Source organism: Psychrobacter sp. ASPA161_9 (assembly GCF_051970275.1).
Taxonomy (GTDB): domain Bacteria; phylum Pseudomonadota; class Gammaproteobacteria; order Pseudomonadales; family Moraxellaceae; genus Psychrobacter.
Genome location: NZ_JBEFNI010000001.1, coordinates 1 through 57671, shown reverse-complemented (window position 1 = coordinate 57671; position 57671 = coordinate 1). Strand labels below are relative to the sequence as shown.

The 57671-nt window shown below is 41.2% G+C and carries 51 protein-coding genes (1 of these 51 running past the window's edge); 26 read left to right on the top strand and 25 right to left on the bottom strand.

Features of this window, described 5'->3' with window-relative positions; genetic code table 11:
- Positions 1 to 682, top strand: the 3' portion of a protein-coding gene (locus tag ACTQ9S_RS00255) for a glucose 1-dehydrogenase (protein WP_350656303.1). 53 nt of this gene lie to the left of the window's left edge; 682 of the gene's 735 nt are visible here — the last part of the coding sequence; its start codon lies off the left edge, out of view; it ends in the stop codon at positions 680 to 682.
- A 129-nt stretch (positions 683 to 811) separates the two neighbouring features.
- On the opposite strand, the gene ACTQ9S_RS00250 is transcribed toward ACTQ9S_RS00255, so the two are convergent.
- From ACTQ9S_RS00250 to pheA, 6 genes are all read right to left on the bottom strand, one after another.
- Positions 812 to 1363, bottom strand: coding sequence for a 2-amino-4-hydroxy-6-hydroxymethyldihydropteridine diphosphokinase (locus tag ACTQ9S_RS00250; protein WP_350656302.1), 552 nt, complete (start codon positions 1361 to 1363; stop codon positions 812 to 814).
- Complete coding sequence (folB, locus tag ACTQ9S_RS00245) at positions 1353 to 1763, bottom strand: dihydroneopterin aldolase (protein WP_440453169.1); 411 nt, start codon at positions 1761 to 1763, stop codon at positions 1353 to 1355. The genes ACTQ9S_RS00250 and folB overlap by 11 nt, the downstream gene beginning before the upstream one ends.
- A 64-nt stretch (positions 1764 to 1827) precedes the next feature.
- Positions 1828 to 2790, bottom strand: coding sequence for an EamA family transporter RarD (rarD, locus tag ACTQ9S_RS00240; RefSeq protein WP_440453167.1), 963 nt, complete (start codon positions 2788 to 2790; stop codon positions 1828 to 1830).
- Between the two features lie 308 nt (positions 2791 to 3098).
- A complete protein-coding gene (locus ACTQ9S_RS00235) occupies positions 3099 to 5441 on the bottom strand; it encodes a bifunctional prephenate dehydrogenase/3-phosphoshikimate 1-carboxyvinyltransferase (RefSeq protein ID WP_068035661.1) in 2343 nt (780 codons plus the stop codon).
- A 190-nt stretch (positions 5442 to 5631) separates the two neighbouring features.
- Positions 5632 to 6756, bottom strand: coding sequence for a histidinol-phosphate transaminase (gene hisC, locus ACTQ9S_RS00230; protein WP_068035659.1), 1125 nt, complete (start codon positions 6754 to 6756; stop codon positions 5632 to 5634).
- Positions 6757 to 6947: 191 nt separating this feature from the next.
- Positions 6948 to 8129, bottom strand: a complete 1182-nt coding sequence (pheA, locus tag ACTQ9S_RS00225; protein WP_350656298.1) for a prephenate dehydratase — start codon at positions 8127 to 8129, stop codon at positions 6948 to 6950.
- A 492-nt stretch (positions 8130 to 8621) separates the two neighbouring features.
- Here pheA and ACTQ9S_RS00220 point away from each other — a divergent pair, with 492 nt between their 5' ends.
- Positions 8622 to 9560 carry a transaldolase gene (locus ACTQ9S_RS00220; protein ID WP_350656297.1) on the top strand — a complete coding sequence of 313 codons (939 nt, stop codon included), beginning with the start codon at positions 8622 to 8624 and terminating at the stop codon, positions 9558 to 9560.
- Between the two features lie 133 nt (positions 9561 to 9693).
- Here the strand turns inward: ACTQ9S_RS00220 and ACTQ9S_RS00215 are convergent, their stop codons facing one another.
- Entirely contained in the window at positions 9694 to 10263 is a 570-nt protein-coding gene (locus ACTQ9S_RS00215; RefSeq protein WP_440453166.1) for an adenine phosphoribosyltransferase, read from the bottom strand.
- Positions 10264 to 10547: 284 nt separating this feature from the next.
- On the opposite strand from ACTQ9S_RS00215, the gene ACTQ9S_RS00210 reads away from it, so the two are divergent.
- Entirely contained in the window at positions 10548 to 10712 is a 165-nt protein-coding gene (locus ACTQ9S_RS00210) for a rubredoxin (protein WP_058368698.1), read from the top strand.
- A gap of 28 nt (positions 10713 to 10740) precedes the next feature.
- Positions 10741 to 11880 (top strand): alpha/beta fold hydrolase, encoded by a 1140-nt coding sequence (locus ACTQ9S_RS00205; RefSeq protein WP_440453164.1) that lies wholly within the window; start codon positions 10741 to 10743, stop codon positions 11878 to 11880.
- Between the two features lie 155 nt (positions 11881 to 12035).
- On the opposite strand, the gene ACTQ9S_RS00200 is transcribed toward ACTQ9S_RS00205, so the two are convergent.
- A complete protein-coding gene (locus tag ACTQ9S_RS00200) occupies positions 12036 to 13226 on the bottom strand; it encodes a WG repeat-containing protein (RefSeq protein ID WP_440453163.1) in 1191 nt (396 codons plus the stop codon).
- Positions 13227 to 13732: 506 nt separating this feature from the next.
- Between ACTQ9S_RS00200 and ACTQ9S_RS00195 the strand changes: the two genes are divergently transcribed.
- Positions 13733 to 14665 carry a DMT family transporter gene (locus tag ACTQ9S_RS00195; protein ID WP_068035649.1) on the top strand — a complete coding sequence of 311 codons (933 nt, stop codon included), beginning with the start codon at positions 13733 to 13735 and terminating at the stop codon, positions 14663 to 14665.
- Between the two features lie 63 nt (positions 14666 to 14728).
- Here ACTQ9S_RS00195 and ACTQ9S_RS00190 read toward each other — a convergent pair whose 3' ends face one another.
- A complete protein-coding gene (locus ACTQ9S_RS00190; RefSeq protein ID WP_203226530.1) occupies positions 14729 to 16048 on the bottom strand; it encodes a solute carrier family 23 protein in 1320 nt (439 codons plus the stop codon).
- Between the two features lie 704 nt (positions 16049 to 16752).
- Between ACTQ9S_RS00190 and ACTQ9S_RS00185 the strand changes: the two genes are divergently transcribed.
- Positions 16753 to 18189: an L-serine ammonia-lyase gene (locus ACTQ9S_RS00185; RefSeq protein WP_275477976.1), complete on the top strand. Its 1437-nt coding sequence runs from the start codon at positions 16753 to 16755 to the stop codon at positions 18187 to 18189.
- A 125-nt stretch (positions 18190 to 18314) separates the two neighbouring features.
- On the opposite strand, the gene ACTQ9S_RS00180 is transcribed toward ACTQ9S_RS00185, so the two are convergent.
- The 3 genes from ACTQ9S_RS00180 to xthA all read right to left on the bottom strand — a co-directional run bounded on the left by ACTQ9S_RS00180 (position 18315) and on the right by xthA (position 21189).
- Positions 18315 to 18713 carry a DUF4377 domain-containing protein gene (locus ACTQ9S_RS00180; protein WP_068035642.1) on the bottom strand — a complete coding sequence of 133 codons (399 nt, stop codon included), beginning with the start codon at positions 18711 to 18713 and terminating at the stop codon, positions 18315 to 18317.
- 352 nt (positions 18714 to 19065) lie between these two features.
- Complete coding sequence (gene argJ / locus ACTQ9S_RS00175) at positions 19066 to 20289, bottom strand: bifunctional glutamate N-acetyltransferase/amino-acid acetyltransferase ArgJ (RefSeq protein WP_068035640.1); 1224 nt, start codon at positions 20287 to 20289, stop codon at positions 19066 to 19068.
- Between the two features lie 75 nt (positions 20290 to 20364).
- Positions 20365 to 21189, bottom strand: a complete 825-nt coding sequence (xthA, locus tag ACTQ9S_RS00170; RefSeq protein ID WP_068035638.1) for an exodeoxyribonuclease III — start codon at positions 21187 to 21189, stop codon at positions 20365 to 20367.
- Between the two features lie 272 nt (positions 21190 to 21461).
- Between xthA and ACTQ9S_RS00165 the strand changes: the two genes are divergently transcribed.
- The 3 genes from ACTQ9S_RS00165 (at position 21462) to ACTQ9S_RS00155 (ending at position 23774) form a co-directional block, all read left to right on the top strand.
- Positions 21462 to 22019, top strand: coding sequence for a thioesterase family protein (locus ACTQ9S_RS00165; protein ID WP_228138927.1), 558 nt, complete (start codon positions 21462 to 21464; stop codon positions 22017 to 22019).
- Between the two features lie 9 nt (positions 22020 to 22028).
- Complete coding sequence (locus ACTQ9S_RS00160; RefSeq protein WP_440453161.1) at positions 22029 to 22886, top strand: ABC transporter ATP-binding protein; 858 nt, start codon at positions 22029 to 22031, stop codon at positions 22884 to 22886.
- A 93-nt stretch (positions 22887 to 22979) separates the two neighbouring features.
- Positions 22980 to 23774: an ABC transporter permease gene (locus ACTQ9S_RS00155; RefSeq protein WP_350656288.1), complete on the top strand. Its 795-nt coding sequence runs from the start codon at positions 22980 to 22982 to the stop codon at positions 23772 to 23774.
- A 300-nt stretch (positions 23775 to 24074) separates the two neighbouring features.
- Here the strand turns inward: ACTQ9S_RS00155 and ACTQ9S_RS00150 are convergent, their stop codons facing one another.
- The 5 genes from ACTQ9S_RS00150 to sohB form a co-directional block, all read right to left on the bottom strand.
- Positions 24075 to 24944 (bottom strand): SDR family oxidoreductase, encoded by an 870-nt coding sequence (locus ACTQ9S_RS00150; protein WP_350656285.1) that lies wholly within the window; start codon positions 24942 to 24944, stop codon positions 24075 to 24077.
- A gap of 219 nt (positions 24945 to 25163) precedes the next feature.
- Complete coding sequence (locus tag ACTQ9S_RS00145) at positions 25164 to 25916, bottom strand: histidine phosphatase family protein (RefSeq protein WP_440453159.1); 753 nt, start codon at positions 25914 to 25916, stop codon at positions 25164 to 25166.
- 32 nt (positions 25917 to 25948) lie between these two features.
- Positions 25949 to 27211 carry a phosphotransferase family protein gene (locus ACTQ9S_RS00140; protein WP_440453157.1) on the bottom strand — a complete coding sequence of 421 codons (1263 nt, stop codon included), beginning with the start codon at positions 27209 to 27211 and terminating at the stop codon, positions 25949 to 25951.
- Positions 27212 to 27398: 187 nt separating this feature from the next.
- The gene (locus tag ACTQ9S_RS00135; protein ID WP_440453661.1) at positions 27399 to 28634 is read right to left on the bottom strand and encodes an acyl-CoA dehydrogenase family protein; all 1236 of its coding nucleotides are present in this window, start codon (positions 28632 to 28634) and stop codon (positions 27399 to 27401) included.
- A gap of 261 nt (positions 28635 to 28895) precedes the next feature.
- Complete coding sequence (gene sohB, locus ACTQ9S_RS00130) at positions 28896 to 29864, bottom strand: protease SohB (protein WP_440453156.1); 969 nt, start codon at positions 29862 to 29864, stop codon at positions 28896 to 28898.
- 508 nt (positions 29865 to 30372) lie between these two features.
- On the opposite strand from sohB, the gene aspS reads away from it, so the two are divergent.
- From aspS to ACTQ9S_RS00110, 4 genes are all read left to right on the top strand, one after another.
- Positions 30373 to 32232 (top strand): aspartate--tRNA ligase, encoded by a 1860-nt coding sequence (gene aspS, locus ACTQ9S_RS00125; protein ID WP_440453154.1) that lies wholly within the window; start codon positions 30373 to 30375, stop codon positions 32230 to 32232.
- Between the two features lie 67 nt (positions 32233 to 32299).
- Positions 32300 to 33238 carry a lysophospholipid acyltransferase family protein gene (locus ACTQ9S_RS00120; protein WP_440453153.1) on the top strand — a complete coding sequence of 313 codons (939 nt, stop codon included), beginning with the start codon at positions 32300 to 32302 and terminating at the stop codon, positions 33236 to 33238.
- Positions 33239 to 33333: 95 nt separating this feature from the next.
- The gene (locus ACTQ9S_RS00115) at positions 33334 to 34137 is read left to right on the top strand and encodes a glycosyltransferase (protein ID WP_440453151.1); all 804 of its coding nucleotides are present in this window, start codon (positions 33334 to 33336) and stop codon (positions 34135 to 34137) included.
- Positions 34138 to 34251: 114 nt separating this feature from the next.
- Entirely contained in the window at positions 34252 to 35124 is an 873-nt protein-coding gene (locus ACTQ9S_RS00110; protein ID WP_440453149.1) for a hypothetical protein, read from the top strand.
- Between the two features lie 2 nt (positions 35125 to 35126).
- Here ACTQ9S_RS00110 and ACTQ9S_RS00105 read toward each other — a convergent pair whose 3' ends face one another.
- A complete protein-coding gene (locus tag ACTQ9S_RS00105; RefSeq protein WP_440453147.1) occupies positions 35127 to 36224 on the bottom strand; it encodes a glycosyltransferase in 1098 nt (365 codons plus the stop codon).
- A gap of 285 nt (positions 36225 to 36509) precedes the next feature.
- Between ACTQ9S_RS00105 and ACTQ9S_RS00100 the strand changes: the two genes are divergently transcribed.
- Genes ACTQ9S_RS00100 through ACTQ9S_RS00090 form a run of 3 tightly spaced genes read left to right on the top strand, consistent with a single transcriptional unit; the run spans position 36510 to position 39717 of the window.
- Positions 36510 to 37508 carry a Stealth CR1 domain-containing protein gene (locus tag ACTQ9S_RS00100; RefSeq protein WP_440453146.1) on the top strand — a complete coding sequence of 333 codons (999 nt, stop codon included), beginning with the start codon at positions 36510 to 36512 and terminating at the stop codon, positions 37506 to 37508.
- A 44-nt stretch (positions 37509 to 37552) separates the two neighbouring features.
- Positions 37553 to 38719, top strand: coding sequence for a nucleotide sugar dehydrogenase (locus ACTQ9S_RS00095; protein ID WP_068035614.1), 1167 nt, complete (start codon positions 37553 to 37555; stop codon positions 38717 to 38719).
- The gene (locus ACTQ9S_RS00090) at positions 38719 to 39717 is read left to right on the top strand and encodes an NAD-dependent epimerase (RefSeq protein ID WP_350656276.1); all 999 of its coding nucleotides are present in this window, start codon (positions 38719 to 38721) and stop codon (positions 39715 to 39717) included. Before ACTQ9S_RS00095 ends, ACTQ9S_RS00090 begins: the two co-directional genes overlap by 1 nt.
- Before the next feature lie 81 nt (positions 39718 to 39798).
- Here the strand turns inward: ACTQ9S_RS00090 and ACTQ9S_RS00085 are convergent, their stop codons facing one another.
- The 5 genes from ACTQ9S_RS00085 to glnE all read right to left on the bottom strand — a co-directional run bounded on the left by ACTQ9S_RS00085 (position 39799) and on the right by glnE (position 47154).
- Positions 39799 to 40926, bottom strand: a complete 1128-nt coding sequence (locus ACTQ9S_RS00085; protein WP_440453144.1) for a glycosyltransferase — start codon at positions 40924 to 40926, stop codon at positions 39799 to 39801.
- A gap of 131 nt (positions 40927 to 41057) precedes the next feature.
- Complete coding sequence (locus ACTQ9S_RS00080) at positions 41058 to 42155, bottom strand: glycosyltransferase (RefSeq protein ID WP_350656274.1); 1098 nt, start codon at positions 42153 to 42155, stop codon at positions 41058 to 41060.
- Positions 42156 to 42214: 59 nt separating this feature from the next.
- Positions 42215 to 43051 (bottom strand): glycosyl transferase, encoded by an 837-nt coding sequence (locus ACTQ9S_RS00075; RefSeq protein WP_440453142.1) that lies wholly within the window; start codon positions 43049 to 43051, stop codon positions 42215 to 42217.
- A 112-nt stretch (positions 43052 to 43163) separates the two neighbouring features.
- Positions 43164 to 44093: a branched-chain amino acid transaminase gene (locus tag ACTQ9S_RS00070; RefSeq protein ID WP_440453141.1), complete on the bottom strand. Its 930-nt coding sequence runs from the start codon at positions 44091 to 44093 to the stop codon at positions 43164 to 43166.
- Positions 44094 to 44286: 193 nt separating this feature from the next.
- The gene (gene glnE / locus ACTQ9S_RS00065) at positions 44287 to 47154 is read right to left on the bottom strand and encodes a bifunctional [glutamate--ammonia ligase]-adenylyl-L-tyrosine phosphorylase/[glutamate--ammonia-ligase] adenylyltransferase (protein ID WP_068327451.1); all 2868 of its coding nucleotides are present in this window, start codon (positions 47152 to 47154) and stop codon (positions 44287 to 44289) included.
- Positions 47155 to 47525: 371 nt separating this feature from the next.
- Between glnE and tusD the strand changes: the two genes are divergently transcribed.
- Genes tusD through ACTQ9S_RS00045 form a run of 4 tightly spaced genes read left to right on the top strand, consistent with a single transcriptional unit; the run spans position 47526 to position 49068 of the window.
- A complete protein-coding gene (gene tusD, locus ACTQ9S_RS00060) occupies positions 47526 to 47978 on the top strand; it encodes a sulfurtransferase complex subunit TusD (RefSeq protein ID WP_440453659.1) in 453 nt (150 codons plus the stop codon).
- 47 nt (positions 47979 to 48025) lie between these two features.
- Positions 48026 to 48349, top strand: a complete 324-nt coding sequence (locus ACTQ9S_RS00055; RefSeq protein WP_350656270.1) for a hypothetical protein — start codon at positions 48026 to 48028, stop codon at positions 48347 to 48349.
- 54 nt (positions 48350 to 48403) lie between these two features.
- The gene (locus tag ACTQ9S_RS00050) at positions 48404 to 48733 is read left to right on the top strand and encodes a hypothetical protein (RefSeq protein WP_350656268.1); all 330 of its coding nucleotides are present in this window, start codon (positions 48404 to 48406) and stop codon (positions 48731 to 48733) included.
- Entirely contained in the window at positions 48730 to 49068 is a 339-nt protein-coding gene (locus ACTQ9S_RS00045) for a TusE/DsrC/DsvC family sulfur relay protein (protein ID WP_068035591.1), read from the top strand. Before ACTQ9S_RS00050 ends, ACTQ9S_RS00045 begins: the two co-directional genes overlap by 4 nt.
- 21 nt (positions 49069 to 49089) lie before the next feature.
- Here ACTQ9S_RS00045 and ACTQ9S_RS00040 read toward each other — a convergent pair whose 3' ends face one another.
- Positions 49090 to 49653, bottom strand: coding sequence for a tRNA (cytidine(34)-2'-O)-methyltransferase (locus ACTQ9S_RS00040; RefSeq protein ID WP_440453139.1), 564 nt, complete (start codon positions 49651 to 49653; stop codon positions 49090 to 49092).
- Positions 49654 to 50027: 374 nt separating this feature from the next.
- Between ACTQ9S_RS00040 and ACTQ9S_RS00035 the strand changes: the two genes are divergently transcribed.
- Positions 50028 to 50168, top strand: a complete 141-nt coding sequence (locus ACTQ9S_RS00035) for an entericidin A/B family lipoprotein (RefSeq protein WP_068035587.1) — start codon at positions 50028 to 50030, stop codon at positions 50166 to 50168.
- A gap of 128 nt (positions 50169 to 50296) precedes the next feature.
- Here ACTQ9S_RS00035 and hemW read toward each other — a convergent pair whose 3' ends face one another.
- A complete protein-coding gene (gene hemW, locus ACTQ9S_RS00030; protein ID WP_440453137.1) occupies positions 50297 to 51568 on the bottom strand; it encodes a radical SAM family heme chaperone HemW in 1272 nt (423 codons plus the stop codon).
- 309 nt (positions 51569 to 51877) lie between these two features.
- Here hemW and ACTQ9S_RS00025 point away from each other — a divergent pair, with 309 nt between their 5' ends.
- The 5 genes from ACTQ9S_RS00025 to accC all read left to right on the top strand — a co-directional run bounded on the left by ACTQ9S_RS00025 (position 51878) and on the right by accC (position 57617).
- On the top strand, positions 51878 to 52372 hold the full coding sequence (locus ACTQ9S_RS00025; protein WP_068327428.1) for an EVE domain-containing protein: 495 nt from the start codon (positions 51878 to 51880) through the stop codon (positions 52370 to 52372).
- A 188-nt stretch (positions 52373 to 52560) separates the two neighbouring features.
- Positions 52561 to 53589: a hypothetical protein gene (locus ACTQ9S_RS00020; protein WP_440453135.1), complete on the top strand. Its 1029-nt coding sequence runs from the start codon at positions 52561 to 52563 to the stop codon at positions 53587 to 53589.
- 324 nt (positions 53590 to 53913) lie between these two features.
- Complete coding sequence (locus ACTQ9S_RS00015; RefSeq protein ID WP_068035579.1) at positions 53914 to 55281, top strand: MATE family efflux transporter; 1368 nt, start codon at positions 53914 to 53916, stop codon at positions 55279 to 55281.
- Positions 55282 to 55715: 434 nt separating this feature from the next.
- Complete coding sequence (gene accB, locus ACTQ9S_RS00010) at positions 55716 to 56144, top strand: acetyl-CoA carboxylase biotin carboxyl carrier protein (protein WP_068035577.1); 429 nt, start codon at positions 55716 to 55718, stop codon at positions 56142 to 56144.
- A 111-nt stretch (positions 56145 to 56255) separates the two neighbouring features.
- Positions 56256 to 57617, top strand: a complete 1362-nt coding sequence (gene accC, locus ACTQ9S_RS00005) for an acetyl-CoA carboxylase biotin carboxylase subunit (RefSeq protein WP_068035575.1) — start codon at positions 56256 to 56258, stop codon at positions 57615 to 57617.
- Positions 57618 to 57671: the final 54 nt, after the last annotated feature.

Here is a 57671-nt window from a genome sequence, read left to right as displayed (position 1 = left end):
GGGCGAGACTCATGCGCGTTTGTGTATGGAAGAAGGTGCTAAGGTTGTATTAACGGACATTAATGTCGAAAAAGGTGAAGCATTGGAAAAAGAGCTTGGGGATAATGCGCTATTCATCAAACATGATGTCACTAATGAAGAGGATTGGGCACAGGTCGTTAATGCGACTCAAGATAAGTTCGGCAAGATTGATGTCTTAGTAAATAATGCGGGTATCACCACTCACAAATCTATCTTGGATACTTCTTTAGACGACTATCGTAAGATTCTAGAAATCAACCAAGTATCGGTCTTTTTAGGCATGAAAGCAGTCATTCCAACGATGAAAGATGCCAAGCAAGGCTCTATTATTAATATCTCATCGATTAACGGTTTGGTTGGTGGCGCTATTGGTTATACTGATTCTAAATTTGCGGTACGTGGTATGACCAAAGCGGCAGCATTAGAGTGCGCACCTCACGGCATTCGCGTTAACTCCATTCACCCAGGCGTTATTGCCACACCGATGATTATGCAAGGCGATACCAAAGACGCCGTAGACGCTTTTGCCAAAACCATTCCGATGAGACGTGTTGCTCAGCCAGAAGAAGTCAGCGGCATGGTACTGTTCTTAGCGTCTGACGACTCTAGTTATTCAACCGGCTCAGAATTTATCGTTGATGGTGGTTTGACGGCGCAGTAGGTTTTGAGAGCTAAACCACTTTAATTTTGTAGGCTGGGCATTTTGCCCAGCTTTTATTTTGAGATGTTTTAAGAAAAACGTCATCCTTCGATAAATCCTTCCTTGCTTTAAACAGCATCTCAGCAGCTTTCAACCTTTTAAAAATCCATTCAAAATCAACTCTTCAACCCCTGCTCTTTCATGTGCCTTAAATGGATATCGATCTGCCATTACTATCCATTGCTCTGGCCATTCAGATGTTATTTTATTGCTTAGGCTATTTTCATTAAGAACCGTTTTTATCAACAGAATATCGATATCCATGCTGACTTGTTTTATCTGATTGGGTGCTGTTGGCTCAGTCAAACGCTGTCTATTACAGTCACATTCAAACTGCTTAAAAACCTGCTGCAGCTGTTGTAAAGTCATTTCAGATTTGAGCGCAAGATAAACACATTGATTGGTATAGTCGGGTTTGGGTTGCTCTTTGGTCGATGTAAAGTCAGGGTTTTGAAACGCAGTAGACAACTGTATGTCGCCTAGCACCGCTAGACTTTGCCGTACATGCGGTAGATAGTACTCAGCTTGATAATTACTACCCAAAGCTAATAGCACCGCCGTCACAGACTGTGCTTGCAACTGTTCAGGCGGGCGCTTTTTTAGTGTTTCAAGATTCAAACCAGTGAGTGCTTTATGCATCATTAGCCTTTTCTTTAATCGGCTGGTCTTCAATGGTTTTTGCATAACGAGTAATTTGCACCCCAACCGCATCAGCCTGCTTAATAGCAGTTGGCTTAGCAATACTTAACGTTATTTTATGACAGTTGTATTTTGCCAGTAGCTTATCAGCAATTTGCCCAGCAAGATGCTCAAGCAACTGCGCCTTAATAGCTTGACACCATTCGCTAACGTCATCGCAGACCGCTTTGTAATTCAGCGCATCATTGACATCGTCTGAAGCAGCAGCACTACTGATATCGGTCTCAAGCGCTATATCAATTAGTAGCGGTTGCGTAATAGCGCGCTCCCACGCGTAGACACCGATTACTGCTTCTACTTTTAAACCCTTTACGAATACCACATCAGATACGGTATGAAACATGCTCTCATCCTTGCTTGCTAGTTTTTTAGTTCAGATTTCTAATTCTAATTTTGCACTCAAGTTTTTATTTAACTTGCTGCAAAGCCTCTTCACGCAAACGTGCTGCTTTTAGCGCTTTACTAGGGCGATAGCGCCATAAGTCAATGCTGAATAATAACAGACCCAGCCAAATCAAGCCAAATACTGCTAAACGCTGTAAATCAAAGGGCTCTTTATAATAGAACACAGCTAGGAGGAAAATAAAAGTTGGCGTTAAATAAGTCATAAAACTTAAAATACTATAAGCAACTAGCTTAGTTGATCTATTAAATAGCAATAGCGGTATCAAAGTAATTGGACCTGCGATCATGAGCAACCAAATACTTGGGGTAAACCAAAAACTCAGCTGGCTACTGACCACATCAGATTGCCAAAACCACCAAACAAAGATGGGTACGAGCATCGTGGTCTCAACGAACATTGCATCAACAGGAGTTAGCGGTGTTTGGCGCTGAATAGTGCCATAAGTACTGAAACTAAATGCAAGAATGAGTGATAGCCATGGCAAGTTACCGAGCATGACCACTTGAATAACCACAGACAACAGAGCAAAACCAATTGCTACCCATTGTAAAGTACGCAGGCGCTCTTTGAACAGAATCATCGACAACGCAACGCCAACTAGCGGGCCAATAAAATACCCTAAACTTGCCTCAAGTATCTGGTCATGATTGACCGCCCATACGTAAGTGAGCCAGTTGGTCGCAATAATAATACCTGACAAAAAGGTTAATGCTATCCACTTTGGGTTTTGCTTTAAGATACCTATCCACTGCCAGCGCTTGGTCACGACCACGACGATTAACAAACAAGCAAACGTCCAAACAATGCGGTGACCGATAATTTCTGTCGCATCATAAGCCACTAATTGTTTGAAATATAAAGGAAATGCACCCCATATACAAAAAGCGATCAGCGCAGTAACGATACCACTTCTCGTAGTTTTAATAGGGACTACTGGTTTTTTGACTTCATTTTGGGTAGTCATAAGGCAAGACAACTTATTAGAGCAAAGCGCGACCTCACCTAGCTTTTATAGACAATAAAAACTTATTGGTAAGAACGCAGGGTTACTACATATAGGATAGAAAGTAAAAAGCAATGCGTTAATACCCATCTAGGTATCAACACATTGCTAACGACAACAGCATTATTAAAATAACTTACAAGGGTTAAAAATATCTTAAATTAACCCTCATTTAGGTTTGTTCTTAGTAGGTTTAATATTTTGCTACATCTAATTAATGTCTAAGTACTTTTGATAATAGCAAAATAAAACCTTAACTTTGGATATGGTTACGCATCGCCGTGATCGACTTGAATAGACATACCAATTTGATTGGCAAGTTCTGCAAATCCTGGGAAACTGGTATTGACCGTCTCGACCCCTTCGATGGTAATTTGCTGAGATGCACGTAGACTAGCAACGGCAAAGCTCATCGCAATACGATGATCATGATGCGAGGTGATATGCCCGCCACCAAATACAGGTTGGTTGTTATTCACTTCACCATTTTGACTTTGAATACCTTGCCCTTCGATGATTAGCCCATCCTCAGTGACAGTACAATCAACACCAAGGGTTTGTAGCCCTTCTGCCATTACTGCAATACGATCAGACTCTTTAACGCGTAATTCTTTCGCACCAGTTAACACCGTACGACCTTGCGCACAGCTGGCAGCAATAAACAATACTGGGAATTCGTCAATCGCTAGTGGCACGAGATACTCTGGAATTTCAATACCCACTAGGTTTGAACTACGAATAGTGATATCGGCCACCGGTTCGCCACCAACGTGAGTTTCATTACTCAAGCTAATATCAGCTTTCATAAGCTTTAAGATATCGATAATACCCGTACGCGTAGGATTAATACCAACTTGCGTTAAGGTCAATTCGCTATCTTGACTGATAGCAGCGGCTACCATAAAGAAGGCCGCAGATGAGATGTCAGCAGGGACAGCGATATCACCGCCTGTAAGCGTGCCACCGCCTTCAACGCTAATGCGATTGCCATCGACGGTCACAGGATAACCAAAGGCTGACAGCATACGCTCGGTATGGTCGCGGCTAACTTCAGGTTGAGTGACGGTCGTTGTACCCTCGCTCCACAATCCTGCTAATAATAAGCAAGACTTTACCTGTGCAGACGCGACTGGCATATCATATTCAATACCTTGAAGCGGCTTACCGACATTATCACGCCCAGTGATACTTAACGGCGCTGTGCCACTATGGCCGGTACTTTGAATAACTGCACCCATCTCTCTAAGTGGTGCTGCGACACGCTCCATTGGGCGCTTATTTAAACTAGTATCGCCGATTAACACACTATCAAACGCTTGCGCGGCTAAAATACCAGACAACAGGCGCATACTGGTGCCTGAGTTGCCCATATAGAGTGGGGTCTTGCTTGGTTTCAAGCCATTCATACCAACGCCATGAATAGTCAATTTACCTTTATCAGGTCCTTCAATGCTTACGCCCATATCACGGAATGCCTGCAAGGTCGCGAGCGCATCTTCCCCTTCCAAGAACCCAGTAACGTTGGTCACCCCTGTTGCAAGGCTACCAAGCATAATACTGCGATGGGAGATAGACTTGTCACCAGGAATAGCAATAGTGCCTGTGACGGTGTTACTAGGAGAGATAAGGTAAGAAGCTGACATAGCAGAGGTATCCGTATAAGGGGTGCTGGCTAACATATGGCCAAAATGTCGCCGTGCGGCTTGCGCGCGGCCCAAAAGTCCCATCAGGGCGGTTGAATCTTTATCAATGATAAGTTGGCGTATGTCCTGTAGATAGACGCTGTACTCATCAAGGGCGCTAACAATCGCGCTTTGATTGGCAAAAAATATATCGTGCCACATTTTAGGATCGCTGGCGGCAATACGGGTAAAGTCGCGAAAGCCACCTGCTGCATAGCGAAACATATCTAAATTATCATCATGACTTGCCAACTGCTCAACAAGGTTAAACGCTAGCAAATGCGGCAAATGACTGGTATGAGCCAATATCGCATCATGATGGTCAGCTGCCATTGCCATGACCGTGGCGCCTACTGCTTCCCATAACTGACGTAGTTTAATAACTGCGACAGGACTCGTCGTTGGTAGCTCGCAAATAATGACGCTATGGTTAATGAATAGTGTGGCGCGGCGAGCATGATACCCTGAATTTTCGGCACCAGCAATCGGATGCGCAGGCACAAGACCTGTAGGCAGTATTGTAAATACAGTTTTAGCCGCCTCAATGATATTGACTTTGGTACTGCAAACATCGGTGATGATGCAATCTGTGGCGAGCTGACCCCTATCCATTGCGTTTTTAATATCAACAAATACCGCTTGTACCGCCTGTACCGGTACGGCAATGACTATCAAATCACTGCCTGACACCACTTCACTTAATACAGTGCCACCCGCATCTAACAAACCATGCTGAATGGCTTCGTCAATACTTGGCAAGTGCCTATCGACAGCAACCAAGCGCTCACTTAAATGATTGTCTTTTATAGCTTGAGCAAGGCTGGCACCGATTAGCCCTAGACCAATCACGCAAACTTGTTTAAATAAGGGCGACTGAGCATTTAAATGCTGTTGTTTGTTATTATTCTGATTATTTTTCTGGCTACTCACGGCTTTTCTCGTTGAACAAACCAATCCATGCACCTACGCAAGTTTAATCATAGGCTTAGATTAGCGTTATAAAAATTGAATGACAGAAATAATATTTTTAATTAATAATTAGAGTGAATTGAACATTTAATTATGAAACTATAAAGACTATTTATTAAATTTCAAAACGCACTACGTAAACTGTATTTACCTAGTCATTGGTTAAGATGGAGCGTAAAGTATCAATGAGGCGTAGATTGTCTTCTGCGATGCCTACAGTAATACGTAACCAGTCATTGAGACCATAACCAGCAAGTGGGCGTACGATGACACCTTGTTCAAGTAATGCTTGATAGATATCAGCGGCATCCTCAATCTCAATCATAATAAAGTTGGCATGCGATTTAATAAATGCCAGTCCCAACGCGTCAAATTGCTTTTCTAACCAAAGCATTTGCTCTTGATTGGTTTTAATCGTCTCTTCAATAAAACCTTGATCGCAAAGAGCCGTTACAGCAGCCGCTAAGCCAACGCGGCTGACATTAAACGGTTGACGGATACGATTGAGCAAATTAGCCACGGCGGCTGAGCTGAGTGCGTAACCAACGCGCAAACCTGCTAACCCATAAGCTTTAGAAAAAGTACGCACAATAACCACATTGTCAAACTCATCTAACAGCGCACGGTTATTGCTTTCAGGGCTATATTCGATATAGGCCTCATCCAATACTACCAACACCGAACTTGGGACGCTTGCAACAAACTTATGCAGTTCTCTATGCTGAAGCAGAGTGCCTGTTGGGTTATTGGGATTGGCGATAAAAACCATCTTGGTATTAGGATTATCTTCTACTGCTTGACGCATGGCATCCAAATCATGGCCAAAGCGATGCGCAGGTACTTCTATACCTGTCGCCCCTTGCATTTTTGTCACCATCGGATAGATGATAAATCCATACTGACTATACACTACCGCATCATCAGCACTGACAAAGCTGCGTGCCAAAATATCAAGCAAGTCATTAGAGCCGTTGCCTAAAGTAATACACTCTATATTTACATCAGTGAAGTCAGAAAGCGCTTGCTTTAAATAATGACCATTTCCGTCTGGATAACGTGCCAGCTTTCCTAGCTGTTCGGTAATAGCTAGCGTAACTTGTGGCGAGCATCCTATTGGGTTTTCATTGCTCGCCAGCTTTACCACATCAGAAACGCCATATTCGCGAGTCAACTCTTCAACTGGCTTACCAGTTTGATACGGTGCCAGCTCTAAGATACTGTCATAGGCCGGAGTCAAGGGTGATAATTCTAACACTGTCGATTTAGTAGACTGCATGATCTGTCCTTAGATGTTGTGACCCATCTATTACGTATTAATACCAATGATGAACTAATAACAAAAAGTGGTTTACCTAACCTAGCTTATATAGTTTCTTCAATTTAAAAGAGTTACAAGGCGACCAATTGCAAATGTACATGTAATATTTCAAGCGAGTTTAACGCTGTAACTCTTTTATAGTGGATAAACTATAGCACTGCTTTCGGATATGAGCCTAGTACACGCACATCCTTCACCAACGGACGGATATCAGCAATAGCAGCGCTAACATTTGGATCTTGGATATGACCATCCATATCAATAAAGAAGACATAGGCCCATTTGTTAGGACGTTCAGGGCGGGTCTCGATACTGGTCATTGATACACCATGATAAGACAACGGCTTAAGTATTTCGATCAATGCACCAGCTTTATCATAAGCTGAGACCACAATAGAGGTTTTATCTTGTCCTGATGGGGCAATTGCCTCATGACCAATAATTAAGAAGCGTGTGGTATTGCTAGGGTTGTCTTCAATATTTGAGTAAAGCTTATGTAAATCATACTCGGCAGCGGCCACATCACCCGCGATGGCAGCTGAATGCCATTCGTTTTTGAGACGACGAGCAGCTTCGCCATTGCTCGATACTGCAACGCGTTCAACATTAGGGAAATTTACATCGAGCCAATGTCGGCATTGCGCTAGCGACTGCTGATGCGAGTAAATACGACTTAGGCTCTCAACTTTGGTGTGTTCAGCCACTAAGAAGTTTTGATGAATGGGTAGCTCAACTTCACCAATTATCTTTAACGTTGAAGACAAAAAACCATCTAAGGTATGGTTGACCACACCTTCTGAGGAGTTTTCAACGGGTACCACGCCATACATAGCGGTACCCGCTTCGACTTCACGGAACACATCAGTAATAGTCGTCATCGGCACCGTATCAGCAGCTTTACCAAAATGCTTTAAGGCAGCAGCGTGAGTAAAAGTACCGACAGGACCTAAAAAAGCAATACGCTGCGGCGCTTCTAAATCTAAGCAAACTGACATAATCTCGCGGAACAAACGTGCCATCTTTTCGTCAGCGATTGGGCCAGTATTACGCTCCATGACGGCTTTTAATACTTGTGCTTCACGTTCAGGACGATAAAAGATAGGGTTGCGATCAGCGGCAACACCACTCTTTGCCACATGCTCCTTTTTAACGGTTGCCACTTGCTGAGCCAGCTTGGCACGATCGTTAATCAGTGTATGAATTTCAGAGTCTACTGCGTCGATACTTTGGCGCAGATGGTTTAAAAACTCTTGGTCGGTCGAGGTATCGCTGACGCCTGCGGCAGTTGGGTTTAGATTGTCCATATTTTGATCTGATGACTGCTCACTCATTACCGCCCATCCTTTTTATAACTGTTATGTATCACTAAGATCTTAAATGCTAACGAATTTAGCATTTCACTAATATATTTGAGGTATCTCTTCCCTATCTTTTTCTCTACCTTTTATCTAACCTTGTCGCTATATATGATTAACGATAATTTATTTACAGCTCAGTTTTTATAATTCGGTTTGTATAATTTAGCTTTTATAGCTTACCTTTTACAAGTTAACTATGGGTAAATTTGATAGGTAATCAGACGACCGCCTCTACTATAGCAAAAACCATGCAAAGTGCCCATGCGTAAATGAGCTAAATGGCGCAAAATTCTTATAATGAGCAACCCCGTCTGTAGTTTTCGAGCACATCTGTTCAATACAATAGTCTAAAACTTACTAACAGGCGAAATTACGCAGCAAACTATGCTACAGTTTCATACTAGATATTGGCCGTATCGCTATTATGAGAATAGCCACCGTTAACCGTTTCCATAAGGATGTATGATGAGCGCATTAAAACAACTTAGTACCATGACCACTATTGTCGCAGATACAGGCGACCTTACCGCCATTGCGCGACTAAAACCGATTGATGCGACCACCAATCCAAGCCTCATAACTAAAGCACTTATTAATCCTGACAACCAAGCGATGCTCTCAGAGACAATGAGTCGGCATAATGATAACGTAGATGCAGTCATTGACGCACTTACCATTAAAATTGGTTGTGATATTTTAGAATTGATTGAAGGTCGCGTATCTACAGAAGTCGATGCGCGTTTATCTTATGACACGCAAGCGACCATTGATAAAGCGTTAGAGTTTATAGAAGCTTACCAAAAAGCAGGCGTCGATTCTGAGCGTGTATTGATTAAAATGGCTGCCACATGGCAAGGGATTGAGGCGGCGCGTTATCTTGAAACACAAGGTATTCATTGCAACTTGACTTTGTTATTTGGGCAACACCAAGCCGTCGCTTGTGCTGATGCAGGCGTGACGCTAATTTCACCGTTTGTTGGGCGCATTTTAGATTGGCAAAAACGCCAGCAAAGTCGCCAAAATGTACCTGTCTCTGATGATATGGGCGTACAGTCAGTGAAGCTCATTTATCAATATTTTAAACAGCACGGCTATGATACTCAAGTTATGGGTGCAAGCTTTCGCTCGGTTGAGCAGATAATCGCGCTAGCAGGTTGTGATTTATTAACTATTGCACCAAACCTTATTGATGAGCTCGCCGCAATGGACGTCACTGTTACTCGCCAGCTATCGCCTAGCATGTCAATGGATTTGGATGCGATGAAAAAGGTAAGCCTAACCCATGAAGAGTTTAGTAATGCTTATCAACAAGATAAAGTCACACAGAACTTACTGCCAAAAGGCATTGATGGTTTTATCGGTGCACGTGATGAGTTAGCTCAAACCCTAACGGCAATGCGCTAAAGTTAGTTATTAAGTAAAAAATAGCACCATAATTTAATACTGTTTGAATTAAAAATCTAGCTTGTTGTATCATTTAAAAAAAGCGCCCTGACAATTAAGTTGGAGCGCTTTTTGCGTATTTTAAGAGCTATATTTAAGCCCTTAAAACTGTATAAACAGGCACTGGAAACTCGCCATGCAAATTAACTAAATCGAGTAATACTAAAGCCCCTACTACCGTATGCTCAGCTGACTTACACAATTCATAAGCGGTCGTTAACGTACCACCAGTTGCCAAGATATCATCAACTAATAGTACGCGCTCAGGTGGCAAGTTATTTTGCATCTCTAGGGTATCTTTACCATACTCTAGCGCATATGCTTTATTTGCAACTGGTGGTGGTAGTTTACCTGGCTTGCGTAGCAATATCATGCCTTTACCCAAGCGACCAGCAAGCAAGCTTGCAAATACAAAACCGCGTGCCTCGACAGCACCTAAACAATCCACCTCGTCCATCAGTCCTTCAGGCAACGCTGCTAGCAACGCATCAATGACCTCATTGATATGACTGCGCAGTAACGGTGTAATATCATAAAAATCAATGCCAACTTTTGGGAAGTCAGGTACAGTACGTATAATTTGCCAAAATGGATGGTCAGTATTAAGCACATTAAACTGCTCAGATTGGATGTTAGCTGGTGTAGTGGCGGCGATAGCGCTCATAATAACCCTTCATTTAAAATGATATAACGGCAATAAATAATGCGTGAAATTCAGCAGTTAGCGGCGGCTATAATAGCATAGTCAGGCTTATTCTGACGGTTAAACTCGATAGAGGACAGTCAATTAAATGCAATAAAAAACAATCTATAACTTGATAAATGCTTACTTATCTCAATATACAAGTGTAAACTTAACTACGTAAAGTGTCGTTATATGATAGACTACGTGCGTTTTTGCGGGCTGCTAACAAGCTATAAAATTAGTAACAATTGATAGGATTATGTATGAAACGTTATGAATGTATTGTGTGTGGCTGGATCTATGATGAGGAGCTTGGCTGCCCTGAAGAAGGTATTGCGCCTGGTACCAAATGGGACGATATTCCTGATGACTGGACATGCCCTGAATGCGGCGTTGGTAAGTTGGATTTTGAGATGATGGAAGTCTAGGTTCACGGAACTCTAACTAGGATATCTCATGACGAATTCAAATTACTCTAATGACCCAAAACATCCCAGCCAGCATGAGCCTACAGGCACACAAGCTATAGGCGAATCTGAGGTGACAGGTTTGCCCGAGATTTCTGGCAACCTTTTAGCACCTGTTGATATAGCATCTAGTAACGTAACTAGTAATGCAACATCTAGCTATCCTACACCTGTTTGGGAAAAACTTGGCAAGCATAATTGGCGAGTATCAGATCTAAGTGATCATCTTTATCAAGCAATGCTAGATATCGGTGATGGCATCAACCTATGCGTCGAAGCTGGCGGTAATCCTGAGAATCCGCCGCTACTTATGATTATGGGCCTTGGCTCACAGATGGTGTTTTGGCCGGACGATTTTATTAAACGTCTGATCGATGCTGGGTTTTTTGTGATTCGTTTTGATAATCGCGATATTGGTCTGTCTTCTAAAGTTCAGATTGAAGGTCTACCGCGTGTTAGCCAACTTAAAATGATGCTGCGTCTGCAAACTGGCCTGTCCAATAAGAGCCAACAGGTTGCCTATAATTTGACCGATATGGCCGAGGATACCGCACGTCTGATTAAAGCCTTGAATCTCGGTAGCACGCATTTACTTGGCGCCTCAATGGGTGGCATGATTGCACAGATTGTTGCAGCGCGTTATCCAAGTTTGGTGCAGGGTTTGGCACTGATGTTTACGACAACCAACCGCGCCTTCTTAAAACCTCCTAAGCCTAAGCAGTTATATACCTTGATCAATCGTCCTGAGAGTCACTCAGAACGTGATATCGTGCGTCATAGCGTTTGGTTTATGAAGACGGTAGGAACGCCAGGACATGTTAATGTGCGCACGGTACGTGAAATTGCCAAGATTCGCTATCAGCGTAATTTCCATCCGTTGGGCACTGTGCAACAACTGAATGCTATCTTGGCATCAGGCTCTATTAGCCGCTTTAGTAAGCAAGTTAAAGCTCCGACTATTGTTATTCATGGTAGCGCCGATGGCTTACTGCCCGCTTCGCAAGGTCGCGTAGTGGCCAAGACTATTCCAAATGCTAAGTTTCATTTAATCGAAGGCATGGCACATGATATTCCAGCGTACTATCAACCCTATCTCGTTGATTTGATTCGTAACCATTTACTAGGATAAACAGCCTTCATAGGCCTGTTTTTAGCAGAACAGATAAATAAAAAAAGAGGTTAAGATGCATAAACTAATTATGCATCTTAACCTCTTTCTTGCTTTGTAAGATTAGAGAGTATTAAATACTCTCTAACATCAGCTAATATTTGATTGATACAGATTTATCCACAGCTAACGTTAGTGCCTTCTTTATCAATACAAATCTTACTGCCATCTTTAAGATTACCTACCCAAGCTTTATTGTCTTCAAATATAAATGCAGACTCGATTTCAATATTACTTGTACCTTTAACATTACTTTCGCTTTCACTAAGATTTAGATTTTCATTATTAGTTTCGGTCTTAATACTACTTTCATTTTTATTACTATCAACGCTATCCGTAATTAAACCATCATTATCAAATCTAAATGGGATAACCAACTCACCGCCTAAATTCACAAAGCCCCATTTATTATTTACACGCACGCCAGCTAAACCTTCAGAAAACGGGCGTACTTCGTCAAATGAATAAGTAATCATAGTGACATTCTTATCATCAACAAACCCCCAGCGTCCATCTTGCTGATCCGGTTGCAAGGTTGTAAAAGGCGTAGATCTTGGTGACTTTATTTGAGCAGCAGACATTGGATCATTATTCGACGCTGCATTATTTGGTGATGCGTTATTTGAAGCAGACATAGCCTCATTATTTTCATTTTTCGCATTAGGGTCACTAGTAGTTTTGCCGTTTTTGTCCAGCCAGCTCGTTGACTGGTTTCTACGTATGCGTGCTACCCCGCCTCGATAATCATCAATGTCAGTGATCGTAGATGTAAATGGTACAATCGTCTGATTGCCTGTACCGATCACGCCATAGTCGCCATTCCTTTTTACAACGATACGTCCTTCAGATACTGGACGCGCCCAGCCGCCATTACCCTTGAACATATCATAAATAGTAGGAATGACCTCACGACCTTGCATATTAATGTAACCGACACGGCCGTGGCGTAGTACAGGCAATAGACCGCTTGACAACTTATCAGCATCAACCTTTTGATAGCGTGATAGATCAACGACCCTTTTGCCTTTATTATCGATTAATGCAACCGGTGCTCCAAAATCTGTTACCGCCAAGAAATAACCACTAGCAGCTGTACAAGCAACGTTTTTATAGTAGCTTTTGGGTGTTTTACAACTGGCTGCTTCGGCTGTCGGCATAACAAATATCGTACTTAACAATACACCAGCCATCAAGTATAGTCGTGGCGCTTGTAATAGTGATAAAGTAGATACTAATAGCGGCAGAGACTGGCGTTTTGATAATATTTGCCCTGCTATTGGCCATTTCTGTATAGATCTTTGAGACATATTCAAACCTAAGCTGAAAGTATTAATGCCGATGACAATTAATATCAAAGGCGAGTAATGACAATAAAACGTGCAAAAAATAGAAGTGCGAAAGACAATAGGATAATAAGCGATTAATAGTTGTGATTACAAGCTATTACATTAGCAAATGGGACAGTTTTAACCAACACTAGTCCTGTAAGGATGTAACTGCGATATAGATACACTGTCAAAATTCTGTCATGTATTAAGGCGTGCTGAACATTCACAGCTAAGCATTGTCGTTATTTTTAATCAGTGCTTATGGTATTTATCTCACTGCCTAAACCGTTTACAATTGTACATCCTAAAACCGCTTTTTAGTCCGCTGTTAAATATATACCTAGTTCATAACACCACTATAAGCTCAATGTTTTAATCTTGTTCTTTTAATCTGTAAATTTAGAATTCTTCGCTACAGTCACGATAGCCTGAGCGTTACTTTTATTTGCCTATCTGAACCCATAATCGCGGTATAAGGACAACTTATGGCTGTTGCCTCTTCACGTTCTGCATCCATCGGCTTAACGATTGGTTGTATTATTTTTGGCTTAGGAAGCCTAATCGTAGCCCATGTCGATATTGGCGGTTGGGCAATGGCGTTTTGGCGTCTTGCTATTTCAGGTGTCATATTTGCGGTATTGGCTAAATTGACTGGTCAGCGGATGCCACGTTCAAGGCGTGCAATCTTTTACGGCTTATTATCGGGAGTATTTTTAGGATTAGACTTAGCGCTTTGGCATGAGAGTATTTATGCTGTTGGCCCCGGTATTTCAACCTTACTTAATAGTTTGCAGATTTTCTTTTTAGCTGCAATTGGTTTTTTATACTTTAGCGAGCGCCAGTCAATCTTGCAATTGCTGAGTCTGTGCCTAGCGATGCTGGGAGTGGCAATGATTGGTAGCCCTGAGTTTGCCCACAATAGTGACGCTACTTGGGGCTTTATTGCTGGGATTGTATCAGGTGCCATGCTAGCGGCGTCCATGACCTTTATTCGTAAGACTCACGACACAGAACCAACGCCCATATTTGTATTAATGCAATTGATTAGCATTGGTGGAGTGTTCGCTATGATAGTGCCAATGTTTGTTTTTGATATGGGCAATATAATGCCTAACACGTGGTCAGAGCTTGGTTGGGTGTTGGTCTACGGCGCGGTGATGCAATGCGTGGCATGGGGACTGATTGCCTACTCTATTCCTAAACTGTCATTAGCACTGACCGGGTTGCTGCTATTAACTGAACCGGTTGCCGCTTTGATTATTGATTATAGCTGGCTGGACAAACCTATTAACACTTTACAATGGAGCGGCGCGCTACTGACTATGTTCGCCATTTACTTAGGTTCAGTCAAACCTAAGCCACGCGCGCTGCGTCGTTATCGTTTTTTCTCAAGATTTTATAAACGTAAATATAAGTAAAGGCTGCTAGGTAATCTAAAGACACCTAAGTGTAAGAATAGCTAAGTAATAATGAGCTACGTCTTAATCTTTTTGGCTGTTAAACAATGCATTAAGCACGATAGCCGTCAAAGTTGCCGTACCAATACCACCCAAATCAAAACCACCTAGGTGCAGGCTAAAGTTACCTGTACCCATAATCACAGTGACCGCAGCAATAATTAGATTGCTGTTTTTGCTAAAATCAATATGACTGTCTATCCAAATTTTCACGCCAGCAATAGCAATCAAGCCAAACACTACGATAGAAGCGCCGCCCAATAATGCTGGAGGAATAGTCTGAATAATAGCGCCAAACTTTGGTGATAGTCCTAGTAAAATAGCGACTAGACCCGCTATGACAAAAATAGTCGTACTATAAACCTTGGTTACTGCCATTACGCCGATGTTTTCAGCATAAGTCGTTACACCAGTACCGCCAAAGCCTGCTGAGAATGTCGTTGCCACGCCATCAGCAAAAAACGCGCGACCCATATAAGGAGTAACGCGTGATTTGGTCATTCCCTCTACTGCTTTAAAGTGTCCAAGGTTTTCAGCGACAAGAATAAATGCTACAGGTGCAATCAAGATAATAGCGCTCATCTCAAAGCGCGGTGCATGAATACTTGGCAAACCAAACCATGAAGCAGCAGCCACACTAGTAAAATCAATCGCCGTGCCAAAACCTAGCACGTTCGTCATCACAAAATAGGCGATATACGATAATACCAAACCAACCAATAATAACAAACGTCTCAGCATCCCGCGTGTGAATACTGCCACGCTACTGATTAGTAGCACAGTCAGTGCCGCCATCCATGCATCGAACTGATTAGCCGATACGCCTTGGATAGTAACTGGTGCTAGATTAAGACCGATAATCATTACAATCGCGCCAGTGACGATAGGTGGCATCAGGCGCTCAATCCAGCCCGTACCAGTCTTCATCACCAATAAACCTATTAGCGCATAGATAATACCACAGGCCATAATGCCGCCCAAAGCGACATCTAAATTGCTATTGAAGCCTACGCCTGCATAAGCAGTGACAGCAATTACTGGACCAATAAAAGCAAAGCTTGAGCCTAGGTAACTAGGCATGCGCCCACCGGTAATCATAAAGAACATCACCGTACAGATACCTGACATCAAAATAGCTAGGTTGGGATCAAAACCCATTAATAGCGGCGCAAGGACGGTCGCGCCAAACATAGCAAAGGTATGTTGAATACCAAGCAAGATACTCTTAGAAGGTGGTAGATACTCGTTAATACCGACAGGATTGTGGTCAAGATCGCCACGGTAAGGTTGCCATGTAGGGAACCAACGCCCATTATCAAAGTCTGGATTATCTGTTAGTTTCATAGTAGGGGGAGTTATACCAGCTGCTTCTAGCGCCGTTAAAGGATTCTGTTCTTGAGAGCTACGGTCTGTTTCAGAATGCTTTGATTGAGAGGAGTGCTTTGATTTAGAGGGGTCTTCTGAGGGGGTTGCCATGCGCGCGTGTCCTATGTGGCCGAGAATAATAGCTAAAAAGGATGAATAAAGAATTAATGACGCAAGCACCATCCTATCCAGTATATCGCACCATACTACCCAATTCATCTAGCGATAATTATTCAGCTCAACTCTCATCATCAAAATAATTGATAAAGGGAATTTGTTTATACAAATTTGTCATATTTTGCTAGATGTCTGAGTCCAGATATGTTCTACTAAATCTACCGCATCGGTTGCTCGCCTCTTGATATTTATGATAGCTGCAACCATTTACAGGATGTTACATAAGCGTCGATGCCGAGCATCATAACGGAATTTAATAATAAACAAAAGCTATTATTCTCCCGTCATCCGTACTACTGCGTTTAAAAATTTTCATAGACGATGCTCCAAACTTATTAAGCAGTACCCTACATCTATTGTTGCCTGTCATATCTATTATGCTAGCACTATGAATTAGGCTGCAAATGCGTTTATGTTATAAAGCTGTTTAGAATGCAATGTTTTTAAAAGGTTAGGTTTTTAAAATGAAAAACCATGCTCACTCACTTTTACTGTTTTGGTAACTTATTATGATTAGTGTATTTGATTTATTTAAAATTGGTATTGGCCCTTCAAGCTCACATACCGTAGGTCCTATGATAGCAGCTAACTTGTTTTTGGCTTCTTTGAGTAAGCAATCTGAGTTGACTGATATCAAGAGATTAGAGATTGAACTATATGGTTCACTCGCTGCGACAGGTAAAGGTCATGCTACCGATACAGCTATTCTCTTAGGCTTACTTGGACACACCCCAAGTACTATTGATACGCGATTGACCAGCCAATATCTTACGCCGATTTTTTCAGATAAAGAGCTGAATGTTGCAGGTTCGCACGTCATTGCCTTTGACACAGAGCGTGATATCTACTGGTACGATGATACTGTCCTACCCTACCATCCTAATGCGCTAACAATTCGTGCCATATTGGCAGACGATACTCATTACCAGCAAACTTATTACTCAGTCGGCGGTGGCTTCGTTATTAATGACGATGATGCTCATAATCCAGATGAGGATCATGGTACACCAACGATTGATATAGTCCCTTACCCTTTTAATACGGCAGCAGAGCTTCTTGAGCAATGTCGTCAACATGACTTAAGTGTTAGTGAGCTAGTATTAGCAAACGAATGCCATTATCGTGATAAAGAAGAAATTTTTGCCTATCTAGATTCTATCTGGGAAGTGATGCAAGAATGCGTTAAGCAAGGTTGTCAAAACAGCGGTATATTACCAGGCGGCTTAGATGTTAAACGCCGTGCTCAAGCGCTGCACTTACAGCTGTGTGCAGAAAAAGATCAGCCGAGTACAAAAAACGATAAGCTTGCAGCAATGGATTGGGTTGATTTATATGCCCTAGCAGTTAATGAAGAAAACGCCAATGGCGGTAATGTCGTAACGGCTCCAACCAACGGCGCTGCTGGCATCATTCCTGCCGTCATGTGCTATTATCGCGACTTTTTGGCGAGCTACAGTCAAGAAGGTGCTCGCAAATTTCTATTAAACTCTACCGCAATTGGTAGTTTAATCAAACAAAACGCTTCAATATCTGGTGCTGAAGTTGGCTGTCAAGGCGAAGTTGGCTCTGCTTGTGCAATGGCCGCTTCTGCATTGGCAGAGATTATGGGCGGTGACCCTGCCAAATGTCTTAATGCCGCTGAGATTGGGATTGAGCATAATTTAGGTCTTACTTGCGACCCTGTCGGCGGTCTAGTGCAAGTACCTTGTATCGAGCGCAATGCGATGGGCGCAGTAAAAGCTATTAATGCTGCTCGTCTTGCCTGCCGTGGTAACGGTCAGCACTTTGTCTCACTAGATAAAGCTATCGAAACGATGAAACAAACTGGTGCTGATATGTCGGATAAATACAAAGAAACAGCGCGTGGCGGTCTAGCTGTTTATGCCGACAATCGTATACCTACTGCGACTCACGGCGTCAGTGTTAACTATAGCCAGTGTTAAAATAAAATTTTAGCATCGAAGCTTATAATCGAAGCTCGATAAACGCCAAAAAAAAAGCCTCTAACGAATTAGAGGCTTTTTCTATGAAATCTTACTAATCATTCAATAACTGCAATCAGAAATGATTATTCAGCAGTTTTTGAAATTACTTCATTCAAGATCCAAACAGGCTTAACCACACCAGACGCGGTATCAGCAAGCGCTTCTTGACGTACGTCTAGCATATAACGATAGTTTGGCTCATACGTAAAACCTTGGATGTTACCGTTTAACGTGTTGTAGTTCTTCTGATAGCTCTGACGATATTGTAGGCACTGAGTTTCGACTGTATTACCAGTAGTATCCATACGCTCACAAAGCGCTTTACGTGGTGCGATTTCTACTTTGAAGCTTGGAATATTAACTACTTTGACATTTACCGCTTGGCCTTCCACAACCATGGTACGCTCGTCGTCTAAACCCATCGTAGAACAACCTGCCAATGCAAAAGTGGCTGCAAATGCTGCAATTGCTAACTTTTTCATTCTTATACCCTCAATTAATTATAGTTAAATCGTTACTATCTTATCAATTCAATATCATCCTCTTATTTGTTATTAATATAAATAAGGAGGTACGATATATCATCTTCAGATAAATGCGTCAATAATGAGTACTGCTAAGTAAAAGCTAAATTAAATAGCCAAACATAGGCAGTACTGCTTATTGTTGTACTGCAATTAGTATAGGTCGTGAGTAAGCTCTGCCTCTATAACTGCTTTGTAACGTAACGTCAGTATTTGCAACTGATGTTAACTAATCGTACTAACTGCTGATTGTGGTATTTTCTTATGACTGGTATTTGATAACGAAACATACTTTAGTGAAAGACTCAAACTAGCTACGATAGTCAGCATTAATTTTGACGTAATCGTAGGATAAATCACAAGTATAGACAGTATCGCTAGCATCGCCACGTGCTAAGTCAATATGAATGGTAATTTCAGGGCGACTCATGACTGTCTTGCCCGCTTCTTCCGTATAGCTAGGCGCTACACCACCGTTTTGACAAATCATAACTTCATCTAGATATACATCGACTTGCTCTGTATCTAAATCCTCAATACCTGCATAACCAACTGCCGCTAAGATACGCCCCCAGTTAGCGTCGCTCGCAAAGAATGCTGTTTTTACCAATGGTGAATGCGCGACTGCATAAGCCACATCGCAGCATTCCTGAGTCGTTTTTCCACCAGTAACTTTTACAGTCATAAATTTCGTTGCACCCTCACCATCACGCACAATTAATTGTGCCAAACGTACAAACACTTCAGTTAGAGCGCTAAATAAAGACTGATAATGTGGATGTTCAGGGCTGTCGATTACCTGTGAGCTGGCAGCGCCTGTTGCTATCAATACGCAGCAATCATTGGTTGAGGTGTCACCATCGACGGTAATGCGGTTAAAAGACTGCTCATTAATAGCAATCAACATCTCTTGCAATAGATCAGCAGCGATATTAGCATCCGTTGCGACATAACCTAGCATCGTCGCCATATTAGGGCGAATCATGCCTGAGCCCTTTGAGATACCAGTAATATGATAGCTAGTACCTGCAATATCTACCTTTTGGCTCGCCAGCTTGGGGATAGTATCAGTCGTCCGAATTCCGTTAGCTGCTGCCAACCAGTTATCAGCACCTAAATTGGCTAGAGCCTTATCTAGCCCTGCTATGACTGCTTCACTATTTAACGGCTCGCCTATCACGCCAGTAGAAAACGGCAATACCGTATTGGTATCTACGCCAGCTTTACTAGCTAAGGCAGCACAAATCTCTTCTGCGCGACGTTTGCCATCAGCACCTGTACCCGCATTAGCATTACCTGTATTGGTCACTAAATAGCGCGGACTGGTCTTGGCAAAGTGCTCGCGCAATACACGTACGGGTGCAGCGCAAAATGTGTTTTTAGTAGTCACAACTGCGCTGGTTGCAGTCTCAATAATTTCGATTACCACTAAATCATCGCGATCTTTATAACGCACGCCCGCTGCGGTAGCACTTAATTTGATACCGTCAATGGGATAAATAGTATTGGGTACTGCAACGTTTCCGACAGCCATAGCTCAATCCTTATTAGTTAATTTTTAGAGTTATTTATTAGAGATGCATTTATCAATATTACTTTTGCGCACGCACTAGTCTTGACCTAAATCAAACGCTGACCAGATGGGTGCATGGTCTGAAGGTTTTTCCATTGCACGTAACTCATAGCTGATACCTGCATCGACACACTGGCTAGTTAAGTCAGGGGTACATAGAATATGATCAATACGTAAGCCACGCTTTGGGTCATCGTTGAAGCCGCGACTGCGATAGTCAAACCAGCTATATAACTCAGTGCTTTCTGGATAGTGCAGACGATAGGTATCGATTAAGTCGCGTGACATTAAGTCCGCATACCACTCGCGCTCTTCTGGCAAAAACGAAGTTTTTCTATTTTTGAGCCAGCGTTTAGCATTAGCCTCACCGATGCCAATGTCTATATCTTCTGGCGCAATGTTCATATCGCCCATGATAATAAGCGAGCGCCCTTCTGCCTTTAGCGTATCAATATAAGCTATCAAATCAGCATAGTAGGCGCGCTTCATTGGAAATTTAGTCGGATGATCTTGGCTCTCACCTTGCGGAAAATAACCATTAAGCACATCAATCTCGCGTCCTTGCAATTCGTAGCGTGCGTGGATAAAGCGTTTTTGCGCTTCCTCATCTTCTCCAGGAAAACCTTTTTGTACAAATATAGGCGCAACCTTGGATAATAGTGCCACCCCGTAATGTCCTTTTTGCCCAAAATACTCAATGTGATAACCAAGGCTCTCTACATTTTCAAGGGGAAACTGGTCATCATGAACCTTAGTTTCTTGCAACCCCATCACATCAGGGTCGATTACTTCTCGCACCGCCTCAAGCTGATGTTGACGGGCGCGAATACCATTGATATTAAAACTAACAAAACGGGTCATGCGATATCCTATATTGATTCGAGTTTAATTACTTTTGATAAATTTCTGCATATAATGCGGTAATAAATAGCTATGATAACAGACCTAAGCTGTCTCATCTGTTGCGTGATCTCAAATCTTAGGCTACAGTGGAAAATCTTACTTTATTGGTCGTTATGACATAAACACCAATTTAATACTTTGATCCTAATAATTTTTATATTGTATGCATTAGTAAGTATTGAAGCACTTTTATTGAACAATTCTATCAGCCAAACTATATGAGCCAAATTATGACTACAGAAACATCAAATTCTACAGCTACACCGCTATTTTCTACTGATTACCATGTATATATCAACCATACTGACGCTGGCGGTATAGTCTATCATGCCAATCACTTAGTATTTTTTGAAAACTGCCGCCGCGACTGGTTCAGCAAGCTTGGATTAAATGGCTATTTTATGCATTCTGATGATGGCCAAATTCAGCATTTTGTAGTGAGTCAGGCACAATTACAGTATAAAAAAGCTATATTCTTAGATGAAATCATTGATGTACGCATTGATAAAGTTGAGCTAAAACCTGCCAGTATTGTATTCTATCAAAGTATTCATCGTCGTGTGGCAGAGGAGGCGGATCAAAAAAACCGTACCTCTGCAGAAACTCTATTAAGCAGCGCTAAAATCGTCATTGCTTGCGTGCAAAATCAGACAAAACCAGAACCAACAGATCCAACTACTAACTCTACTACCCCAGCTAGTGCTGCGCCCATACGGCCAATAAGAGTACCAAAGAATCTTCAAAATAGTATTCAGCAAGCTATTACCCACCACGCTAATGAGCAATGATATCTACCTATGACTGTCAATAAGAAGCCTTTGCTCACTTTCGAAAATATCTGGGTATATAGCAAGCGTTCTACAATGGTAAGTCCGAGCGGTGAAGAAAGTGCTGCTCTAGCTAGTGAGCCTGCAACGCCTAAAAAATGGCTGACGACGATAAAAAGCAAACTTAAATCAGCCTCGGATAACTCTCTATCTACTCATAAACGGGCGTTGATAACTGGCGTTAGTGGCACCTTACAAGAAGGACAAGTGACAGTATTGACCGGTCATTCTGGCAGTGGTAAATCTGTATTACTAAGAGCTCTAGCTGGACTGTCACCCATCACCACAGGCGATGTTTGGCTACGTCAAGACGGTAGCAGATATAAAGATGGTAGCGGACAAAATAGCAATGACTATCTTAGTATTCATGACACCTCACCTACACAGTGGCGCGCGCAAGTTGCTTTACTTGCCCAGCATCCACAGCTGCTAGAAGGTAGCGTCCTTGAAAACATGCAAATGCCTTACCGGCTACAAGCGCATCAGCATAGGCAGTTTGATATCGACTGGCATATAGAGCAGCTTGCGTATCTAAAGCGTACAGCAGACTTTTTACAGCAAGAGGCCAGTCACTTATCAGGCGGTGAGCGACAATTGGTTAATACCCTGCGCTTATTACAGTTAAATCCACAAGTACTGCTATTAGATGAGCCTACGGCGGCTTTAGATGCTGATACGTCAGCGAAGCTTGTACACTTACTAATCAGCTGGTTACAATCAAAACCTCAACGCACTCTATTATGGATAACTCATGATACGCAAGATATTATGCCATTAGCAGATAAGCATTGGCATATGCAAGCAGGCGTGTTAACTGAGATATTTTAATAGCATAACTAACTTACTCTCTATAAGCCTGACTGCTCCAACCTTTATTCGCTCTCTCCTGTTCACCATTAATTGATTTTATGACGAGCACATATGATTCGTACAGATGATATCCAAATCTTACTGACTTACGGTGACATTGCACTTGCCAGCAGCTTGATTGTCATTGTGCTAATCGTGTCATGGCGACTACGCCTAAAACTGACTAAAACACTTTTAATCGCGGCTATTCGTACAGTAGTCCAGCTCAGCTTTATTGGACTGATACTCGCTTGGATTTTTGCGCGTGAACAATGGTATGAAGTATTATTAATTTTAACCATTATGACTCTCATTGCAGGAGTAGCTGCCAAAAATCGAGTCAAACGCATTTATAAAGGTTTGTTTACTGACACTCTTATTGCAGTCGGCACATCAGCTGTACTGGTTACCATTATCGCCATTGGCCTTATTTTGAGGGTAGAGCCATGGTATACACCGCAATTTGTTATTCCAATATTGGGTCTGATACTAGGTAATTCTCTGACTGCTATCTCCTTGACCAGCAATCAACTTGTCGAATCGTTTCACGAGCAGCAGGGACGTATTGAGATGATGTTGAGCTTATCTGCCTATCCGTTTGAAGCTGTGCACGAGCAGATACGTGCTGCAATCGTCAATGGTATGACTCCCACTCTTAATTCTATGCTAGTCGTCGGTATCGTCAGTCTACCAGGTATGATGACTGGTCAGATACTCGCTGGCGCAGATCCTACCCAGGCCGTACGCTATCAGATAGTAACCATGTTTTTAATCTGTGTAAGCAGTACACTTGGCTGTACGATAAGCGCACTTCTCATTTATAGACGTTTCTTTAACCGCAGAAAGCAATTTATCCTACCCCAGTGACCATTGGTCTTCTTTGTTTTGCATCATATATAAATATAATTGTCTACTTTTTTTATATACTGTTTAGTATTCCTACCGCAATATAAACATCAATTACAGCTATGTTAGTCTACTGTTAAATTATACAACTAAATTATTTCAATACTAATTTTAGTAATAGTGATGAATCTCGGTTAGGTTTTTGCTCAGAGACCAAGTTTATTCTAGATTTACAGATACAAAGAACAACGTCCACAAAAAAGCCCTCTACATTATCGTGTAGAGGGTTATTTGTTATCTAAATAAGTGTCAATTAACCGACTAGCTTATTTTATTGACTACATTAAGTGGCAAATGCTTCATCGCCTGTCCTACGATTGACCATGGTAGGCTTGGTACACATGCTTCTGCAACACCTGATTCAATGGCAGCTACGATAGATTTAGTACCGGTATCAGCATCAACTTCAAACGGTAGTGGCTTGGCGTTGGTATTAATTTCAGTACGGATATAACCTGGATAAATAGTAGAGACTTTAATCGGTAATTTAGTCAGCAACATATCAGCACGAATACCTTCTGCTAAATATGCCAAACCTGCTTTACTCGCCCCATAAGTAGTCATATGCTTAGGTAAACCGCGCATCGCCGACATACTAGATATCACTACTAGGTGACCATTATTCTGCGCGCGAAAGATTTTCATCGCAGCTTCACACTGTGCCAATGCAGAGACAAAGTTGATCTCAGCGGTACGGCGATTGGTCTCAAAACGACCTTTACCAATACGGCGACTCTCACCTACTCCAGCATTGACCACTACCCGATCTATGTGACCAAAATCTTCAGCGAAAGCATCAAACACTTTAAATATTGCGTCATAGTCAGTGACGTCTAGGACACGATAAGCCACTCTTATCTCAGGATACAGCTCTGTCAACTCAGCTCTAAGTTGATCCAAACGATCGGTACGACGAGCACAAATAGCTAAATTGTAGCCCAGCTTTGCAAATAACCGTGCCATCCCTTCGCCAAGACCTGAACTGGCACCTGTAATCAAAACAGTTTTACCTTTTCCAACTTGAGATGTGGTCAAACCTTTTAAATAGCGTGCCGGTTGAATGGCACTTAATGCCTGATCCTTGCCTTGCTTAGCCGTCTGCGTTACTAGGCTTATTAATTTATTTTGCATAAGCAGTCCCTTATCTATCAGTGCATTAATATAAATATAAAAGAGTGTTTCTAAAAAATACCTATTATAGTAGATATGTTTGAGCAGATGGGTGCCGGTTGTGTATCAAAACAAGTAATAACGCGTTTATAGCTCAACTGGCTCAACTATTCAGTTATTTATATCTTTATTATACTTACCGTAGTAACTAGAGTCCTCAAAACCAATTATAAAACGCGATTAGCGCCAAGTAACATAGCGCTTACCATCAGCAAATAAATGACTATATTCATTTAAAGATAGTAAACGCGGGGCTTGCTCTTTTAAGGTAATAGAGGTAACGCCTGTATTGACAAGACTTCTATTCAATTGATAGGCCGTCTGACTGCCTTGCTGCAATAAATGAGCAGTAATAGCAGCGATTACTCCACCTGAAGTAAAGACTAGTATAGTGCTATCACGCTCTAAATGGCTCAGTTGCGTAGCTTGCGTGCGTACATGCTCAAGTGCTTGTTGTGCACGTACGTTAAACTGCGGCCAACTTTCCAGATAGTCTGAATCATTATCGCCAGCATGCCAGCGCTGCATTGCAAGATTAAACAATTCAGCTAAACGAGCCTTTGGTGTATCAGACTTAGCAAGCTCTTGGGCAACAGCCTCTTGAGTAGTAAAAGCCGGGTCAGACTTGATAAAGACATCTTTATGGTTAAACTCATTAAATGCATCGATGACATAGCTATCAGGAGCCGACAGATCCAATGCAGGTTTAGCATCGCTAGTAGTTACAGAAGGTTGATAGGTCTCCCAAAAATAGCGTGCAGAATCCTGTTGCCGTGATAGGCTGCCTGTAAATATCGCATCGATACGGCGCTGTGTGGTCGCATAATGCTGACCAAGCAAGCGCGCCTGCGTACTACCCAACTCTGAGAGCTGATCGTAGTTTTCTTGTCCGAACGATGCCTGACCATGGCGTGCCAACAGAATAGTTGTCATAGCACTATTACCTTTTATTATATTCTAAAGTTTTATTTTTCAGATGAGTTAGCTTTTTGATCAAAATAGCCTTTTGGCAATATACCTTTAATAACGTTTCGTACAGGGCTTGGTAACTGCTCGATGGTAGCAGCATCCATGCCCATATCTTGCAAATGTGGCTGTACATGAGTCATAAATAGCGCATCGCCTTCATGCTTTGCAATCAGCTTCAGACACTTAGCATGCAGGACATGGACGATAATCCAGAAGTTTTTAAAAGCAGGATTTTGCGTCTGCTTATGATAATAGCGATAATAGATTTGCTGCACGATACCCGCTAAGCGAAATAACCCAAATACCTCATAAAACGTCCAGTTTTCTATCTGTAGACCAGTACGCTCAAGATAATATTCAACCACTTCATCACGTGTCATCATGCCTTCTAAATGCGTCGGCTGACGGCGTGACTGTTGCATAATGATATTATCATCTTCTTCAATCCAATAAGCCAATGCGCTACCCAAGTCCATCAATGGATCGCCTAAAGTAGCCATCTCCCAATCTAATACCCCAATAACTTTGGTAGGATCAGCGGCATCTAAGATAACATTGTCAAAACGCCAATCATTATGAATGACACAAGTAGTGCTGTCGGCAGGCGTATGTTTTCCAAGCCATTGTCGCACTAGCGCAAAACTTGGCACGTTAAGGGTTTTGGCTTTCACATAACGCTTATCCCAGCCACTGACTTGCCGCTCGCAGTAGCCGTCACCGCGACCCAGCGCTACTAAGTCAGGATGTTGTTGATAATCAACTTGATGCAACTCAATCAAGGCATCAATCACATTGGTACATAGCTCACGCGTCTGCGTAGGATTAAGTTCAATCTCTTTTGGTAAATTGGCACGCGGAATAATACCTTCCATACGTTCCATGACGTAGAAATCTGCTCCGATTACATCTTCATCCGTGCACAAAGCTACCATCTTTGGTACATAAGGATAAGCATCCATCAGCGCATTCTGTACGGTATATTCACGTACCATATCATGGGCAGACTTGGCTTTGGTACCTTTTGGCGGACGGCGTAAGATGAGATCTTGGCCTTTATCACCGCCATATTGTAGACGATATGTCCAATTTGAAGCACCGCCTGAGAACTGCGTAACGGTAGGCTCGCCTGTGATATCAACGCCCTGAGCACGCAACCAGTCACTAACTGCTTGTGCATCAAGCGCCTCACCTTCTCGTACTGGTCCGCCTTTATCTAACACCTTATTATTGGTCGTCATATTATTGTTATCTGTTGCCATGTGATATTCCTTATCATGTGGTCGCTTAGTAGCCACTTATTAATAATAATATTTTTAAGAAAGACCGACCTTGACAATTATTTTAAACTTAAATGGTTTCAAGAAACTATTTCAAAGTCGGTCATCTATTGTTCTTAAATTAAACTTATTCCTGCTTAGGCTATTTTAATTACTCGCGAATTATTATTTAGCGTTTAAGGCGAAACCCTTGACGCTTTAGTTCTAATTTGGCAATCATAGTTTTGTGCACTTCGTCAGGACCATCGGCTAAGCGCAGCGCGCGCGCTTGTGCAAAAAAGCTTGGCAACAGCGTATCTTGGCACACGCCCATACCGCCATGAATTTGAATCGCCATATCGACAACTTCTTGTAATACTGTTGGCGCTACAACTTTAATGGCTGATATCTCAGTCAATGCGGCTTTAGTGCCTTGTGCATCCATTTTTTGCGCGGCATATAATGTAAGCAGACGTGCTTGATCGATTTTGATACGTGCCTCAGCGATACGCTCGAGGTTGCCACCTAGTTGTAATAGCGGCTGGCCAAATGCGGTACGTTCCATGCCGCGTTTCACTGCCAATTCTAACGACTTCTCCGCTGCACCAATACAACGCATGCAGTGATGAATGCGACCTGGCCCTAGTCGACCTTGAGCAATCTCAAAGCCCATACCCGGTCCGCCGATAAAGCTATCGACAGGTACGCGAACATTGTCAAAGCTAACTTCGCCATGACCATGCGGTGCATCATAATCACCGAATACTTTTAGCATGCGCTCGATATTGACCCCTGCATTTTTCGCTGGTACCAATACCATAGAATGCTGATGGTGACGATCTTTACTCTCGTCAGGGGTATAAGCCATCACGATTAACACATTAACAGCAGGATCACCAAGACCAGACGACCACCATTTGCTACCATTAATAACGATTTCATCACCTTCAACCACAGCAGTTGCCTGCATATTGGTCGCATCACTTGACGCTACTTCAGGCTCAGTCATACAAAATACCGAGCGAGTTTTACCCTCTAATAATGGCGTCAACCATTTGTCCTGCTGCTCCTCAGAACCATAACGCCATAGCAGCTCCATATTGCCACTATCTGGAGCATTGCAGTTAAAGACATAAGGCGCTAATAAGCTATGTCCTGTCAACTCTGCAATCGGTGCATAATCAGTAACAGACAGCCCAGCACCTAAGGTATTATCAGGTAAAAACAGATTCCATAATCCAGCTTCGCGAGCTTGCTTACGTAAGCTTTCGTATTTTTCAGGCCATTGCCAGTTTTTCCAATTGCCATCAGGATTTTGCTCGTGACAATCTTGCCAAAACTGCGCTTCTATCGGCTCAATTTGAGTAGCGATAAAGTCTTTGACTTGCTCATACATAGCTTGGCCATGTGGCGTTGCGGTGAACATAGCAGTAGATGTGTTGGTAGACATTATTATATCCCTCTTCCTTGTTATATTTTAAATCAAACTCTAGTTTAGCTTTTACGGTGTACGTACGTTTACTCTTTCTTGTCTGCTACATTTATAACATAGGCATTATGAATAAACAGCAAAAAAGGCGCGACCGACTAGGCCACACCTTTATATTTACTAAACGAATTTGTTAAATCAATACACAGTTTTAAGCAATAATTTTGTGTCTTATGATTGCATCTAGTCGCTAATATTCTATTTCAAAATATTTAAACGGCTGTTAAAATCAAAGCGCATCAAAGCATCAGGTAGCTTATCAGCAGCCATACTCAAAGTTGCTTCTGCCGCTTGCGACAGCCCTAATTTTTCTGCCAAGGTTGGCTTTTGGCGTGAATGCAGTGCATAGACTTCATTATTATCCATCAGCTCTAAAAGATAGCTATCCGAGGTTTGGAGTTTATCAACCAAATTGAGATGCAAAGCATCTTCACCATACCAATGCTCGCCGGTAGCCACTTTATCTAAATCTAGTATTGAGCGATAGCGATTGACAAAATGTTTAAATAGCACATGCGTTTGCTCGAGCTCTTCTTGATATTTGGCTCGATCTTCTGCATCGTTTTCACCAAAGACCGTTACCGTACGCTTGTAGTCACCTGCCGTGAACATCTCATAATCAACATCGTGGTTTTTGAGCCATTTATGGAAGTTCGGTAGCTGCGAGACTACGCCAATCGAACCGATAACAGCGAATGGTGCTGCGATAATCTTATCAGCAACACAGGCCATCATGTAACCGCCGCTCGCAGCTACTTTATCCACACAGACGGTCAACTTAAGCCCCACATCTTTTAGACGAGCTAACTGCGCTGCTGCAAGCCCATATCCATGCACTAAGCCACCACCTGATTCGAGACGCACAACGACCTCATCACCTTCATTAGCCGTACTTATTAGCGTACTAATCTCTTCACGTAAATGCTTAACAGCAGTTGCTTTAAGATCACCATCGAAGTCGAGTACAAATACTTGCTGGCCTTTATTTTTACCTTTGGCTTTATCTTTTAGAGCTTGCTTGGCTTTTTTGGCCATGCGCTTTTTTAACTGTTTTAATGCAGCTTTGCCTTGCGTCGCTTCCATTAAATCTTGGCGACGTTGTTCTTGGCTTTTATTTAGATGAATAATTCTTAACTCAACAGGGTTTTTAGAAGGATGAAATAGCATGAAGCGGTTTCCTTAAATAAGATGCTAGCTTGTTTACATTATAGGGTTAGCGTTAGCTTGATATGTGCACGTTATAGATAGTTTTCAAGCAAGGTGGCAATATTTAATCACTTTATGAGCTAACGGTATAAGAGTACTGTAATAATCTTATGTCACCTCATCAGTAATGATTGATTGTACTAGGATTGCGCGAGGAGAGTTGTATAACAAAAGCACTTTAGGCATAATATGCGCTTACATCTATTTTTATGCAGCCAACGCGACGAGGATTTGTCTTGATCGCGTTTTATTTGCTATTTTTTAATGACATGAATACAACATGCATTAAGATAGCGGCGCCATTTGAACCAATAATTTCAATCGACAAACTACGCCAAGCTTACTAAATGGCTATAGTTGCCACAATAGTTTGTACTGGGTTAATCAAAAAATAGCGATGGTTGAAATCACATAGCGATGGCTGCATTATTGTACTTTGAACTGGGCTGACAACTGGATAACTAATATTATGACGCAGAGTATTACAACGGATAGCGAAATGGCGATGCACAGCGAATACCGAGACGAATATTGTGGTGCTGTCACTGAAAGCTTGCTGGAACAAACTATTAGTATCGTAGGCTGGGTACATCGTCGTCGCGATCATGGTGGGGTGATCTTCTTAGACATGCGTGACCGTGCAGGCCTTCTGCAGGTAGTGGTTGATCCCGATACCCCAGAAGCATTCGCCACTGCTGATGCGGTACGCCCTGAATATGTACTTAAAATCACTGGCCGCGTTCGTCGTCGTTATGAAGGTACTGAAAACGCTAATATGACCAGCGGTCAAATTGAGCTATTGGGCAAAGAGATTGAAGTATTAGCCAAATCTGAAACCCCGCCTTTTCCTTTGAATGATGAAAATACAACGGTTTCAGAAGATTTGCGTTTAAAGTATCGCTATCTTGATATGCGTCGTCCGCAAATGCAAGAGCGTATGGTGTTCCGCGCCAAAGCCACTTCAGCAATTCGTCGTTATTTAGACGATCATGGCTTTTTGGATGTTGAAACCCCTATTTTGACTCGTGCTACGCCTGAAGGTGCTCGTGACTATCTTGTACCTTCACGTACGCGCCCAGGTAACTTCTTTGCCTTACCGCAATCACCGCAGTTGTTCAAGCAATTATTAATGGTGTCAGGATTTGATCGCTATTATCAAATCGCTAAGTGTTTCCGTGATGAAGATTTACGTGCTGACCGTCAGCCTGAATTTACCCAAGTCGATATTGAGACTTCTTTCTTAAACGAAGAAGAAATCATGAATATCAACGAAGGTCTTATCAAGCATCTATTTAAAACCATGATGGATGTTGAATTTGAGCAATTCCCACGTATGACTTATGCTGAAGCAATGCGTGACTATGCGTCAGACAAGCCTGACTTACGTATTCCATTAAAATTGGTCGACGTTGCAGACTTGATGAAAGACGTTGAATTTAAAGTATTTTCTGGTCCTGCTAACGACCCTAAAGGTCGCGTTGCTGCCCTACGCATTCCTGGTGGCGCATCATTAAGTCGTAAACAAATCGATGCTTATACCAAGTTCGTTGGTATCTATGGTGCGCGCGGTTTGGCGTACATTAAAGTCAATGACGCCAGCAACATCAATAATGGCGTGGAGCAAGAATCTGGTCTACAGTCTCCTATCATCAAAAACATGACTGATGATGTATTGGTCAGCTTGATTGAGCGTACTGGTGCTGAAAGCAACGATATTATCTTCTTCGGTGCGGATAAAGCCAGTATCGTCAATGATGCAATCGGTGCACTACGTCAGAAAATTGGTCTAGATTTAGAAATGACAACTTGTAAGTGGGCACCACTTTGGGTGACTGACTTCCCAATGTTTGAGCAAACTGATGATGGTCGCTGGACATCAATGCACCATCCGTTTACTAAGCCTAAAGGATCAGTGCAGGAGCTAAAAGATAGTCCAGAAAACGCGCTATCTATTGCTTATGATATGGTACTGAATGGTACAGAAGTTGGCGGTGGTAGCTTACGTATCAATACCTTTGATATGCAGCAAGCCGTACTTGATGCTTTAGGTATCGGTGAGCAAGAGGCTGAAGACAAGTTTGGTTTCTTACTTGACGCATTAAAATTTGGTGCGCCGCCGCATGGTGGCTTGGCCTTTGGTTTAGATCGCTTGATTATGCTTATGGTCGGTGCGGACTCTATTCGTGATGTCATTGCCTTCCCAAAAACCAAAACTGCTGAGTGCCCATTGACCCAAGCACCTGCTGAAGTCGATAGCAAGCAGCTACGTGATCTTGGTATTCGTGTGCGCGAAAAAGCACAAGCTGATACCAATAAACCTGCTCAATAAGTGGTTCAATGATGCACAGCTTTTGTTTACATTGCTTATTATGTGATTCATCACTATGTGAATGGTCATGAATCCGTATCATATTTTCAAATACGTGCCATTGTCTGTATTGCAGATGTTGGCACGTTTTGTTGCTTGGATCATAATGTGGCTGCCAAATTCAAGTTTGGTGCGCACTATTAAAATCAATATGGCACTTATCACCCCCAAATTATCTGAATCTCAGAAACAAACTTTAGTTAAAGATATTGTTCGTCATCAGTGCTTAAGTAGCGTCGAATCTATCAAAAGCTGGGCAATGTTGCCCGAATGGAGCATTGCTCAAATTTGTGATGTCCATAACAAAGAGCTTCTTTTAGAAGGACTTGCCAATCCCAATGGGATGCTTGCTATCGTACCGCATTTGGGTACATGGGAAATGATGAACGCATGGCTAAATCAGTTTGGCGCGCCGACTATCATGTATAAGCCTGTTAAGGGCGATATCACTAATGAATTTGTCCTACAAGGCCGTGCACGTCTTAATGCAACGCTAGTACCTACCGATGGTAGTGGTGTCAAAGCAGTATTTAAAACCCTCAAACAAGGTGGTTTTAGTATTGTACTGCCTGATCACGTTCCTGATCCTTCAGGTGGTGTCGTTGTGCCCTTCTTTGGTGTTAAGACTTTGACCAGCACGCTTGCCTCCAAGCTTGCCAGCAAAACCAAATGTGCATTGGTCGGAATATCTTGTATTCGTCGTGATGACGGACGTGGATTTGATATCTATTGCTATAAGCTTGATGATCCAGCCCTCTACGATCGTGATGCCTCTATTGCTGCAGATGCACTAAATCGGGCTATGGAAAATATGATTACCGATAACTTTAACCATTATATGTGGGGTTATCGACGTTTCAAAAACTTACCTGTCTTGGGCAATCCTTATCGCGCTAGTGAGACTGCTCTAGCTGATTTTATTCGTGTCAATCAGGCTGAGCATCGTAACGATAGTGTAGATACCTAGTACGTACGCTTAAGCTTGCTAACGTACAGATAATCACATCTATGCTAAGATTAGCAGCATTCTCAATCCTTCCTTGATATCCATACGAGTCTATTATGGCAACTGACACAACTGAATCCTTATCTACCGTTCAAGTTCATACCAGCGATAGTAAGACTGAACAGCGTTATATCATCTGTATGAAATGGGGTAACAAGTATGGTCCTGAATACGTCAACCGCTTGTACAATATGGTCAGTAGGCATCTGACTTTAGACTTTCAAATGGTTTGCCTAACTGATGATAGTAGCGGTATTGATCCTGCAGTAAAATGCTATCCTATCCCTGAACTTAATCTACCAGCTGGGCTACCTGAGCGCGGCTGGAAAAAGCTCACTACTTTTAAGCCTGAATTATATGGTCTAAAAGGTATCGCGCTATTTTTAGATATTGATATCGTTATCGTCGACAATATTGATAGCTTCTTCACTTATAAAGCCGAACATGATGATAGTGTCGTGATTATCCGTGACTGGAAAAAGCCATGGCGCATGGTGGGTAATAGCTCAGTGTATCGATTTAAAATCGGTCAAAACACTTACCCCAACTTACTAAATAATTTTGAGCAGAATTTTGCTAAAATCAGCTCGGAAGTACGCCATGAACAGGCTTATCTATCTAACTATTTACGTGAACATCATCATTTAGAATACTGGGATAAGGAATGGTGCGTCAGCTTTAAATATCAATGCATTGCGCCCATTCCTTTTAATTTTATGCGAGCACCAAAACTTCCTGACGGTGCAAAAATCATTATCTTCCACGGGGAGATTAATCCACCAGATGCGATAGCTGGAGGCGGTGGTAAATGGTATCGCCATGTGAAGCCAAGTCCTTGGCTAAAAAAGTATTGGCTGTAAAAATATTTAGGCGCCTATTATTACTTCCTTATTCAACGCGATATAATTGATCAGTATTATAGCTATCAAAAAACAATGACATGAAGCGGTTGAAAGTAAAAATTGGAAAATAATATGGCGCTAAATTTGGCACTACCTTCCACCGTTGACTTTGATATTGACAATCAGACCATCACTATCGAAGCTTTTAATGCCAAGGAATCAAAACAAAGCCTGCATAAGCAAGCCATAAATATTATCGCCTCTGGCCCTTCTATTACTCATTTACAACTCTCAGATTTACTAGATATACCCACTATTTTTGTCAATGGTAGTATTAGTCTAACTAAGCAATATTGCTTTACTGATGTCGTCGGCTATGTGATTAGCGATGCCTACTTTATCAACCATCATCCTGAAATTTTACAGCAGCATTATACGGGTCAGCCCTTATATGCGACTTTAGCTGTGTTTGAAGCACTGGCCGTAACACATCCTGATATCATGCGTACTTATCATAATGCAATGCGTATACTATACCCAGTAGATAGACCTTGGGGAGTCAAATCAAATAAGTTTTTGTTTAGTAAGTTAGCTTTTAAAAAAAGATGGTTTAATAGAAAAAAACCTTTATCCTACTTTGCTAAAAATCCTAATTTTATCATTGAGGATAGTCATAAACCTACTGCTATCGGAGTATCTCTTGATGTTACCTATGGATTTGTAGAAGCAGGCACAGTGGCTTATGTGGCAGCGCAGTTAGCATTTTCTCGTCACGCTATCGTCATTCATCTTTACGGTATCGATCTACTTAATAGCAATGAGCCACGATTTTATGAAAATACAGACAATAGCGCTCCAAGTAAACTTGATAAGGCAATTAATGGTCGTATTGTGCCATCGTTTAATTTATTAGGCAGAGTCTACAAAGAACATGGAGTTATTGTTTATAATCACTCTCCTATTTCCAGAATCTTATTCAATAACCTCGATTTACCTCATTTTTAACTTCAATAATTTTGACCGAACCTTAGATATTGACAAGCGACGTGGTTGGGCAACATCTGCTGATTTAAAGGCGCTTTGTATTTGCTCAGATTACTCATTGCTTCATTAATTAGTGTTGTTAATGCATCAATATCTCCGACAGGTACTAAGTTTTGTTCTGGCAATAGTTCTCTTGGACCAAATGGACAATCAGTACTAATTACTGGCACCTCTAACGCTTGCGCTTCTACGATGACATAACCAAATCCTTCAAACTTTGATGAAAGTACCAGCAATGCTGACGACGAAATCAAAGAGTAAGGATTGGCTTGAAATCCCAAAAATTTCACACAATCTTCAATACCAAGTTGAATGGATAACCGTTCAATCTCATCTTCAAGCTTGCCCTTACCGACTAGTACCAACGGCAGCTTACGGTCTGTCCTAGCATAAGCTTGCAACAAATCACAATGACCCTTCATCGTATCTAACGACCCTACGTGAATTATATATCCTTTAATGGCTAAGCCAAATTGTTCAATATCTGGCATCTGTAAGGCTGCCTTTTTAATGTCATCAACATCACATGGATTATAAATCGTTGTTGTCCTACTAATATTGCCTATAAGCGCTATTAAATCTTTACGTGCACCCTCGCTCACGCAACTGCAAGGATGAGTACCATATACAAATTTCAAGTGTGCGATAGTATGAACTGGCGCTCTTGACAACTTATCTTTGAATTGTCTAGATAATGCCGTATGCAATACATTTATTATATTCGGTAATTGGCTGTAAGCCATAATCCAATTTAGTTTATAGATATTGACGAGTATTAAATCTGGCTTTCCTATATTTTCAACAACATAACAATCTATGCGCTCAGCAACTGCCTTGTATGCGGCTACTTGTTCAATTTCTTGTTCAAAGAGAGGCTCATTGTACGAAACCATATGATGCTGAACGCGAGAGTCTAATATCATCTCCTGCGTATTCTCTAAGCAAAGTACATGAACACGATAGCCCATCTTCACATAGGCACGAGCTAATGTGGTGACCATACGTTCAGCACCGCGCCCCTCTAGTGCTTTTAATATCAGGAGAATAATAGGTTGAGTCATAATTGCCTTGATATAGCTTTCTTAATATCTATTAATAACCAACCAATCCGTTAATTATTGCAGCAAACTTACTTTATATGATAGTCTCATCTACTTTCATAATGACGCTATTCATAAATTAAATTTTATGCGCATTCTGTTTTCCTGCCTATAGAAAAATCATTATCTTTTATGGTCAGATTTGTCCGTTAAGAGCCGTCAATGACAACACTGGTAAAGGGTTTAACTATACCAGTCTAAGCCTTTGGTTGTAAGAATATTAATAATAGAACGATAGGATAAGATATGAAACAGCAGGGTGAAAGGAAAATAGATGTTGTAATTGCATGGGTAGATGGCGATAGTCCAACACTTAAAAAGAAAAGAGAACATTATAAGAAAACAGAAAACGTAGCCTCAGGTGCCGTAAGTGCAACACGCTTCGCAAGTAATAATGAGATCTATTACAATATTGCCTCTATTATTAAATATGTTCCTTTCTGCCGCCATATATATGTTGTTACTGACCAACAACAACCAGAGTTTATTAATGAATTTTTCAATGAAGGTCTTTGTCCAAAGGATAAGATTCGCATTGTAGATCACAAAGATATATTTTTAGGTTACGAGCAGTTCTTACCTACTTTTAATACCAGATCTATCGAAACTATGTTGTGGAATATTCCTGAACTATCCGACTACTTCATATACATGAATGATGATTTCTTTTTTAATCAGCCTGCAAAAATTGGAGACTTTCTAGATGATGATAGTATTATTATCCACGGTCATTGGAGAAAAAGCTCAGCTATAAAGGCTAAGCTTAAATATAGAAAATCCTTACAAAAAATATTAGGAACAAAGGTTCAACCTAAGCACACTACTGCTCAAATGCTAAGCGCTCAGATCCTTAACATGAATCAGTTTTTCGAAATTCATCATTATCCGCATATAGTAGATAAAACCACACTAAAAAATTATCTTTTAAGCAACGTACAATTACTAAGCGAGCAAATCAAGTATAGATTTAGAGATGTCGCCCAATTTAATCCTATTACCCTTACAAACCATTTAAAAATTCAACAAAAGGAGGCTTGTTTAAAACCTCCTACAACTATAAATTATCTAAAAAATAAAAGTGGTGTTGAGAACTTTATAACAAATTTACAAAAAGATGAGGTTAAATATGGCTGTATACAAAGTCTAGATCTTCTTGATTCAGATTCCTATCAGAGAGTTACTAGTGCTATGATGCAGAAATTTTCAGCGCACTTGCCATCTTTATTATTAGATACCAGTGAATAGAAACAAACCTAGAATAATAAATTAAATGTATATTTGGATTTTTTATGAAAATAACAGTAGTAGGTACAGGCTACGTAGGCTTATCAAATGCTATGTTGCTTGCTCAACATAATAAAGTGATTGCAGTTGACGTTGTCCCCGAAAGAATTGAACTGCTCAATTCAAAAAAATCTCCTATCGAAGATAAAGATATCGAAGATTTTTTGTTGAACAAAAATATTGATTTTACAGCGACCTTAAATGCTAAAAACGCCTATAAAGACGCTGACTTCATTATTATTGCTACGCCTACTGATTACGATTCGAAAACTAATTATTTCAACACTAGTAGTGTAGAAGATGTTATCGAGCAAGTCATTTCAGTAAATCAGAAAGCCTTAATCATTATTAAATCAACCGTACCAGTTGGATATACTAGTGAAGCAAGAAAACGTTATTCAACAGAGAACATTATTTTTTCTCCTGAATTTCTAAGAGAAGGGAAAGCCTTGTACGACAATCTTTATCCTTCAAGAATCGTCGTTGGCGAACAGTCCAAACGTGCTCAACTGTTTGCAGATTTATTGCTTGAGGGAGCTATAAGAAAAGATGTGCCACAACTCTTCACTAAATCTACTGAAGCCGAAGCTATCAAACTATTCTCAAATACCTATTTAGCAATGCGTGTTGCGTATTTTAATGAATTGGATACTTATGCACAGATATTTGGACTAGAAACCAAACAAATTATTGAAGGGGTTGGTTTAGATCCTCGTATAGGTGATCATTACAACAATCCATCATTTGGTTATGGCGGTTATTGCTTGCCAAAAGATACCAAGCAACTATTAGCGAATTACGATGAAGTGCCAAGCAATCTTATTAAAGCCATCGTTGACTCTAATGGAACTCGTAAAGACTTTATCGCTGATAAAATTATCGAAAGAAAACCGAAAATCGTTGGAGTGCATCGGCTGGTAATGAAAAGCGGTTCGGATAACTTTAGAGCCTCTGCTATTCAAGGAATTATGAAACGTATTAAAGCAAAAGGTATTGAGGTTGTTGTCTATGAACCTGTCTTAAAAGAAAAGGATTTCTTTAATTCGCGCGTGATAGAGGATTTGGCAGAATTTAAAGCGATGAGTGATGTCATTGTCGCAAATCGGTTGTCATCCGATATACAAGATGTCTCGCACAAAGTATTTACTCGAGATTTATTTGGGAGCGATTAATGAAAATCTTAGTAACTGGTGCAGCAGGTTTTATCGGTTTTCATCTCATAAGAAAATTATTAGATAAGAACTACTTTATTGTTGGTATTGATAACATCAATAACTACTATGATGTAGATTTGAAAAATGATCGCATAAAAATGCTAGGTGAAAACTCATCAGCAGATATATTTACATTTATTAAGCTAGATCTTGCCGATCGTGAGGCAATGTCTACTCTCTTCTCTAACTATAAATTTGATATTGTCATCAATCTTGGGGCTCAAGCTGGTGTACGATATTCTATTGAAAATCCAAATGCCTATATTGACTCAAACGTGGTGGGATTTTTGAATGTTCTTGAAGGATGCAGACACACTAACGTTAAGCACTTGATATATGCCAGCTCTAGTTCTATTTATGGTATGAATATAAAGCAGCCATTTACAACTGCTGATTGTGTTGATTTTCCTATCAGCTTATATGCAGCCACGAAAAAATCTAACGAATTAATGGCACATTCCTACAGCCATTTATATAACCTTCCTACGACTGGTTTACGCTTCTTTACGGTTTATGGTCCTTATGGTCGACCTGATATGGCTTATTTTTCCTTCACTAAAAAGATATTAGCTGGTGAAGAAATTGATGTATTTAACAATGGCGAGATGCAACGCGACTTTACCTACATTGATGATATTGTAGAAGGTATCGTCCGTATAATAGATAAGACTCCTTCTCCTCAGACCTCTTCCATAACCACAGCAAATGCGCCATATAAAATTTATAACATCGGTAATAATCAGCCTATTACTTTGCGCCGTTTTATTACAGCAATTGAAAACGCCTGTGGTAAAAAAGCCAAAGAAAACTTATTGCCAATGCAGCCAGGTGATGTACCGATTACCTATGCGGATATAAATGAGCTTATAAGTGACGTTGGCTTTAAGCCTGAAACCAATATTGAAGATGGAATTGCAAGATTTGTCGCGTGGTACAAACAATATTACTCAGTTTAAGTAAAGAATCTTCACGTTTTACTTAGCCTACTACCTGCATATACGCTCTAACTGTTTTCAGTTATGCTTTATAAAATTTCACTAAGAAGCCATGTAGTCGATATATTGCTGAGCAATATTTTTAGGTAGGAACTGTTCATCAAAGCTAACTACAAATTTCTGCGGCTCTGCCATCAATGCTGTCATTTTATTCGCTAGAGCAGGTACATCATCTACAGGTACAAGATTATAAATCGGTAACATCTCACTTGGACCTGACTGACAGTTAGTACTTATCACTGGAGCGTTCAGAGCCATTGCCTCGGGTATAACTCTAACGAAGCCTTCGGAGCGTGAGGATAGCACAAATCCCTTTGCATCTTTCATAAAGGGATAAGGATTTTTGTTGAACCCTAAAAATATAACTTTATCAGAAATTCCTAATTTTTTAGCCAACGCTCTCGTTTGGTCAAGCATTTTTCCTTTACCCAGTAACACTAGAGGATATGCCATAGATGATTGAGCATAGGCATTTAATAGCACATCATGGGCTTTTTCAGGTTTAAAGCTACCTACATGCAAAAGATATTGATTTGATCTTAGTGCTTCATGCTGCAAGTTGAGTGGCTCGCTAGCCAGCTTCTCAATTAACTCTTTGTCAAACGCATTATAAATTGTGGTGCTAGAAATACACGAACCCAAACTGGCTTGCAAATCCTTCTCGACACCTCTTGAAACACAGACGCAAGGATGCTTCCCATAAATATTCTGTAGCTTTTTAACTTTATTAACTTCAGAATGGTTGTTTAATTCAAATTTATTAGAAATCGTATTTCTAATAACATACATAAGGTTAGGTAATTTACTATGGACCATAACTCGGTCTGAAGGTATAAGGTTAGATAAAATAATATCTGGCTGACCTATATTACTTAGAATATACCTATCAACAGTACGTGCAAACAACTGATAGCGAAGTTGCGTATTTGGTATTAATTTATATGGCTTAGATCGTAGCACATGATAGATTAGATTTGGATTGAGATCATACTCTACGAGGGGCTTGAATCTCAACACATGTACTTCATAACCCAGCTCATAGAAGCCTTGTCCCAAAGTAAGGACGGAGCGCTCTGCACCTCCACCTTGTAGACAGTTAATGACAAGTAATACCTTTTTTTGAACCATTTTGTCACTACTTTCTTGTTTTTCTATAATATTGTTACTCATGAAAAACCTTGTTAACTGAGTTTTAATGTCACGAGTAAGTAGAATTTTTACGCTAAAAAACCTATAACTTCCTCTGCTCTTTTTACAAATATATTTACTTTTATTGTCATAACTGTTTACGTCTTAAGAAACTACTTAGCATCTAAGTAATCAACATATTGCTGAGCAATATTCTTAGGTAAAAACTGTTCATCAAATCTAACTGCAAATTTCTGTGGCTCTGCCATCAATGCTGTCATTTTATTCGCTAGAGCAGGTACATCATCTACAGGTACAAGATTTTGAACAGGTAGTAGCTCATTTGGTCCTGACGGACAGTCGGTGCTCACCACTGGAGTTTTTAAAGCCAATGATTCCACTATTACACGTCCAAAACCCTCAAAATGTGACGATAAAACCAATCCTTTTGCATGTTTCATAAAGGGATAAGGGTTTTTATCAAACCCTAAAAACACTACCCTATCAGCGATACCTAAGCTTTCGGCCAATTCTTTAGTTTGGTCAAGTAATTGACCTTGTCCTAACAATGCTAGAGGATATAATCTAGATGATTCTGCGTAAGCTTTGAGCAGGACATCATGGGCTTTTTGAGGTTTAAAGCTCCCAACATGCAAAAGATATTGTTTAGATTTGAGCACTTCATGAGAGCAACTAAGCGTCTCGTTACCTAGTTGTTCAATAGCGCTTTTGTCAAAAGGATTGTAAATTGTAGTAGTAATGATATTAGAACCTAAATTAGCTCGTAAATCATTCTCAACCCCTTTTGAAATACAGATACAGGGATGTTTTTCATATATTTTTTGCAACTTTCTAATTTTATCTTTAGCTTTAGGGTTGTTAATTAATCCAAATCTATGAGAGGTATTATTTCTGATCACATACATAACATGAGGTAATTTACTATAGACCATAACTCTATCAGAAGGTTCTAGATTAGATAGAACAATATCTGCCTGCCCTATTTTACTTGAAATGTACTTATCAACTGCACGTGCAAATAACTGATGACGAATCTGTCCTTTTGGGATTATTCGATAGGGTTTCAAGTTAAATACATGATAGTTTAAATTTGGATTAAGGTCATACTCTGCTATAGTTTTGAACCTTAGGACGTGAACCTCGTAACCTAACTCATAGAATCCTTGTCCTAGAGTAAGTACAGAGCGCTCTGCACCGCCTCCTCTAAGATTACTAATAATAAGCACAGCTATTTTAGGATGTTGGTTCATATTTTATAACTTATTAGCAAATTGATAATTAACTTGATATTTTCAGGAGTAATATCTAACTATTCCTTCCAATACTTTTCAATCCAGCCTACTGGCAAGATAAAATGACGTAAATGACGTAATGGACTTTTTAGATTTTTGGGCTCAGTGAGTCTTTTTAAATGATCTTTAGCATTATTGGCAGCATTTTTATTGTATCTACCTTCAATAGCGTGCGTAGGATATAAATCACCTGGGAAGATGACGATACGAGCACCTTTAGGAATCTTTGGCTCCTTAATATAATTAAGCGGAAATGGCTGACGGCATTTACGTCTAAAGTGTGCCACCCATGCCTTTGGAAATAGTTCTACACCGCCTGGTGCATTACGCGTCACGAAGCGCTGTTCAAAACGATACTCGTCAGCGATTCCTTGTGGATCTGCCTTGAACTTCTCTTGTAGCGATACCAATGAGCCTACCTGAAACCTAAAGCATGATGTCTGTCCTAGACGCTCCAGAGGGTTACTTGGATTATAAGATAAAATAACGTCATCTGGTTCGCCATACTCAAAGAATGGATCAAGACTATCTACTATAATGACATCCAAATCTACAAATAAAACCGTACCCGATAAATCACCTAACTTTTCGCCCCAAAGCCGTGACTTTGGCCATTTACCTAAGGTGTTAGTTGGCATCGTAACATCTAGAGGTGGCAGTTCTTGACACTCAATCTCTGAACGTACGTCTGTTGTGTCATCGGTAAAACAGACAAAACGAAACGGCGGGGTAATGTTGCGTGACACCATACCATATAGCTTATTAGCATAATCAGCACCATATTTTGTGCCCCATTTAATACAAATAATTTGCTTAATGTTTTTGTTATCTACTGTTTTAGTACCTATCGACATTGAAACTACTCGCTTAAATCAGGTGAATAAATAATACGACGAGTATATTAGCATAAAAGAAAGACTGAACAATTATGTTCAGCCTTTTTAGTTTCTTTAAATGAATTGATAATTAATCAATAAAGTCTAACCAATCCATATATTTTTCATTGCGGCCATGTACTACGTCAAAGTATAAGGTTTGCAATTTCTCAGTCAACGGTCCACGGCCGCCGTTACCAATAGTACGATCATCATATTCACGGATAGGTGTTACTTCAGCAGCCGTGCCCGTCATAAATATTTCATCTGCTAAATAAAACTCATCACGAGTGATACGACGTTCAGTAACTTTAATACCTAGGTCGGCAGCGAACTGAATAATAGTGCGACGAGTGATACCGTCAAGTGCACCACCAGCTAGATCTGGAGTATGTAACTCACCATTCTTAACCAAAAACAAGTTCTCACCTGCACCTTGACAGACATAGCCTTGCGGATCCATCAAGATAGCTTCGTCGTAACCATTACGAGTAACCTCTTGGTTTGCCATAATAGATACTGGATAGTTACTAGAGGCTTTTGCTTTGCACATCGTGACATTAGGCAAGTGATGTGTGTACGATGATGTCTTGACGCGGATACCGTTTTGGATACCTTCGTCGCCCAAATAAGCGCCCCAATGCCAAGCAGCAACCATCGCATTGATACTGTTGCCATGCGAAGATAGACCTAGCTTTTCTGCGCCAACCCAAATAAGTGGACGAATATAAGCTTCTGCTAAGTTATTTTGTTTAACTACATCTTTATGCGCTTGTTCTAAAGTAGCGGCATCAAAAGGTACGTCCATTTGGAAGATTTTTGCAGAACCTAGCAGACGGTCGGTATGGTCTTTTAAACGGAAAATCGCTGTGCGCTTGTCAGCGGTCTGGTAGGCACGTACGCCTTCAAACACAGCCATACCATAATGCAAACTATGGGTAAGTACATGAACTTTGGCATCGGGCTGTTCAACCATTGTGCCATTCATCCAAAGCTTGCCTTCCTGTGTTGCCATATTCATGTAAAGATCCTTATGTTAGTACTGACGACTAACTTTTTTGTTGAGTTTTAAGTAAGTATTTTAATTAAAATTGCATGCTTACACTGAGTCCGTATTAGTGTGCAAATGATTATATCATCGGCAGGCCAAGCAAATGAAATATTTTGGTTTGTCACTGCATGGCTTTTGTTTATATCACTTTTGGTAGAAAAACTTATTTCTCTTCTCTTGGGGGAACACCCATAAGATGTTGCCACTGAGCTTGCACCAGCGCACGCGTCTCTGTCCACAATGACTCATCCACCAACAATGATTGCTCAGCCAATGCTAACTGATGGGTGGCAGCGCGAATACGCAAATAAGCATCTGTCAAATCTTGACAGACTTGCTCCTCCCAAATGCCAAGCAGCGCGACCTCTTCAAAGATACGCACGTTGTCGCTCCACTTAGTCAGGCTTGGATACTCATGCGAATACGCGAGTACCGCAAATTGCGCTAAAAACTCAATATCAATGATGCCACCAGCGTCTTGCTTGAGATGGAACTTGCCTGCTTGTTGCTGCCACTGGCTAGTGCCCAGATGCTTTTGCATCTTGATGCGCATACTTGTTACTTCTGTACGCACTTCATCAAGCGTACGTGGCAGTGATAATATTGTACGGCGAATATCACAGAAAAGTGCCGTTACACGTTTGTCGCCACATATTGCCCGTGCTCGAACCAATGCTTGATGCTCCCAAGCCCATGCTTTTTCACGCTGATAAGTCTCAAAGGCATGACAAGAAACCACCATCATACCTGCATTACCCGATGGTCGCAGACGCATATCAATCTCATAAGCGCGTCCATCACGCGTTTGCGTATTGAGATAAGTCATGAGCTTTTGAGCCAGGCGTGCGGCGAACTTCATCCCGCTTACTGACTTTTCACCAGTCGTCATTCCCTGCTCTTTTATCTTGTGTAAAAACACCAAATCTAAATCAGAGGAATAAGACAGCTCAAGGCCACCAAGCTTACCATAACCAATAATAGCAAAACCACAATCCGCTTCGGTTACTGGATCACCGTTTTGAGCGATAGGATAACCATAACGCTTGACCAATTCTGCAAAAGCACGTTCAAGTGCGGCTTCTAGCACGACGGCTGCAATGTAGGTCAAGGAGTCTGATACTTTCATAATGGGCCGTTCAGCCAAAACGTCACTAGCCGCAACGGCCAGTACTTGGTTCTTTTTAAACAAACGCAACACACTAAGCAACTCTTCTTCGTCATCAGGCTCTACTCGCAAAAGACGCTGACGCAAGATGTCGTGTAGCTCTAGCTTGTCCGGCAGATGACGATAGCGCTGCTGTAAAAAGGTATCAAGTAACACAGGATAACGTGCCAGCTCATTGGCAATCCAAGGGCTGGCAGACAACATCGGAATCAACTCAACCGTGGCATTAGGGTTTTCTGCAATCATTACTAGATAGATTGAGCGCCGACAAATTGCCTCAAGCAAAGCGATCAGGCGCGGTAGTGCGCTATTGGCCAACTGCTGTTGTTCTTGATGCGCAAGCAAAGCATGAATGATTACTGGATAAGCATCATCTAGACGCGTTCTAGCTTCATCGCTTAGGTTGGCTACCATTTTCGATTGCCAGAAAGTTTCTAGTTTTGCGCGGTTCTGTTCTGTCAATACCGTGTCAAGCTTTGCAATTTGCTCATCAAGATTAACAGGCTCAAGCTTGTTATCTTCTTGAGCTGGTACTTGTCGTTCAGTTACCATACGTTCAAATGGTACGTTTACATTGTCTCGATGATGATTAAGCGTTGTTAATAATGCTTCCCAATTCTCAAAGCCTAAGGTAATGGCCAAATTGTGCTGCCACTGTAGATCATGTGGCAGGCGCTGGGTCTGCTGATCATTAATCGCTTGGATGCCATGCTCAAGTCGACGTAAAAACCGATAAGCCGCCTGTAGCTGCTCATAGGTAGGAGGCTCAAGATATTCAAGCTCACATAGTGCCTCCATTGCTTGCAGGCATGACTTAACCTGCAGTTGTGGATGACGACCGCCATAAATAAGCTGAAAGGCTTGTACAATAAACTCGATATCACGAATACCACCGGCACCAAGCTTAATATTATCTAAGTCTTCTCGCTGTGCGACTTGGTTTTGAATGAGCGACTTCATCTCACGCAGCGCTGAAAAGGCACTATAATCAACGTAATACCGAAAAACGAATGGCTTGATGAGCGACTGTAGCTCGTCATAAAACGGCGGCGTAATCTGACCAACTACGCGTGCTTTTAGCCAAGCAAAACGTTCCCATGCCCGACCATGATTGGCGAAATACTTTTGTAATGCTGACAGATGAATAGCCAAATCACTACCATCACCCCATGGACGCAAACGCATATCTACTCGGAACACAAAACCATCTGCCGTACAATTATCCAAGAGCTTAATAATGCCTTGACCAAGACGGGTCATAAAGCGCTTATTATCAATACTTCGCGTGCCCTGTGCCTTATCTCCATCAGTCTCGCCACGTGCTTGATGGACGAAGATTAAATCAATATCGCTCGATAAATTTAGTTCATGCGCGCCAAGCTTACCCATGGCCATAATTGCCATATCGTCCATGTGCTTTACACCTTTTGCATCAATAAAAGTCGGTTGACCATATTGGGCGACTAGATGCTGATAAGTATAATCCTTGGCAAATAAAATACAGCCGTCAGCAAGCTCAGAAAGCTCATCAGTCAACTGCTCAAGCTCAATCATTCCCAATGCATCTTGCCAAATCCAGCGCATCATTAATAGATTTCGCAGATTGCGCAGACCTCTCATCACTGTTGTTTCATCACCAAGCTGATAGTTATCATCTAAAGTATAATCCTGAATAAGGTCATCTATCTGCTGACGCGTCAACGTTTGATTAAGTGAATAACTGCGCAAAAACGTCTGGCAAGAGATCGTTCGACTTTCCCAAATCTGATAGGCAAAAGCACTTGCAGTGCTTAAGACTTGTATCTGTTCGGGTGTGGGCTGATAACCTTGGTTATTAGATTTATTAGATGGCATAGCTGGTGACATAATGATAAGAGCTCCGTACAGCATAGGACTATAAGACTACCTGAACCAAGCATGATTGTTCATAGTTTTTTCTTACGAGATGGTCACACTAGATAAGTCGTTGTATTTTTATAAGTTTGCTTATTAAAACACATACAGCATTTGACTGGGTCAACTTTATGGTAGCATGAATACTTAAAACTTAAACTAGGGACAACTCTTTTGATAGTAAGATGTTGAAGAATACTAGATAGACAACTAAAATGCATGATAATCAACATAAATGCAAAGCTGAATAGAGATAAAATCTCGTTATTTATATTCAACCATCTTTCTTTCAATATTAATAATAACCGATAACTGGCGATACTACGTATATGACCATGCCTACAATTAACAAACCTACCCCGCTACTCCTACTTACTACTGATCCGAGCCAGCCGCTTGCTCAGTTGGCGCTGCGTTATGCCCGTGCCCTTTTAGAACAAGTAAAGCTGCAACAAATACAACCTGCTGATAAGAATAATGAGCAGGAAGTCGTTGAAAACGATACGCAGTCGTTAAATGTCTTTTTTTATGCTGACGCGGCGCATATGGCCAATCGTTTACGCTGGCAGTCAGCTGACCAGATCGACTTAACTCAAGAATGGCAAGCGCTTGCTAAGCAATACCAGCTCTCGCTACCTGTATGCGTCAGCACCGCGCTTAGTCGCGGTATTAGTGATAACGATAACAGCGCACGCCATCAGCTGAATGGTGAAAATATCGCCGATGGCTTTCATTTAGTTGGACTTAGCGAGCTTGCGATGATGATGCAAGGCAACTGCCGTCTAATACAGTTTTAAGTGCCAATTGAGCACGAATATTAATCATGAATAATGAGAAGTAACCTATGAAATTACTCATTCAGCTGCGCACTGCAACGGAGATGGCAAGTTATGAAGGCTGTGCCCTCGCCTTGACGCTTGCAACTTTCGGTCATGAGGTACAGCTTTATTTAGACGCCCCTGTCTTTGGATTATTAATGCAGCCGAAGTCTCGTTTGCACGGTATGATTCAATCTCTTGAACTATATGACATGCCACCAGCTTGGCTACCTGAGGATGTATTTAGCGGTTGGCTTACAGGAATGGTACCAAGTGACTTGGCCTCGCAGCTTACGCTAATACCAGAAGTCGTTAACTCACAAGATTTTGAGCAGATCCTAGCTTTTTAACGATATCTCTCTCTAGATACTAACTTGCTATCTGCAATCATTCGGAAAATTAATATGGCAACTTTATACCAATTACACAGCACAATGGATAGACTCAGGCGCAGCACAGAAGAAATGGCACTAACATGGCGCGCTGGTGACAGCATTATCTTGTTAGGCGCGACTGTCGCTTTTATTGAATGGCTTCATGCCTATTTAAGTGATAGTGATATAGAAGGTATCGCTGGCATTTATGCTCTAGCTGATGATGTCGCACAGCTTAGTAACAACACGACTGCCAAGCTAAACTTAAACGCCAAGCTAACTGGTGTTTTAACTGATGATGATTGGGTAACCATGACCCAAGACCCACAGTTTGATAAAGTAGTGACAATCGCCTTATGACTGTATCTAATATTACTATATCTAACATCGCTCTAGATCAAGACGGCCATCTTTGTGACCATAGTATTTGGACACCTGATATCGCTCAACAATTGGCAGATACATTAGATGTAAGGCTAAACGACGAGCACCTAGCCATCCTACAACAAGTACGTGCTTTTTTTGCTAAGTTCAATCACTCGCCAGCTACCCGTCCATTAATTAAATGGTTGCAGAAGACTTTGCCTGATCATGATATCAGCAACCAAAAACTGCAGCAATTATTTCATACTGGTTTAGTCGCCCGTCATGTCAATCGCTTGGCTGGCCTACCAAAGCCGCCTAACTGTTTATAAAAACCACTTCTTTATAAAGTACTATTTTGGATCATAGACAGTGAGGGTCTCATAGCCAATACTGCGACCTTCATCGCCATTAAAGCCTTGCTGCCGCCATACCTCATAGAGGCATATTGCCACACTATTAGACAAGTTAAGACTGCGGGAGTCGGGCAACATCGGCAATCTTAACCAGTTATCAACACCAATATCTTCACGTATATCATCCGCTAGACCTGCAGTTTCAGAACCAAAAACCAGTGCTACGCTAGGCGCTACCGTTGGTGTATTGTCGGTATTAGTATTTGTTTGCGCCATGAAATTATAATCATAAAATGGTTTACTAAGTTTAGTCGTCAACGCTGTGATTGCTTGACAACCTGACTCAAGTAACGCCTGCTTCGCTGCCGACCAATCAGCGTGTACTTGCAGGTGTGCGTATTCATGATAATCCAATCCAGCACGTCGCAACTTTTTATCATCCAGCTCAAAGCCCAATGGCTGCACTAAATGCAGCTGTGCGCCACTATTGGCACATAAACGAATAATATTGCCAGTATTGCTAGGCATTTTGGGCGCTACTAGCACAATATGAATGGTCATAGATTTTCCATAAATAGGGTTAGAGAAGATTGATTTTATTCACGACATCTACAGGCTATTACCCGCTTAAATTATGTTTCATTAGCTCTTATCAAATAACAGATAGGTAAAATAGATTGCTACCTTTCGTAATTAAAAGTTACAGTTTATTGTCAATAATTACATTTTGATACTGTGCACAGATTTTAACTTTGATTATCATGGCTGCAATGGATATCAAGACAGTTTGATGACATCAGAACAGCATTTATATCAATGTTTGGCTGATATCATGATTTTGCAGTTTTATCCTGTATCTAGTTAGTAATACTTAGCCAAAATGCTTAGTGTTACTACTTCCATCGTATGAATCTATTCACTTTGAGGACATTATTATGAAAAAAGTAATTATCGCATCATTGACCGCTATGTTTGTATTAACTGGTTGCAACACTTTCAAAGGTCTAGGCCAAGACGTATCAAGTGCTGGTAACGCTGTTAGTGGTAGTGCTCAAGAAGTTCAAAACAAAATCTAAGTTTCACATTTTAGATTAAATGTTTGAAGGGCTTGCCATTTGGTAAGCCTTTTTTTGATTCTTAATAACAGTAATTGATGAATCACTGTCATTATAAGCACATATATAAAATGTTAAGCATGTAAGCCTTATAAAAATGCGTGCAATATCTGATTTAAATAGCGACGACCTAATAAAGTTGGTTGTAACAGCTCAGTATTATTCATTAATAAGCCTTGCTCGACTAGCTTATTCACTTGCAGCGCTATGCTCTCATAGCTCAGTCCTGTTCTCGATTCAAATAGCGACCATGTCACTCCATCGTATAAACGTAGCGCATTAAGCATAAACTCACTGACCAACTCATCATCAGCAATTGGCAGCCAATTGACCATTTTTGGGATATCTTGATAAGTCATATAGTCTTTCGGAGAGCGTGATTTGCTAAAACGGTAAATACCTGCTTCTAAGAGCGTCTCATTATCTTTTGATAAACCTGACACACTGTTATCTAACGAACCATCATTTATGGTTATTTTACCGTGCGCGCCAGCACCAATTGCTAAATAATCGCCAAACTGCCAGTAATTGACATTATGTCGACATGGCTTATCTGACTCACCTGCCCATGCTGATACTTCATAGTTATCATAACCCAGATGCTGTAGCAGCGCCTGTCCTGCATCCTCAATATCAGCCAAGCTATCTTCATCAGGTAAGATAGGCTGACTGCGATAGAATACGGTATTTGGCTCAATTGTCAGCTGATACCAAGAGATGTGCGTTGCGCCAGCATCGTGCGCTGTTTGGATATCATATAATGCCTCGCTGAGTGACTGCTGCGGCAAACCATGCATTAAGTCTACATTTACCCGCCCAAAACCAGCAGCGCGAGCAGCATGAATAGCTGCTGTTGCCTGCTTAGGATCGTGAATACGTCCAAGTGTTTGCAACTTATCAGCAGCGAAGCTCTGTACCCCAATAGATAAGCGATTAATACCTACTTTTAGATACTCAGCGAATGGCGCATGTTCCAAAGTTCCAGGATTCGCCTCCATGGTAACTTCAATATCATCCGCAAATTCAAAGCAGGCTCGTAAACCTGCAAATAAACGCTGATATTGTACAATCGGTAATAATGACGGTGTACCACCACCAATAAATATTGAGCTAATCTGGCGCCCTTGAGTTAGAGGCTGCTGCATCTGCGCATCTAGCAAGAGCGCATCTACGTACTCATCATACATTGATAACTGTACATCAGCGCCCAACTCGTGCGAGTTAAAATCACAATAAGGGCATTTTTTCACACACCACGGAATATGAATGTATAGAGCCAACGGTATGACTATTGCTTCTATACAAGAAGTACTCGTAGCATTAGATGGCGTTGTAATATTATCGAACTCAGATCTGGACATAACGTAAACTTATTCAATAAAAAGCGGCGGCAAACCGCAAAAAATACGGCTAGGATAACGGCTACGTACATGAAAGAAAAGCACTGTCTTTACTAATTTACTCTATTAACGTGTCTTTTTTATATTGAACTAACTATAACTATTCATAAACGCTTGTATCAACAAACGTTACTATCACCAATGCCATCTGACAGGCAAAATATATAAACTTTACTTATAAGGCGCAGGTTATAGAAAATCGTGCAAACACTCTTATAACAACCTACGTAACAGCTTTAATATCACATGACAAATATTAGGATACACGATATGGCATATTGGCTAATGAAGTCTAATCCAAGCTTTTTTGGAATTGAAGACCTACAACGTTTGGGTACAGAATGTTGGGACGGCGTACGTAACTACCGCGCTCGTAACTTTATGCGCGACGATATGAAGGTAGGTGATAAGGTGTTTTTTTATCATTCAAGTGCAAAACCATCTGGCGTCGCTGGCATCATGACCGTAAGCCAAGCTGGTTACCCTGATCCGACCCAGTTTCATCCTGAACATCGGCATTACGACCCCATCGCAACCGAAGAAGAACCACGCTGGTATATGGTCGATGTGACTTTTGAGCAAGCTTTTAAAGAAACCTTACCACTATCTGAACTGAAATTTATCCCTACACTTGAGGATTCATTACTACTTAGAAAGGGCTGCGAGCAATTGACAGTTATACCGCTTGAGCCCAAACACTGGCAGGCTATTATAGATATGGCGGAGACACTGGAGCTAGTGCCAGATAGTAATGAGTGCGAGTAATGAACGCTTGTATCGACAATATATAATTTGCATATATAAAAAACAAACAAGTTTTTTACGTAGTTATATGAGATAAAACCACTTTAAGGTTTTTCTATCACTATCTTATCAAAGTTTGCTATATTTACGCCCTAGATTTACGCCTTAGTTCTTTTGTCTAAACTATTTTCACATCCTAGGACTCATTTATGAGCGCACCCAAACTCGTACTATCTGTATTAACTGTCAGTATATTGGGGCTTACGCTAAGCGCCTGTGGCAGCGATGGTGATAAAGTCAAAGAAGAGTACGACCGTATCGAAGACCAAGTTAAAAACGAATACGATCGTGTGGAAGATAAAGTCAAAGAAGTCGAAGACAAGCTGACTGATGATGAAAAAAGTATGGCTGAGATTCTGGAGTCTGTATTTTTACCAGAGGAATCATTGGATAATTTCTTAGATAAATTAACACCAGAGGGTGGTCGTGGCGGTCTCTATGTCGGTCACTTCGTCGAGCTCAATGATGGTGATAATAGCGATATTGATATCGGGGCGATATATTTCGATATTAGTAACGATGGCGCTGGCAGTGTTGATGGGCGCATTAGTTATCAACAGCAGATTTGCCAACAAAACCGCACACTCGATGTCAATACAGGCTTTAAGGTAGATAATTATATTACAGGTAAGGTAACTGGTAGCCTCGATACAGCAGAATTTTTAGATATAAAATATATCAATGATTTAAATCTTGAAACGCCAAACTTAATGACTACATTTGCAGGTAGTTTTGAAGATAAGCAAACAGGTAAACCATGGCGCGGTAGTTTTGAGTATCAAGATAGTCTAGGTGGCACTACCCTCTCAGCTGCTGAAGATAACTGTAAAGTGACTTATACCCTCAGTGATCGTTCTAACTTTACCACCTATGCGCTTGATTATAAGCTGGGTACTATGATGCTCGACATCACTGGTAATGGTAGCCAAAAAACCGTTACTTGGCAGAATCCAAGTAATACCAAACAGGTATTGGTCAGTCAAATCGATGTCAATAAAGCAGAGTCTGGTGCTAACGGTTACGTACAGAATGTTGTTTTGACCAACCACGAAACCCGGTTTACGCCTGTGATTCCAAATGTTTCGACTAACTACGCTATTGTCGTGCAAGCATTCGATGCGAGTAATAAACTGATTGCTTATCAAGCAGTGGTACAAGATTTACCTGAATCCTTATAGGCTTTGGTTTTAGAAGTATAAACATAGTGTTAAATTTATAATTATTCTAAAAAATGTCAGACGCTTCTTAAGCGTTGATATCATACCCTAGCTCTTTATTATCCTATCTACTTTTGACCTGTCAATGCATCTCTTAGATTGACGGGTTATTTTTGTTTTAGCATCTGCATTTCTTTCATACTCTGCTTATATAGACTTGCTCATATTATTTATCGGAGTATTATCATCGACACGATTCCTATGTTACTGCCTCGCTAACGATTTACTGATCGCAGTACTTGAATATTAACAATAACCAACGTGAATAATGAAAAGTTGCTAACTATGGTTTTGCCATTATCCTTTATAGATTTTAAAAGCTACAGCTTACGTTTAGGCGTGCTGGCGCTACCGATTTTGATTACCCAATTTTGCCAAGCCGCACTGGGTGTCGTTGACTCCATTATGGCGGGACGCGTCTCAGCGCTCGATTTGGCTGCTGTCGCTGTTGGCGCTGGTATTTGGCTACCGCTGTTCTTATTGGCAACAGGTATTTTAATCGCCACCACTCCTCTAATTGGGGAAGCGATAGGGCAAAACAAACACAGCCAAGTCCCACATATCACTCAACAGTCGATATGGACGGCTAGTGTTATCGGTCTTTGCGGTTTTATTATCGTCAATTTGATGCCAAATGTCCTAAGTATAATGGGCGTCCCCGAAAATATCCAACCGATAGCCACTCAATATCTGCATGGCGTTTCTTTTGGCTTCCCTGCCCTTGCCATTTATGCTGTGTTGCGTAGTTACTGCGAGGCGCTCGGTCGACCTGAACCAGTCACAGTTATTAGTATTATTGGTCTATTGGCAGATATTCCGCTCAATTATATTTTTATCCACGGGCTATTTGGTATGCCAGAGATGGGCGGTGCCGGTTGCGGAGTTGCAACGGCATTAGTACTATGGATTAACGTGCTACTTTTAGGCGCTTATACTACTTTTTCTAAACGTCAGCAATTTGCTAGCACACGTTTCTTCTATAGCTTTACGGCTCCCAATCGTGAGCAAATAACTAAGCTACTTAAGCTTGGTATTCCAATTGGTCTTTCTATCTTCTTTGAGGCCAGCTTATTTAGTTTAGGCGCATTGGTTATTAGTCCATTAGGTGAATTAGCCACAGCGTCACATCAAGTCGCTCTTTCGGTGACCTCGCAGCTATTCATGATTCCTATATCGGTTGCAATGGCATTGACTATTATGGTCTCTAATCGCTTTGGCGAAAAGAATTTGCTGGCTTTACGCCACGTACAAGCAACGGGACTTATCTGGACAGTGCTCATTGCTCTTGTCTGCATGCTTGGGATATGGTTGTTCAGACCACAACTGGCTGCAGCGTTTACGGACAATCTTGAGCTGCGCGCACAAGCCATGCACCTGTTAATTTTTGCGCTGGCTTATCAGCTGTTTGACGGCTGGCAGGTCAACGTAGCCGGTATATTACGCGGAATGCAAGATACAACGATACCGATGTGGGTAACGCTTTTCTGCTATTGGGTAGTCGCTTTGCCACTGGGGGTTTACCTAGTGCGTTTTACAGATGTTGGTGCACAAGGGTTTTGGATGGCATTGATTACTGGTTTATTCCTATCTTCCATTCTACTCACCCTGCGCTTACGCTACCAACAAAAACGCTTAACGGCAATGTGGGCTTAAACAATTCGTTTTGTTTATTTTGATAACAAGCTAATGACTGCTTTTTAAGATAACATTAAGAGTGGTTTTCAGCTTTCTAGCATAATTTTCTATCGTAGCTTCTAGTAACCAATGCTAGCGCTCATTAGCGACATCGATTATGATGAACAACGTACCTTTTATAAAATGGATCTTCCTTTTAACGCTATATCTAGTACGTAAACAGTAATCAAAAGACTGTTAAGAGAAGCTCAATGTTGTCAAAAAAAGCTCGATAAAAATAAGACGCATGTTACTAATACTCGCCTTAAAGTCAAAAATATGTAAAAATTCCAGTTAACAACTGTACATTGATTGCTCATTGCGCCGAATATAGGTATCATTAGCAATCAATTACACAATATTTTGTTACACTATTTCTTTCTTCAATTTTAGAAAAAGGCATCATTAAAATTATGGATATCGAAAAAATACGCACGCTAATCGCCCTCATGGAAGAAAACGAACTAGTCAATCTAGAAGTTAGTTCAGACGATGAGCATATCAGTTTAACCCGTCACTACGATGCGCCAGCCCCAACGATGATGGCAGCGCCTACTGTTGGTGCAGCACCTATCGCTACTGAAGCCAAAGCAGCTGTCAAAGCCGGTAGCGTTGAGACTTCACCAATGGTTGGAGTATTCTATTCTGCTCCTAGCCCTAACGATCCACCGTTTGCCAAAGTTGGCCAAAAAGTACAGGCTGGCGATACGCTTGGTATTATCGAAGCGATGAAGATTATGAATCCGCTTGAGGCCACTCAAAGTGGTGTCATCGATGAAATCTTAGTGGACAACTCTGAGGTTGTACAGTTTGGCCAGCCAGTTATACGCTATAAAGCCTAATTGTACTGCTATACCTTACTTTGTTACGCTCAATATCTCGTTAATATTCATACTATATGAATAATCCATAACGATTGAATTGATCAACGCCGCTTTGACAAGGATGACCCTATGATAAAAAAACTGCTCATCGCCAACCGAGGTGAGATTGCTCTACGTATCGTACGTGCGTGTAAAGCACTTGGTATCGAGACTGTCGGTGTCTACTCCACCGCTGATGAAAACCTCATGCATCTACGCTTCGTTGATGAAGCCATCTGTATTGGCAAACCAAATGCTAGCGAAAGCTACTTAAATATCAATACTATTTTGACGGCTGCTGAAATCTCTGGTGCTGACGCCATTCATCCTGGTTATGGTTTTTTGGCTGAAAATGCTGAATTTGCTGAACGTATTGAAGAAGCTGGCTTAACCTTCGTAGGTCCTACTGCAGATCATATTCGTCTGATGGGCAATAAGGTTTCTGCTATCAATGCGATGAAAAAAGCAGGCGTACCGACTGTTCCCGGTTCAGTTGGCGCCGTTACGATGCACAATGCTGAAGAGCAAGCACGTAATATTGGCTTTCCGCTAATAGTTAAAGCGGCTTCCGGTGGTGGCGGTCGTGGTATGCGTGTCGTTGAGCGTTTCGATGACCTTATCGGTCAGGTACAAGCAGCGAGACAAGAAGCTGAGCTTTGGTTTGGTGATGATACAGTCTATATGGAACGCTACCTACAAAACCCACGTCACGTTGAAATTCAAGTACTTGGCGATGGTAATGGTAATGCTATTCATCTGTATGATCGTGATTGCTCACTACAACGTCGTCATCAAAAGGTATTAGAAGAAGCTCCTGCTCCTGATATCCCTGATGATGTGCGCGAACCTATTTTACAAGCTTGTGTCAAAGCTTGTAAACTGGTTAATTATCGTGGCGCTGGAACCTTTGAGTTCTTATTCGAAAACAACGAATTCTTCTTTATCGAGATGAATACACGGGTGCAAGTTGAGCATACTATCACCGAGATGATTACTGGTATTGATGTGGTCGTTGAGCAGCTCAAAATTGCAGCAGGGTACGGTTTATCGTATCGTCAAAGCGAAATTGAAGTCCAAGGTCATGCGATAGAGTGTCGTATTAATGCTGAAGACCCAGTAACTTTTATGCCATCCCCGGGTAAGGTCACTCAGCTATATACTCCTAGTGGGGCTGGTGTTCGCTTTGACTCCCATCTATACCCTGGATATGACATTCCTAGCTATTATGACTCACTGATTGGTAAGCTTATTTGTCATGGACAAACGCGTCAACAAGCGATTGCAAAGACGTTGCATGCGCTTGATGAGCTTGTCATTGAAGGGATTAAGACCAATATCCCCATGCATCGTGATGTAATCTTAGCTGATGAAGATTTTGTCAATGAGGCTCAAAATATACATTACCTTGAAGAAGAGCTGCTCAAATCGCAAAAAACTAAAACAGCGAAATAGCCAAAACTTTTTATCGGTATTGTGGCAAACATAAAAAACCCGCTTTCTGATAAG

Excerpts from the sequence above, each read along its gene's own strand:
- ACTQ9S_RS00105 (WP_440453147.1), bottom strand. The coding sequence starts at position 36,224 with ATGACTCAACCTATTATTCTCCTGATATTAAAAGCACTAGAGGGGCGC.
- ACTQ9S_RS00025 (WP_068327428.1), top strand. The coding sequence starts at position 51,878 with ATGGCATATTGGCTAATGAAGTCTAATCCAAGCTTTTTTGGAATTGAA.
- ACTQ9S_RS00055 (WP_350656270.1), top strand. The coding sequence starts at position 48,026 with ATGAAATTACTCATTCAGCTGCGCACTGCAACGGAGATGGCAAGTTAT.
- ACTQ9S_RS00095 (WP_068035614.1), top strand. The coding sequence starts at position 37,553 with ATGAAAATAACAGTAGTAGGTACAGGCTACGTAGGCTTATCAAATGCT.
- ACTQ9S_RS00115 (WP_440453151.1), top strand. The coding sequence starts at position 33,334 with ATGGCAACTGACACAACTGAATCCTTATCTACCGTTCAAGTTCATACC.
- ACTQ9S_RS00250 (WP_350656302.1), bottom strand. The coding sequence starts at position 1,363 with ATGATGCATAAAGCACTCACTGGTTTGAATCTTGAAACACTAAAAAAG.
- pheA (WP_350656298.1), bottom strand. The coding sequence starts at position 8,129 with ATGAGTGAGCAGTCATCAGATCAAAATATGGACAATCTAAACCCAACT.
- aspS (WP_440453154.1), top strand. The coding sequence starts at position 30,373 with ATGACGCAGAGTATTACAACGGATAGCGAAATGGCGATGCACAGCGAA.
- ACTQ9S_RS00145 (WP_440453159.1), bottom strand. The coding sequence starts at position 25,916 with ATGACAACTATTCTGTTGGCACGCCATGGTCAGGCATCGTTCGGACAA.
- ACTQ9S_RS00180 (WP_068035642.1), bottom strand. The coding sequence starts at position 18,713 with ATGAAAAAGTTAGCAATTGCAGCATTTGCAGCCACTTTTGCATTGGCA.
- ACTQ9S_RS00165 (WP_228138927.1), top strand. The coding sequence starts at position 21,462 with ATGACTACAGAAACATCAAATTCTACAGCTACACCGCTATTTTCTACT.
- ACTQ9S_RS00085 (WP_440453144.1), bottom strand. The coding sequence starts at position 40,926 with ATGAGTAACAATATTATAGAAAAACAAGAAAGTAGTGACAAAATGGTT.
- hemW (WP_440453137.1), bottom strand. The coding sequence starts at position 51,568 with ATGTCCAGATCTGAGTTCGATAATATTACAACGCCATCTAATGCTACG.
- xthA (WP_068035638.1), bottom strand. The coding sequence starts at position 21,189 with ATGACCCGTTTTGTTAGTTTTAATATCAATGGTATTCGCGCCCGTCAA.
- accC (WP_068035575.1), top strand. The coding sequence starts at position 56,256 with ATGATAAAAAAACTGCTCATCGCCAACCGAGGTGAGATTGCTCTACGT.
- ACTQ9S_RS00100 (WP_440453146.1), top strand. The coding sequence starts at position 36,510 with ATGAAACAGCAGGGTGAAAGGAAAATAGATGTTGTAATTGCATGGGTA.
- ACTQ9S_RS00200 (WP_440453163.1), bottom strand. The coding sequence starts at position 13,226 with ATGTCTCAAAGATCTATACAGAAATGGCCAATAGCAGGGCAAATATTA.
- rarD (WP_440453167.1), bottom strand. The coding sequence starts at position 2,790 with ATGACTACCCAAAATGAAGTCAAAAAACCAGTAGTCCCTATTAAAACT.
- ACTQ9S_RS00190 (WP_203226530.1), bottom strand. The coding sequence starts at position 16,048 with ATGAAACTAACAGATAATCCAGACTTTGATAATGGGCGTTGGTTCCCT.
- ACTQ9S_RS00210 (WP_058368698.1), top strand. The coding sequence starts at position 10,548 with ATGAAACGTTATGAATGTATTGTGTGTGGCTGGATCTATGATGAGGAG.
- ACTQ9S_RS00160 (WP_440453161.1), top strand. The coding sequence starts at position 22,029 with ATGACTGTCAATAAGAAGCCTTTGCTCACTTTCGAAAATATCTGGGTA.
- argJ (WP_068035640.1), bottom strand. The coding sequence starts at position 20,289 with ATGGCTGTCGGAAACGTTGCAGTACCCAATACTATTTATCCCATTGAC.
- ACTQ9S_RS00215 (WP_440453166.1), bottom strand. The coding sequence starts at position 10,263 with ATGAGCGCTATCGCCGCCACTACACCAGCTAACATCCAATCTGAGCAG.
- accB (WP_068035577.1), top strand. The coding sequence starts at position 55,716 with ATGGATATCGAAAAAATACGCACGCTAATCGCCCTCATGGAAGAAAAC.
- ACTQ9S_RS00205 (WP_440453164.1), top strand. The coding sequence starts at position 10,741 with ATGACGAATTCAAATTACTCTAATGACCCAAAACATCCCAGCCAGCAT.
- ACTQ9S_RS00110 (WP_440453149.1), top strand. The coding sequence starts at position 34,252 with ATGGCGCTAAATTTGGCACTACCTTCCACCGTTGACTTTGATATTGAC.
- ACTQ9S_RS00120 (WP_440453153.1), top strand. The coding sequence starts at position 32,300 with ATGAATCCGTATCATATTTTCAAATACGTGCCATTGTCTGTATTGCAG.
- ACTQ9S_RS00040 (WP_440453139.1), bottom strand. The coding sequence starts at position 49,653 with ATGACCATTCATATTGTGCTAGTAGCGCCCAAAATGCCTAGCAATACT.
- ACTQ9S_RS00050 (WP_350656268.1), top strand. The coding sequence starts at position 48,404 with ATGGCAACTTTATACCAATTACACAGCACAATGGATAGACTCAGGCGC.
- ACTQ9S_RS00090 (WP_350656276.1), top strand. The coding sequence starts at position 38,719 with ATGAAAATCTTAGTAACTGGTGCAGCAGGTTTTATCGGTTTTCATCTC.
- glnE (WP_068327451.1), bottom strand. The coding sequence starts at position 47,154 with ATGTCACCAGCTATGCCATCTAATAAATCTAATAACCAAGGTTATCAG.
- ACTQ9S_RS00195 (WP_068035649.1), top strand. The coding sequence starts at position 13,733 with ATGGCTGTTGCCTCTTCACGTTCTGCATCCATCGGCTTAACGATTGGT.
- ACTQ9S_RS00015 (WP_068035579.1), top strand. The coding sequence starts at position 53,914 with ATGGTTTTGCCATTATCCTTTATAGATTTTAAAAGCTACAGCTTACGT.
- ACTQ9S_RS00140 (WP_440453157.1), bottom strand. The coding sequence starts at position 27,211 with ATGGCAACAGATAACAATAATATGACGACCAATAATAAGGTGTTAGAT.
- folB (WP_440453169.1), bottom strand. The coding sequence starts at position 1,763 with ATGTTTCATACCGTATCTGATGTGGTATTCGTAAAGGGTTTAAAAGTA.
- ACTQ9S_RS00220 (WP_350656297.1), top strand. The coding sequence starts at position 8,622 with ATGAGCGCATTAAAACAACTTAGTACCATGACCACTATTGTCGCAGAT.
- ACTQ9S_RS00020 (WP_440453135.1), top strand. The coding sequence starts at position 52,561 with ATGAGCGCACCCAAACTCGTACTATCTGTATTAACTGTCAGTATATTG.
- ACTQ9S_RS00155 (WP_350656288.1), top strand. The coding sequence starts at position 22,980 with ATGATTCGTACAGATGATATCCAAATCTTACTGACTTACGGTGACATT.
- ACTQ9S_RS00080 (WP_350656274.1), bottom strand. The coding sequence starts at position 42,155 with ATGAACCAACATCCTAAAATAGCTGTGCTTATTATTAGTAATCTTAGA.
- ACTQ9S_RS00035 (WP_068035587.1), top strand. The coding sequence starts at position 50,028 with ATGAAAAAAGTAATTATCGCATCATTGACCGCTATGTTTGTATTAACT.
- ACTQ9S_RS00150 (WP_350656285.1), bottom strand. The coding sequence starts at position 24,944 with ATGCAAAATAAATTAATAAGCCTAGTAACGCAGACGGCTAAGCAAGGC.
- ACTQ9S_RS00045 (WP_068035591.1), top strand. The coding sequence starts at position 48,730 with ATGACTGTATCTAATATTACTATATCTAACATCGCTCTAGATCAAGAC.
- sohB (WP_440453156.1), bottom strand. The coding sequence starts at position 29,864 with ATGCTATTTCATCCTTCTAAAAACCCTGTTGAGTTAAGAATTATTCAT.
- hisC (WP_068035659.1), bottom strand. The coding sequence starts at position 6,756 with ATGCAGTCTACTAAATCGACAGTGTTAGAATTATCACCCTTGACTCCG.
- ACTQ9S_RS00075 (WP_440453142.1), bottom strand. The coding sequence starts at position 43,051 with ATGTCGATAGGTACTAAAACAGTAGATAACAAAAACATTAAGCAAATT.
- ACTQ9S_RS00135 (WP_440453661.1), bottom strand. The coding sequence starts at position 28,634 with ATGTTCACCGCAACGCCACATGGCCAAGCTATGTATGAGCAAGTCAAA.
- ACTQ9S_RS00070 (WP_440453141.1), bottom strand. The coding sequence starts at position 44,093 with ATGAATATGGCAACACAGGAAGGCAAGCTTTGGATGAATGGCACAATG.